The sequence below is a fragment of the Brachybacterium hainanense genome (assembly GCF_042434575.1).
GTDB classification, from domain to species: Bacteria; Actinomycetota; Actinomycetes; order Actinomycetales; family Dermabacteraceae; genus Brachybacterium; species Brachybacterium hainanense.
The window spans coordinates 1-57671 of the sequence record NZ_JBHLSV010000023.1; the positions used below are offsets into that span (position 1 = coordinate 1).

The window sequence follows — 57671 nt, forward strand, 5'->3', positions numbered from 1 at the left end:
GACCGCGACCGCGCCCACCAGCGCAGACCGCCCCAGGAACGACCGCCGCCCCACACCCGAGGACAACGACACCAACCCCGACCCCGCCTCGCAGCTCGGGCACCCGGGATCGCCCGGCGCGGTCTGAAAAACGTTCTGGTCGCCGTTCGGCATGATGGCACTCCTCCGTGCTGGGCTTCCGCAAGATGGCTGCGGCCTCCCCGACCCTGCCATACATCCGATGTCTCGAGCAATGCGCGAGCCGATGTCCTGCGCAGATCGGGACGACCGCCTCGTCGCCGCGGACGCACTCCGGAGCCGCAGAACCCAGAGGTCGGGCCTCCCCCTCGCACAGTCGCCCTGACAGCCGATATCCACTGTTTCACCGATCACACCGCATTGCAGGCGATCGTGCGCTGCGGGCGAGCAGCTCGCCATGCGAACTCGGATCACGCATCTCCGCGCTCAGCGCTCCGCAGCGGGATCCCGGAGCAGACGGTAGACGCTGACATGGGACGGGGACTCCGCCGTGAACTCCGCCCCGGCCCAGTCCGCCCAGCGGTGCTCGAGCTCGAAACCGGCCAGCTGCCCCATGAGGTCGAGCTCGGAGGGCCAGATGTAGCGGTGCGGTGTGCGTCCGATACGGGCCTCCCGACTGCCGTCGACCCGTGGATCGAAGCGGATGTGATGCGAGGTGAGCCGCTGGCTGTGGATGTCGATCGTGTCGACGAGCAGGTACCCGTCCTCGGAGGCCTCCACGGTTCCGCCGTGCCCGGGCGCCAGCGCGCGCAGCTGCGGAACCCACAGCTCGACCACGAAGCGGCCTCCCGGCGCGAGGTGCCGCGCCGCGTTGCGGAAGCACTGGACCTGCTCCTCCTGTGTGAGGAGGTTGGAGATCGTGTTGAACACGAGGTAGACGAGCGTGTGTCCGATGCCGGCGAGGGCCGTGGTCATCGATCCTTCGACGACGGGCAGCTCTTCGGGCCCGATCTTCTCGCGCAGCCGTTCGAGCATCGCGCGGGAGAGCTCGATCCCCCGGACGCCCACTCCCGCTTCATGCAGCGCGATGCCGACGCGCCCGGTGCCGATCGCGAACTCGACGGCGCTGCCGCCGTCCGCGAGACGTGCGAGGGTCCGGACGGCCGGCTCGAGGACCTCGGGCGCGAATACGCCCTGTCCCGGGGTGTCGTAGGACTGCGCCGCTTCGTGGTCCCAGAGCCTCTGCTGATCGATCATGATGCCATCGTGCCGTCCCTGCCGCGGACGGGCCACCGGTTTATCGCAGGAGCAGACCGCGTCCTCTGCGCCCGTCGGCGGGACCGGCGCCCCGCGACCGTTCCACGAGGTATCGGGCGGCGACCCGGCTCAGACGAGGGCGCTCGGCGCGAAGCAGGCGGGACGCCGACGCAGGACGGCGTGAGGCGCCGTGCGGAGCCGCGGCGAGCACAGAGGACGCCCATGCGACGGCCCCGTCGACGCCTCCTTCCTCGCCGAAGAGCGTGGAAAGCTCCGCCTCCGCGCGCTCCGCCGGAGTACTGACCGGTCCGATCATGGCCGCCCTCCCCTGTGCCCGCCTGCCCGCCGCCGGTGTGCTGCGTGAGCATGACGGTAGCAGAACGCACAGGGCCGGACACCATGATGGTGTCCGGCCCTGAGCTCATCGTGGCGGTGCGCCGACCCTTCGGGGCCGCCGCTCGCCGTCATTCAGTGGGCGTGCTCCTTGCGGGAGAACTCCATGACCCAGCCGACGACGCCGACGATCACGGGCACGAGCCCGATGTACAGGATCCACCAGCCGGCGGCGACGCCGAGGAACGCGAAGGCGCATCCCAGGGCCGTCCAGAGCGGCCACCAGCTGTACGGGGCGAAGCTGCCCTGGACGCCGGCCTGGTCGGAGACCTCGCCGTCCTCGTTGTCCTCGGGCTGGCCCGCATGCTTCTTCGCGGTGATCTGCGTGGTCAGGGCCAGCAGAGCCGCGAGCAGCGTCGCCATGATGAAGGCCGGGAAGCCGACCATCTCGATGCCGGTCGGGGACCGGAAGCCGGTGATCAGCCCGTAGGCGACGGTGACGATGAGGAAGAAGAGCGCGAGGATCCAGAACATCCGCGATGAGGTACGCATATCAGTGAGCACTCCTGTTCGCCGAGACGAGCTCGGGCTCGAGCATGTGATCCGCCGCCGCGACCTCGGGATGGTGCAGGTCGAAGGCCGGACGCTCGGACCGGATGCGGGGCAGCGAGGTGAAGTTGTGGCGCGGCGGCGGGCAGGAGGTCGCCCACTCGAGGGAGGCGCCGTAGCCCCACGGATCGTCCACGGTGATCCGCTCCGCCTTCAGGTGGCTGAGCACGATGTTCAGGATGAACGGCAGCGTCGAGGCGCCCAGGATGAAGGCACCCACCGTGGAGACCTGGTTCATCCAGTCGAACTGGTCCTCGGCGAGGTAGTTCACGTAGCGACGCGGCGCGCCCTCGACGCCCAGCCAGTGCTGGACCAGGAAGGTCATGTGGAAGCCGATCATCAGCAGCCAGAAGTGCACGACGCCGATCTTCTCGCTGAGCTTGTAGCCGAACATCTTGGGCCACCAGAAGTAGAAGCCCGCGAACATCTCGAACGCGACGGTCCCGAAGACCACGTAGTGGAAGTGCGCCACCACGAAGTAGGTGTCGGAGAGGTGGAAGTCGAGCACCGGGCTCGAGAGGATCACGCCCGTCAGACCGCCGAAGAGGAAGGTCGTCACGAAGCCGAGGGTGAAGAGCATCGGCGTCTCGAAGGTCAGCGACCCCCTCCACATCGTGCCCACCCAGTTGAAGAACTTCACGCCGGTCGGCACCGCGATGAGCATGGTCATGAAGCTGAAGAACTCGAGCATGATCGCGCCGGTCGTGTACATGTGGTGCGCCCACACGGTCACGGACAGGGCAGCGATGGAGATCGTCGCGAAGACCAGGGTCTTGTAGCCGAAGACGGGCTTGCGGGCGAACACCGGGATGATCTCGGTGGCGATGCCGAAGAACGGCAGGGCGATGACGTACACCTCGGGGTGGCCGAAGAACCAGAACAGGTGCTGCCACAGGACGGGACCGCCGTTCGCGGCGTCGAAGATGTGTGCGCCGAAGCGCCGGTCCGCGCCGAGGGCGAACAGGGCCGAGGCCAGCGGCGGGAAGGCCATCAGCACGAGCAGACCGGTCACCAGCGTGTTCCAGGTGAAGATCGGCATCCGGAACATGGTCATGCCGGGCATGCGCATGCACAGGATGGTCGTGATGAAGTTGACCGAGCCGAGGATGGTGCCGAAGCCCGACAGTCCCAGGCCGAAGACCCAGAGGTCGCCGCCGAGACCCGGAGAGAACGTCGTGTCCGACAGCGGCGCATAGGCGAACCAGCCGAAGGAGGCCGCGCCCTGCGGGGTGAGGAAGCCTGCGACCGCCATGGTCGAGCCGAACAGGGTCAGCCAGAAGGCGAACATGTTCAGCCGCGGGAACGCCATGTCGACCGCGCCGATCTGCAGCGGGACGAAGTAGTTGGCGAAGCCGTTGAACAGCGGCGTCGCGAACATGAGCAGCATGATCGTGCCGTGCATGGTGAACAGCTGGTTGTACTGGTCCTTGGAGACCACGACCTGCAGGCCGGGCTCCCACAGCTCCGCACGGATCATCAGGGCGAGCACGCCGCCGAAGCAGAAGAAGAAGAACGCCATGCCCATGTACAGCAGGCCGATCATCTTATGGTCGGTCGTGGTCAGCAGCGTGAAGAACTTCCGGCCGAGGCTCGTGCTGCGCTCGGGGGCGAACCGTCCCGCCGTACCGGCGGCGACGTCCTGCTGAGTGCTCACTTCTCTGCCCCCTGCTCTCCGGTCCGGCCGTAGTGCTCGTCATAGGACTTCTGGTGTTCCGGACGCATGTCCCAGTCCTCCTGGTTGCGGTTCAGCTCGATGCCCAGCTGGCCCTCGTAGCCCTGATCGCGGAGGTCCTGGATATGGGCGTCGTACTCCTCCTGGGAGACGACCTTGAGCACGAAGAGCATGTCCGAGTGGTACTCGCCGCACAGCTCGGCGCACTTGCCCTTGTAGGAGCCCTCCTTCGTGGGCGTCACCTGGAAGCTGTTCGAGTGCCCCGGGAACATGTCCTTCTTGTAGAGGAAGTCCGTGACCCAGAACGAGTGGACGACGTCGCGCGAGTCCAGCTGGAACTCGACGGTCTTGCCCACCGGCACGTACAGCACCGGAAGCGACTCCTCCGCGCCGGGGACGCCGGTCTCGAAGGACTGCACCCCCGCCGGCTCGTGGACGTTCTCGTCCACATAGTTGAAGTCCCAGCTCCACTGCTTCGCGACGGCGCTGATCGTCACGTCCGGATTCGGGTCGTGATGCTCGATCGCCTGCGCGTCGCGGTCGGTGAAGTAGAACAGCGTCATGATCATGACGACCGGCACGAGGGTGAAGATCATCTCGAGCGGCACGTGATAGCGCAGCTGGACCGGATAGCCGGTATCCGTCTTGCGGCGGCGGTAGGCGACCGCGCACCAGATCGTCAGCCCCCACACGATCAGACCGACGATGAGCAGCGTCACCCAGGAGCCCACCCACAGATCCTTGATGCGACCTGTCTGGTTGGTGACTTCCTGGATCGAATCGCCGGGCAAGAAGCCGCGACGCTGCTCAGCCGTGCAGCCCGTCAGGGCGAGGCCCGCTAGCGCAATACCGGTCGTCACCCGGCTGAGGCGCCGAGGACGGTGGGTGGCCTGGGGGATCACGTAGATGACCTTCCGCTCGTCGTCTCCGTCCCCCGAGAGGGCTCGCCGCCTGGGGCGGGGCGATTCCGGTGCGGGGCGGAGGTGGTACTCGAAGTCGTCGGGACGAATCCCGCCGTCGTGCTGGAGCAGGTCCGCACCGGCGCTCCGCCCGTTGGGCGCGACGCAGGAGCGGCTCCGCTTACGACACACCGTCATCATACGGTCTTCTCAGCGCCGCCACAGCACGGACCCGCCGTCCCGGACATGTCGAGGCACGGCTGTGACCTTGTCGACGTCCGCCCTGGAAGGACGAGGGACCCGCGACCGGCCGATGCCGGTCGCGGGTCCCTCGGACGGGGCCTGCGGAGCCTCAGGCGAAGGAGTCGCCGCAGGCGCAGGAGCTCTGTGCGTTGGGGTTGTCGATCGTGAACCCCTGCTTCTCGATCGTGTCGGAGAAGTCGATGACCGCGCCGATGAGATAGGGCGAGCTCATCTTGTCCACGACGACCTCGACGCCGTCGAAGTCGACGGTGGCATCGCCGTCCAGCAGGCGCTCGTCGAAGTAGAGCTGGTAGATGAGGCCCGAGCAGCCGCCCGGCTGCACAGCGATCCGCAGGCGGAGGTCGTCGCGCCCCTCCTGCTCGAGCAGAGTGGACACCTTCGACGCGGCGCCCTCGGTGAGGGTGACGCCGTGCGCCGCGGTCTGCGCGGGGTCAGCGGTGGTGGTCATGCGATCCTCCTGAGCGGGTCTGCCGGTTGTCTCCAGGGTACGCCCGGGGAGCTGGATGCGGGGAGGGACCTCGGTCCTCGCGCCCGATGCGCCCCCTCCCCGGGCCGCGTCTCACAGCTCGCCCCGCCAGAGCGCGAGCAGGATCACGCCCAGGTAGCCGAGGACGGTGCCGAGGACCGCGGCGACCGCGGCCTCGCGGTGCCCGGGTGCGCGCAGCGCCAGCACGAGCGCCCCGACGACGGCGGCCCCGACCGCGATCGCTCCCCAGCCCAGCAGGAAGTATCCGGCGAGGAAGCCGAGGATGAGCCCCAGGAAGAGCAGCGGCACCGTGAGCACGGAGACGGTCACGGCTTCCGGCTCGGGCCGCTCGTCCTGCGGGTCCGTGCCCGGCTGCGGGCTCATGCGCCGTCCGTCCCGTCCGCGCCCCGCAGCTCCCCGGCCCCGCGCAGCAGGAGCGCCTCGGCCAGGCACACATGCGCGAAGTCCCCCAGGTGCAGGGACTCGTCGACGCCGTGGGCCCGGGAATCAGGATCCTCGACCCCGGTGACCAGGACATCGGCCCGCGGGAAGACCTCCAGCAGATCGGCGATGAAGGGGATCGATCCGCCCAGGCCGGTGTCCACCGGGGGCACTCCCCAGGAGGCGGCGAAGGACGCCCGGGCGAGCCGCATCCCCGGGGTGTCCGCGGGGGCGAGGAAGGGCTTGCCCTGCTCGCCGCGGGCGATCTCGAGACGGGCTCCGCGCGGCGTGTGCGCCTCGAGGTGGGCGACGAGCGCGTCCATCGCGGCCGCCGGGTCCTGACCGGGTGCGATGCGCAGCGAGAGCTTCGCCCGGGCGGCGGGGACCAGAGTGTTGGAGGCCTGGCGGACGTCGGGGGCGTCGATCCCGATGACGGACAGCGCGGGCTTGGTCCACAGCCGCGCGGTGAGCGAGCCGGTTCCGGCGAGCTCGAGCCCGGTCGGGACCCCGGCGTCCCGGCGGAAGTCGGCCTCCGGCATGTCGACCTCGGGCGGAGGCGCCTGCACGAGACCGGGCACCGCGACCGAGCCGTCCTCGTCGTGCAGGGTCGCCACGAGCCGCCCCAGCTGGGTGAGGGCGTCCAGCACCGGCCCGCCGAACATGCCCGAGTGCACGGCGTGCTCGAGGACGCGCACGGTCACCGTCAGGTCGACCACACCGCGCAGGCTCGTGGTCAGCGCCGGTGCGCCGACGGCCCAGTTCGCGCTGTCGGCCACGACGATCAGATCCGCGGCGAGCTCCTCGCGGTGCGCCTCGATGAAGGGACGGAAGGTCGGGGAGCCGGCCTCCTCCTCCCCCTCCACGAACACGGTCACACCGACGCCGATGGTCGCGAGCTCCTCGCCGACCAGGCGCAGGGCCGCGACGTGCGCCATGACGCCGGCCTTGTCATCGGCCGCGCCGCGGCCGTAGAGGCGGCCCTCGCGCTCGGTCGGCTCGAAGGGATCGCTCGTCCAGGCGGCCGGGTCGCCGGTGGGCTGGACGTCGTGGTGGGCGTACAGGAGGACCGTGGGCATGCCCGGCGCCGCCGGGCGACGGGCGATGACCGCGGGCGCGCCGTCCTCGACGCTCGTGATGCGCACCTCGGGCAGTCCCGTCCCCTCCAGCAGCGCCGCGACGGCCTCGGCGCTGCGCCGCACCTGGGAGCGGTCGTGCCCGGGGAAGGCGATGGACGGGATGCGGACGAGGTCCGCGAGGTCCTCGAGCACAGTCGGGAGCAGGGCGTCGAGACGCTCGCGGAGGATCGAGACGTCCTGTGCGGGGACGGACGGGCAGGAAGGAGCGGAGACGCGGTCAGCAGGATCGGACATGGCACCACGCTATCCCCGTCGGCGCTCGAGAGCGGACCAGGCACGGGCGAGCGGGGCGCGAGCGGACATGGAGGGTCCCTCCCGCGGGATTGCCTAGAATGCCCTGGTGACTTCCAATCAGCCCTCGTCCCCCGATCACGCGCCCGAGCCGCGGCCCGGCACCAAGGGGCGCCCCACGCGCACCCGCCGCGAGGCCGAGGCGGCCAATCGTCGTCCCCTGGTCGTCACGGATCGCAAGGAGGCGCGCCGCCGGGACCGCGAGCGCGCCGCGGCGCAGCGGGCGAAGGCGCAGAACGCGCTCATGACCGGCGACGAGGCGAACATGCCCGCGCAGCACCGGGGCCCCGAGCGGCGGACGGTCCGGGATCTGGTCGACTCCCGCCGCAATGTCGCCGAGTACTTCTTCCCCTTCGCCCTGGTCTTCATGCTGGTCGCTCTCGTGCTGCCGCTCATCCGTCCGGCCCTGTACGGCGTGGTGAGCACCGGGATGCTGGTCGTGCTGTGGGCCGGCATCCTCGCCTGCGTGATCGACGGCTTCCTGCTCCGGCGCCATCTGCGCCGCGAGCTCACCGAGCGCTTCGACCGCGTGGGGCAGGGCCTCGTGGGCTACGGCATCATGCGCGCCCTGCAGATCCGTCGCTGGCGTCTTCCGCGGGCGCAGATCAAGCACGGGGAGCAGCCGCGCTGACCCGAGGTCGGAGGAGGACGCCGGGGCTGCGGCTCCCGTCCCCCTTCCGAGGATCTTCGAGCTCCGATGCGTGATGGGCGCTCCCCTCGGGGGGCGCCCATCACGCGTCTGTACGGGATCAGGCCTCGGCTGCGGGCTCCGCACCGCCTGCTGCGGGCTCGGGCTCCGCATCGACCCCGGCCTCCGCGCGCTGCTGCGCGGTGATGGGCGCGGGCGCCTGGGTCAGCGGGTCGTAGCCGCCCCCGGACTTCGGGAAGGCGATGACGTCGCGGATCGAGTCGGTCTTCGCCAGCAGCGAGACGACGCGATCCCAGCCGAAGGCGATGCCGCCGTGCGGCGGGGCGCCGAAGGCGAAGGCGTCCAGCAGGAAGCCGAACTTCTCCCGGGCCTGCTCCTCGTCGATCCCCATCACCGAGAACACGCGCTCCTGCACGGCCCGCTGATGGATACGGATCGAGCCGCCGCCGATCTCGTTGCCGTTGCAGACGATGTCGTACGCGTAGGCGAGCGCCGAGCCGGGATCGCTGTCGAAGGTGTCCAGGAACTCGGGCTTGGGCGAGGTGAACGCGTGGTGGACCGCGGTCCAGGCCCCGGAGCCGACGGCCACGTCGCCGGCGGCGACCGCGTCGCCGGCCGGCTCGAACATCGGCGCGTCCACGATCCAGACGAAGGCCCAGGCGTCCTCGTCGATCAGTCCCAGGCGCGCGGCGATCTCGTCGCGGGCGGCGCCCAGCAGAGCGCGGGAGGTCTTCGCCTCGCCCGCCGCGAAGAAGACGCAGTCCCCGGGCTTCGCACCGACCTTCTCCGCGAGGCCCGCCTTCTCCTGCTCGGAGATGTTCTTGGAGACCGGACCGGTGAGGCTGCCGTCCTCCTGGACCAGCACGTACGCGAGGCCGCGGGCGCCGCGCTGCTTGGCCCACTCCTGCCAGGCGTCCAGGGCGCGGCGCGGCTGGGAGGCGCCGCCCGCCATCACCACGGCTCCGACGTACGGGGCCTGGAAGACGCGGAACGGCGTGTCCGCGAAGTACTCGGTCATCTCCGTGAGCTCGAGGTCGAAGCGGAGGTCGGGCTTGTCCGAGCCGTAGCGGCGCATCGCCTCGGCATAGGTGATCCGCGGGATGGGGGTGCTGATCTCGTGGCCCGCGGTCGCCCAGACCTCGCGGACGATCTTCTCGCCGAGCGCGATCACGTCCTCCTGGTCGACGAAGGACATCTCGATGTCGAGCTGGGTGAACTCGGGCTGGCGGTCCGCCCGGAAGTCCTCGTCGCGGTAGCAGCGGGCCAGCTGGAAGTACTTCTCCATGCCGGCGACCATGAGCAGCTGCTTGAACAGCTGCGGGGACTGGGGCAGCGCGTACCAGGAGCCGGGCGCCAGGCGCGCGGGGACCAGGAAGTCGCGGGCGCCCTCGGGCGTGGAGCGGGTGAGCGTCGGGGTCTCGATCTCGACGAAGCCGTCCTCGAGCAGCGCGTCCCGCGCCGCCTTGTTGGCCAGCGAGCGCAGACGCAGGGCCTGCGCAGGTCCCTGACGACGCAGGTCGAGGTAGCGGTAGCGCAGACGGGCCTCCTCGCCGACCTCGGTGTGCGCGTCCAGCTGGAAGGGCAGCGGGGCGGAGGTGTTGAGGACCTCGACCTCGGTCGCCGTCACCTCGACGGCCCCCGTGGGCAGGGCCGGGTTCTCGTTGCCGGCGGGGCGGCGGTCCACGGAGCCGGTCACCTTGAGCACGTACTCGTTGCGCAGGTGCATGGCCTCGTCCTCGCGCACGACGATCTGGGCGACGCCGCTCGCATCGCGCAGGTCGAGGAAGGTCACGCCGCCGTGATCGCGGCGGCGGCCGATCCAGCCGGTGAGGGTGACGGTCGCTCCGATGTGCTCCTCACGGAGCTCACCGGCGGTGTGGGTGCGCAGCACAGACATGTCCTTCGTCGAGTCGGAGTGTTCCCGCCCGGGCTCGCGGAGGGCACGGGCCTGGTCAGCCTATCGCGGCGTGAGCGATCTGACCCGCCGCGGACCTGTCGGGATGAGCACCCCCCGCCTAGACTGGCAGCTGTCCCGACCTGCGCGAGTGCGGGTCCACCCCCGCAGACCGAGGACGAGATGTCTGAACATGCCCCCATGCCCGTCGAGCCCGAGATGACCGATTCGCCCCGGCCCTCGGAGAGCTCCGAGGCCCCCGCCCCCACCTTCGACGACCTGCAGCTGCCGCCGGCGCTGCGCCGGGCCGTCGCCGCGCTCGGCTTCGAGCGCCCCTCGCCGATCCAGGCGCAGGCGATCCCCTCGCTCCTGGACGGTCGTGACGTGATCGGCGTCGCGCAGACCGGGACCGGCAAGACGGCGGCCTTCGGTCTTCCCCTGCTGGCCGCGGTCGACGCCTCCGAGCGCTCCGTGCAGGCGCTCGTCCTCGCCCCCACCCGCGAGCTGGCGATGCAGGTGGCCGACGCCATCGGCTCCTTCGCCTCCGCGAGCGAGGGCCTCGAGGTCGTCCCCGTCTACGGCGGCTCCCCGTACCACCCCCAGGAGCGCGCGCTCTCGCGCGGCGCCCAGGTGGTGGTCGGAACCCCCGGCCGCGTCATGGACCACATCCGACGCGGCAGCCTGCGTCTGGACGGCATCCGCTACGCGGTGCTGGACGAGGCCGACGAGATGCTCCGCATGGGCTTCGCCGAGGACGTCGAGGAGATCCTGTCCCACTCCCCGGCGACCAAGCAGACGGCGCTGTTCTCCGCGACGATGCCCCCGGCGATCCAGAAGGTCGCGGCCGAGCACATGAACGACCCGGTCCGCGTGACCGTCGCACGGCAGTCCTCGACGGTGTCCTCGGTGACCCAGCGCTACGCGGTGGTGCCGTTCCGTCACAAGACCGGCGCGCTCGCCCGGGTCCTCGCGACCTCCGACGCGCAGGCCGCCATCGTCTTCGTCCGGACCCGATCGGCCGCGGAGGAGGTCGGCGCGGAGCTGATCTCCCGCGGGCTCGTCGCCGCCACCATCAGCGGCGACGTGCCGCAGAAGGAGCGCGAGCGGATCGTCGAGCGCCTGCGCGACGGATCCCTGCAGGTGCTCGTCGCGACCGATGTCGCCGCGCGCGGCCTCGACGTCGACCGCATCGGGCTGGTCGTGAACTTCGACGTGCCCGGCGAGCCGGAGGCCTACGTGCACCGCATCGGCCGCACGGGCCGCGCCGGCCGCAGCGGCGAGGCGCTCACCTTCGTCGCCCCGCACGAGCGGCGCAAGCTGCGCGCGATCGAGAAGACGACCCGCCAGGAGCTCGAGGAGATCCAGATCCCCTCGCCGCGGGACGTGTCCCGGCACCGTCTGCGCAAGCTGCTGGGCGAGGTCCCCGCGCGCGCCGAGGCGGGTCGCCTCGACCTGGCCCTGAGCCTCGTGGACGAGTTCCTCGAGAGCTCCGAGATGGACGCGCGCACCCTCGCCGCCGTGCTCGGCGCGATGAGCGTCGGCGACTCCGGCCCGCAGGCCGCCGAGGAGGAGGAGTTCCGCGGGGCCTCCCTGAAGGGGAGCGACCGCGACCGCGGGGATCGTCACGATCGCGGGGATCGTCGCGACCGGGGCGAGCGCCCCTCCCCCGGGCACCCGGAGAAGGGGTACACGACCTATCGCATCGGTGTGGGGCACAGCCACGGGGCGAAGCCCCCGGCGATCGTCGGCACGATCACCGGCGAGGGCGGGCTCAACGGCAAGGATGTCGGGAAGATCGACATCTTCGGCAGCTTCTCCCTCGTGCAGGTGCGGGGCTCCCTGAGCGGCGACCAGCTCGACCGCGTCGGCCGAGCGAAGATCGCGGGCCGCACGCTGCGCATCTCCGAGGACCGCGGCCCGCGGACCTCGGGGCCCCGATCGGGAGCGGGCGAGGGCCAGCGCTCGCGCTACGACGCCAAGCGCGATCGTCGTGGCGGGAAGCCGTTCCACGGCGGGCGCGACGAGGGCGCGCGCCCGTACCATCGCGGCCACCGCCACGACTGAGCGGTCCTCCGCGGCGGATGGACGGCCGCCGGAACGATGACGGACAGCGGGCCCCGCACCGGATGGTGCGGGGCCCGCTGTCCGTGCCTGGCGGCCGTGGGTGTCAGGAGTTCGCCTGCTGGGCCTGCGCCTCTGCGTAGGCCTTGCGGACCTCGTCCATGTCGAGCTTCTCGATCTGTCCCACCAGATCCTCGAGGGCGGCCTGCGGGAGCGCTCCGGCCTGCGAGAACACCGGGATGCCGTCACGGTAGGCGACCAGGGTCGGGATCGAGGTCACCTGGTAGCGCGCGGCCAGCTCCTGCTGGTCCTCGGTGTCGACCTTGGCGAAGGTGACGTCCGCGTGGTCCTCCGAGGCCTGCTCGAAGATGGGGGCGAAGCGCTGGCACGGCACGCACCAGCCGGCCCAGAAGTCGATGAGGACGACGCCGTCCTTGACGGTCTCGTCATGGTTCTCGGCGGTCAGCGTAAGGGTAGCCATGCCCGTCCCAACGTCCTCGCCCGCGGTTCCATTCCCGCCGCTCCTGCGCGTGAGACAGGTCACGCGCAGGAGGCGTCCTCACCTCGCGACAGGGGTCACCTGGGCCGTGAGGTCCTCGGGTGCGGGGGCCCACGTCGCGGGGTCGGCCTCGATCTGCTCGCCGGAGCGGAGGTCGCGGACCGCATGGTCCGCCCCCTCCTGGGCGGGGAACCAGACGAAGGGGATGCCGCGCCGATCGGCGACGCGGATCTGCTTGCCGAGCTTCGCCGCCGTGGGCGCGACCTCCGTCGGGATGCCGCGGGCCCGCAGCGCACGGGCCACCGCCTCGCTGTCCTCGCGGGTCTCCTCGGAGGAGACCGAGACGAGTACCGCGGAGGGCACGGGCCGGCTCGCGGCGGCGAGGTCGGCGCTGATGAGCCGGGACACGAGGCGGGATAGGCCGATGGACAGGCCCACCCCGGGGTAGGTGTGGCGGTTGTCGGCGGCCAGGCGATCGTAGCGCCCGCCCGAGCAGATCGAGCCCAGGGAGACGTGACCGGTCATGAAGGTCTCGAACACCGTGCCGGTGTAGTAGTCGAGGCCGCGGGCGATCGACAGGTCCGCGACGATCGCGCCGGGGACAGAGGCCTGCACGCGGGCGAGGACGGCGGTGAGCTCCGCGATCCCCTCCTCCATGAGCTCCCCGCTGCCGCCGAGCCCGCGCACGGCGTCGGCGAAGGAGCCGTCCTCGCTCGTGATCCCGGCGAAGTCCAGACATGCGTCGGCCTGGGCGGCGCTCGCCCCCGCCTCGTCCATCAGCAGCGCGTGGACAGCCTCGCGTCCGATCTTCGGCAGCTTGTCGAGCCCGCGCAGCACGGCCTCGTGGTCCTGGATCCCGACGGAGCGGAAGAAGCCCTCGGACAGCTTGCGGTTGTTGACGTGGATCGTGAAGCCCGGCAGGGGCAGCTGCGCGAGGATCTCCGCCATCACGACCGCGACCTCCGCCTCGACATGGCCGGGCAGCGAGTCCTGGCCGATGACGTCGAGATCGGCCTGGTAGAACTCGCGGAAGCGGCCGTCCTGGGGGCGCTCGCCGCGCCACACCTTCTGGATCTGGTAGCGGCGGAAGGGGAAGCTGAGATCGTTCTGGTGCTCGAGCACGTAGCGGGCCAGCGGGACCGTCAGATCGAAGTGCAGACCGAGGGTCCGGTCCAGGTCGGCGTCCTCGCCCTCCTCCGCGTGGAGGCGGCGCAGGACGTAGACCTCCTTGTCGGTCTCTCCCTTGCGCAGCAGCTGCGACATGGGCTCGACGGCGCGGGTCTCGACGCCGGCGAACCCATGCAGCTCCGCCACATGCCGGAACACGTCGATGACGTGCTGCTCGACCCGCCGCTGGGCGGGGAGCCATTCGGGGAATCCGGACAGGGCGCTGATCTTCGCCACGGGGGTGCTCCTGGGTGAGGGGGCATCGGTCTCCCCCATTATCGAGGACGCGCCGGGCCGCGGGGACCGCGCGTCCGTCCCCGGAGCGGACATGAGCCGCTCGCGGCGGGCGCTGTAGAGTTCCTCCCTGTGGCCCCTGCGCCGCATCCATGACGTCGCCCCTGCCGGGGCGACAGTGCCCCGCCCTGCAGCGGAACGACCCGAAGGAGCGCATCGTGAGCGAGTCCCAGAGCCCCGCCCCGAAGCCCACTGCCCGTCCCATGCCGCCCTCGCCGGCAGCGCTGGCCGGGCGCAAGCCCACCGCCCCGCTCGTGCCCGCGGTGGCCCCCGCGGCCGCCGAGTACGACGAGGCGCAGCTCGAGGCCGCCCGCGCTTTCGGCGAGCTGGGCGAGGACGGCACCGTCACCGTCCAGGACGGCACGCAGCGCCGCGAGATCGGCACGAGCACGGAGACCGACGCCCGGGCGGCGCTGGACCCCTTCGCACGCGCCTATGTCGACCTCACGGTCTTCCTCGACCAGGTCGAGCATGCCCTCGAGGCGCCCTCCCATACCCAGGTCGAGCTGAACCGTCTGCTGGAGAACCTGCGCAAGAACCTCAAGGAGCCGAAGGTCGTCGGCGACATCCCGGCTCTGCGCGCTCGCGCCGCGACGCTGCGCGAGAGCGCGAAGGAGAAGATCCAGGCCCTCGAGTCGGAGCGGGGCGAGGCCAGGGCGGCCGCGACCGCCGAGCGCACCGCCTTCGTCGAGGGGATCGAGGCGCTCGTGGCCACCGATCCCGCGCAGATGTCCTGGCGCAGCGCCGGCGAGACGATGCGGGGGATGGTCGGCACCTGGAAGCAGATGCAGAAGGACTCCGTCTCCCTCGAGCGCTCCGTCGAGGACGCCCTGTGGAAGCGGCTGTCGGCGGCGCGCAGCGCCTTTGACCGCAAGCGCAAGCAGTTCTTCTCCCAGCTGGACGGCCAGCATGCCGAGGCCGAGCGGGTCAAGAGCGAGCTGATCACGCGCGCCGAGGCGATGCAGGACTCGACCGACTGGGGTCCCACGGTGCGCGCCTACCGCGAGCTGATGGACGAATGGCGCGCCGCGCCGCGCGGCAATCGCAAGAAGGACGACGCGCAGTGGGCGCGCTTCAAGGCCGCCCAGGATCGGTTCTTCGAGGCCCGCAACGCCGACCTCGCCGCATCCGATGCGGAGCAGCAGGAGAACCTGAAGGCCAAGGAGGCCCTCCTCGAGGAGGCCCGCGCCATCTCCGTCACCGACGACCTCGATGCCGCCAAGGAGGCCCTGCGCTCGGTCCAGGACCGCTGGGAGGCCGCGGGAAAGGTCCCCCGCAGCGCCATGCATCGCATCGAGGACGGTCTGCGGGCGGTCGAGCGGTCCATCAAGAAGGCCGAGGAGGACGAGTGGCGCCGGACGGATCCGCGCACCAAGGCGCGCGTCGAAGGTGCGTCCTCGCAGCTCTATGCCGCGATCGCGAGCTACGAGGAGGCGCTGGAGAAGGCCCGCGCCGGCGGTGACCCGGAGAGGATCGCGGAGGCCGAGGCCGCCCTCGAGGCGCGCCGCGAATGGCTCGCGGTGATCGAGCGGTCGGCCCGCGACCTCGGCTGAGGGGCTCCGCCCCGACCCGCTCCTCCTCCCCACGGCGCCCGTCCACAATCGTGGACGGGCGCCTTGCCGTCCCCGGCGCTCTCGCCCATCCTCGGGGGATGATCCCTCCCCCGGACCGCGCTCGAGCGGTCGCTCCCGGCCCGCTGCGCGTCGTGGATCGCGAGGCCCTGCACCGGACGATCCGCTCCCCCGCGGCGCAGGCCGGAGCGCCCTGCGTCGCCTGGTCCCAGCACGCCGCGGACCTGGCCGCCGCGATGGCCCCGCAGCTCGAGGGCTGGCCCGAGACCCCGGCGACCCAGGCGCTCGTGCTGGACGGCGAGCTCCTGCCGATGCGCGCCGGACGCTATCTCCCCGCCGTCGACGCCCGCAGCTGCGTGGATCGCGCCATCGCCGTGGGCTGCGCCGTCGGTGAGCATCTGCGCAGCCACCAGGTGATCGCCGGCGCGACGGCCGCCTGGGTGCTGCTGGGCGGGAGGCCTCCGGAGGTGCTCGAGCTCATCTCCCCCTCGCATCGGACGATCATCGCCGGGGTCGAGGTGCATCAGGCGGAGATCCGTCCGGGCGACGTCGTCGTGCTCGGCGGCGCACCGATCACCGCGCCGGGACGGATCGCGACCGACCTGCTGCGCATGCACCCCGAGCACACCGCCTGCCGCATCGTCGAGGAGCTCCTGGAGACGGGGCATCTGGGGATGCAGGAGGTGGCACGGCGGCTCGACCTGCTCTTCGGGGCGCCCCATACCCGTCGGGCGCGCCGGCTGCTGAGGGAGGTGCGCGTCCCGGCCCCCTGAGCGGCGCCGCCCGGGCTCAGCCGTGCGCCGCGAGCGCCGCCTGCGAGTCGACCTGCTTCCCGTCCGCCGTGACCCGGTAGACGTCGTAGACCCCCTCGACGCGCCGGACGGTGTTGATCACCGACTGCAGGTGCGAGGGATCGGCCAGCTCGAAGGAGAAGTACGCCGTGGCGAGGCGGTCCTTGTGCGACTGGCACGAGGCGGACTGCAGGTTCACGTGCTGCTCCGCGATCGACAGGGCGAGATCGGTGAGCAGCCGCGGCCGGTCCAGCGCCTCGATCTTCACGTGCACCAGGTAGACGGCCCCGGTGCGCCCCGACCACTGCACGGGCTGGATGCGGTCGGGCTGCTGCTCCTGGAGGGTCACGACGTTCGTGCAGTCGCGGTGGTGGACGCTGATCCCCGCGCCGCGCGTGACGAAGCCGATGATCGGATCTCCCGGCACCGGAGCGCAGCACTTCGCGAGCTTGACCCAGACGTCGTTCTGGCCGTCGACGATCACGCCCTGGTCCGTGTCCGCCGTCCGCTGCTGGGCACGCCCCGGCTTCTGCAGGACGCGGGAGGGAAGCGTCACCTCGGCGGCGTCCTCCTCGGAGCCCTCGAGTCCCCCGAAGACGGCGCGCAGACGCTCGACGACGTGCTGGGCGCTCATATGCCCCTCGCCGATCGCCGTGTAGAGCCCGTCGACGTCCTTCTGGTGGAGGTCGGAGGCGACCGACTGCAGCGTGTCATGCGTGAGCAGGCGCCGCATCGGCAGATCCTGGCGGCGCAGCGCCTTGGAGAGCTCGTCCTTGCCCTTCTCGAGCGCCTCCTCGCGCCGCTCCTTCGTGAACCACTGGCGGATCTTGGTGCGCGCCCGAGGCGTCTTGACGAAGGCGAGCCAGTCGCGGCTCGGCCCCGCGTCCACGGCCTTCGAGGTGTACACCTCGACGACGTCCCCGGTGCTCAGCTGCGACTCGAGCGAGACCAGACGGCCGTTCACGCGCGCGCCCATCGTGCGATGGCCCACCTCGGTGTGCACCGAGTACGCGAAGTCCACCGGCGTCGCCCCCTGCGGGAGGGCGAGCACGTCGCCCTTGGGGGTGAAGACGTAGACCTCCTGGGAGGAGATCTCGAAGCGGAGCGAGTCCAGGAACTCCCCGGAGTCAGCCGTGTCCTTCTGCCAGTCCATCAGCTGCCGGAGCCAGGCCATCTCCTGGTTGCCGGCCCGCGCAGGCTCGACCTGGCCGGCCTTGGCCTTGTACTTCCAGTGGGCGGCGACGCCGTACTCGGCGCGGCGATGCATCTCCCGGGTGCGGATCTGCACCTCGACCGGCTTGCCGGTGGGACCGATGACCGTGGTGTGCAGCGACTGGTACAGGTTGAACTTCGGCAGGGCGATGTAGTCCTTGAACCGCCCCGGCAGCGGCGACCAGCGGGCGTGCAGGATGCCCAGCACCGCGTAGCAGTCCCGGACGGTGTCCACCAGCACGCGGATGCCGACGAGATCGTAGATGTCGGCGAAGTCGCGGCCCCGCACGATCATCTTCTGGTAGATCGAGTAGTAGTGCTTGGGGCGGCCGGTGACGTCCGCCTTGATACGCGCCTTGCGCAGATCGGTCTGGATCTGGGTGGAGACCGCGGAGAGGTACTGATCCCGGGCGGGGGCGTGATGCGCGACGAGGGAGACGATCTCCTCGTACACCTTCGGGTACAGGACCTGGAAGGAGAGGTCCTCGAGCTCCCACTTCATCGTGTTCAGGCCCAGCCTGTGCGCGAGCGGCGCATAGATCTCCAGGGTCTCCTTGGCCTTGCGCTCCGCGGAGGACGCGGCGACGTACTTCCAGGTGCGGGCGTTGTGGAGACGGTCGGCGAGCTTGATGAGCAGGACGCGTACGTCCCGGCTCATGGCCACGATCATCTTGCGGACCGTCTCCGCCTGAGCGGCCTCGCCGTAGGTGATCTTGTCGAGCTTGGTGACGCCGTCGACGAGGATGGCGATCTCCTCGCCGAAATCGCGGCGCAGGTCCTCGAGCGAGTACTCGGTGTCTTCGACCGTGTCGTGGAGGACCGCGGCGGCGATGACCTCCTTCGGCGCGCCGAGCTCGGCGAGGATGGTGGCCACCGAGACCGGATGGGTGATGTACGGATCGCCGCTCTTGCGGAGCTGTCCTCGATGCGCCTTCTCCGCGACCTGGTAGGCCCGTTCGATGAGGCTCAGGTCCTCGCGCGGGCTGACCGCGGCGATGGTCTGCAGGAGCGGCTCGAGGATCGCATCGGCCGGGGAGGTCTGCCGGGCGCCGAAGAACGGCAGCCGCGAGCGTCCGCGCCAGGGAGCGACGCCGTCGGGGGCGCTGCGCTGACGCTCGAGCTCGTCACGATCCGACATACGTCCACCTCCTGTGCAGTGGACGATATGTTACGCGTCGGATCAGGATGCGGGGGACGCCTCGTCGTCGATGGACCACAGGGCCGTCACCGGCAGGTCCCCGAGCCTCTCGCGGCCCGCCAGGCCGCTCAGCTCGATGAGGAAATGCGCTCCGAGGACGTCGGCGCCGAGCTCTCGGGCCAGGGCGACGGTCGCGGCCGCGGTGCCTCCCGTGGCGAGGAGGTCGTCGACCACGAGGGTGCGGACGCCCGGTGCGAGGGCTCCTTCGGCGATCTCGATCGTCGCGGTGCCGTACTCGAGGTCGTAGGTGCGGCTGCGCGGCGTCCCGGGAAGCTTCCCCGCCTTCCGCACGGGCACGAAGCCGACGCCCAGTTCGTAGGCGAGCGGCGCCCCGAGGACGAAGCCGCGCGCCTCGGTGCCGATGATCACCTCGACGTCCGCGGGCACCACGCTCGCCCAATGCCGGATGACGGTGCGCAGGGCGTCCGCGTCCCGCAGCAGGGGCGTGATGTCGCGGAACAGGATCCCCGGCTCGGGGAAGTCGGGGTACTCCGCGATGTGGGAGCTCATGAGGGCGTCGAGCGCCTCCGGGGCGAGGGTCTGGATGCTCATGCGCCTGCCTGGTTCCGTGCGGTGCGCCGTCGAGGGGCGCGGGAGGGGCTGTCGGGGGTGTCGTCGACGTCGCCGGGGACGTCCGCGGGGCGGCCCGCGCGATGGTCCTCCACCAGACGGTTGTGCCGGACGATCTCGCGCTCGCGGTTGCGGAGGTCGACCAGCAGGCCCGGCGCGAGGAAGATCGAGGAGTAGGTGCCGGCGAGGATCCCGACGAACAGGGCGAGCGAGATGTCCTTGAGGGTGCCGGCCCCCAGCACGAACGCACCGATCGCGAGGATCGAGCCGACCGGCAGGAGGGCGACCACGGAGGTGTTGATCGAGCGGACCAGGGTCTGGTTGGCGGCCAGCTCGACGGCCTCGGCGAAGGTCCTCTCGCGCTGGTCCAGGAGGCCTTCCGCGTTCTCGCGGACCTTGTCGAAGACGACGATCGTGTCGTACAGGGAATAGCCCAGGATCGTGAGAAAGCCGATGACGGTCGCCGGGGTGATCTCGAAGCCCACGACGCCGTACACCGCCGCGGTGAGCAGCATGTCGTGCAGCAGCGCGATCATCGCGGCGATCGAGGCGCGGAGGTTGCGGAAGTACAGCGCCATCACCGTGGCGGTGAGGGCGAGGAACACGACCACCCCGCGGAGCATCTTGACGGTCACGTCCGAGCCCCAGACGGGTCCGATGAACGAGCTCGAGACGTCCTGGGCGCTCACGCCGTAGGCGCTGGCGAGGTCGGCCGCCAGCTGCGTCGTCTGGTCGCTGCTCAGCTCGCTGGTCTGCACCCGCAGGGTGTCAGAGCCCAGCACCGTGATCTTCGGCTCGTTGTCGGGGACCACCTCGCGCACGACGTCGCGGGCGATCGCCTGGTCCGGATCCGCGACCTGGGCGATCTGGAACTCGGAGCCGCCCGTGAACTCGATGCCGAGGTTCGGCCCGCGCAGTCCGGCGATCACCCCGAGCAGGATGATCAGCGAGGCGCCGATCAGGTACCAGGTGCGCCTGCGCCGGACGATGGGCAGCGCGCGGCGGCCGTCGTGGAGGTCGTTGCCGAACTGGGCGAACACGGCGGTCATCGGTCGTCCTCCTTCGTCTGCTGCGGGGCCTCGGTCGTCGCCGCGGCGTCCATCCGCTCCCCTGCGGACCCTGCGCCGCCGGGTGAGCCCTCCGACGCACCGAGCCCCTCGCGCGCCTCCCGCGCCGCGCGCGCCTTACGGGCGGCGAGGCTCTCGCGGACGGGCTCCTCGGCCCCAGCTCCGCCGCGGCGTCCGGACCGTGCCCTGCGCTCCTCGACGCCGCGGATCCGACCGCGTCCGGCATAGGCCGGGAGGTCGCGTCCGAGGGCGGCGGGATCGAGGCCGCTCCAGGGGTGCCCCTTGCCGAAGAAGCGGGTGCGCACGAGGGACTGCAACAGCGGGTGGGTGAACAGGAACACCACCATGATGTCGAGGAGGGTGGCCAGCCCCAGGGTGAAGGCGAAGCCGCGCACGCCGCCGGTGGACAGCACGTACAGCACGACGGCCGCGATGATGTTGACGGTGTCGGAGGCGAGGATCGTCCGGCGGGCGCGGTCCCAGCCGCGGTCCACGGCGCTGACGATGCCGCGTCCGTCCCGGATCTCGTCGCGGACCCTCTCGAAGTAGACGATGAAGGAGTCCGCGGTGAAGGCGATCGACACGATCAGGCCCACGACGCCCGCGAGCGAGAGCCGGTACCCGATGTCGGGGATGTTCGAGAGCACGGTCAGCGTGCCGTAGGCCAGAGCGCCCATCACCACGAGCGAGGCCGTCGTGACGATGGCGAGCACGCGGTACTGCGCGAAGGCGTAGGCGATCACCAGCAGCAGACCGATGAGCCCGGCGATGAGTCCCTTGACGAGCTGGTCGGAGCCGAGGGTCGAGGAGATCTGCTGCTCGGAGAGCACGTCGAACTCGAGCGGGAGCGCGCCGAACTTGAGCTGGCTCGCGAGGGTGCTCGCGGTCTCCTGGTCGAACTGTCCGGTGATGGTCGCGGTGCCGTCCGGGGACGGCGCCTCGACCCGCGGGTAGGAGACGACCTGGTTGTCCAGCACGATCGCGAAGGAGTCGGTGGCCCCTTCGCCGTTGTAGAGGGCCGCGCTCATGGTCGAGAAGGCCTGGGCGTGCTCCTGATCGAAGCTCATGTTCACGGCGTAGAAGCCGTTGGGCTGTCCGGCGCCGTTGACGTCGCTGCCCACGGTCGCGGAGGCGATGGCGGAGCCCGGCACGACCTCGGGGCCGAGCAGGAACTTCGCGGTGCCGGCCTCGTCGCAGACGATCACGGGCTCGTCGGCCGGGACGTCCGCCGCGATCTCCTGCTGGGCTCGCGGATCCGTGCAGTCCGCGGCGATGAACTTCTCCTGCATCTCGGGCGTGGCCTGCTCCATGGACCAGGGAGCGGCAGAGCCGTCCGCGGAGGCCGGAGCGTTCGCGGGGTCCTGGGAGACGATCCCCTGGAAGGTCGACTGCGAGGGATCGACCTCCTCTCCCTCGGAGGTCGTCCCGCCCGCCGTCTCCTCTCCCCCGGCGTCGGAGGCGCCGCCGGCATCGGAGGCTCCGCCGCCGTCGGAGGCCGCGCTCTGCCCCTCGGGCGGGCCGGAGGCGATGACCGGGCGGAAGGACATGGCAGCGGTCTGCCGCAGAGCGTCCGAGGTCGCCTGATCCATGGTCCCGGGCACGTCCACGACGATGTTCGTGCCGCCCTGCACACCGATCTCGGTCTCGCCGACGCCCATGGCGTTGACGCGCTGGGAGATGATCTGGCGGGCCTGGTCCATCTGCTCGCCGCTGATCGCCCCGCCGTCGATCGCCGTCGCCTGGAGGATGACCTGAGTGCCTCCCTCGAGGTCGAGGGCGAGCTTCGGCGCGGGATTCCATCCCCACTTGCCCACGCCGGCGCCGATGCCTCCTGCGAGGACCAGCATGATCACGGCGAGCGCGAGCAGCGCTATTCGACGAGCGGGCATACGGGTTCGATCCTTCGGGTCACGGGCGAGGGGAAGGGCGGCGGGGCGCCGTGATCAGCGGTCGTTCGAGGGCGTGCTGTTCAGGAAGTCCCCCGAGGCGGACGGCCCGTCCTCGGGATCGTCGTCGGAGTCCTCGGGCGTCTCGTCGGTCGGCTCGACGGCCATGGCGATCGCGGCGCGGGCCCACTTCGTCTGAGCGCCGGACTCGGTCTCGAGGATCACGATCTCGTCGTCGGCCTCGACGATCAGCCCGTAGAACCCGGAGTGGGTGCGGACCTCGTCGCCGACGCCGAGGGCGGCCACGCGCTCCTGCTGCTCACGCTGCGCCTTGCGCTGCTTCTTGCTCATGAGCAGCATCGGGATCATCATCACGGCGAAGATGACCAGAAGCATGAAAATCGGGTCCACAGGTGTCCTTTCGAGGGGAGCGACGGCGGTCCTGCCGCCGCTCGGGCACGTACGCGGGCCCACTCTACCGTCGCCCGGCTGGGCGGGATCGGGACCGTGCCGCGGAATCCGCGCCCCGTCCCGTCGGCCCGAGCCCGGTCCCGGGCGGTCGCCACGGCGCCTCAGCTGGTCAGAAGCGCCCCAGCGGAGCGGTCGCCCCGCGGACGGGGTCCGGCTCCGCGAGCCCCAGATGCTCCCAGGCGAGCGAGGTCGCCATGCGCCCGCGGGGCGTGCGCGTGAGGAACCCCTCGCGCACGAGGTAGGGCTCGACCATCGTCTCCACCGTCTCGGTCTCCTCCCCCACGGAGACCGCGAGGGTCGACAGCCCCACCGGGCCTCCGCCGAAACGGGTGCACAGCGCCTGGAGCACACCCCGATCCAGCCGGTCCAGCCCGCTCTCGTCGACCTCGTAGACCTCGAGCGCGGCCCGGGCGGCGGCGAGGTCGAGCTGCCCGCTGCCGCGGACCTGCGCCCAATCGCGGACGCGGCGCAGCAGGCGGTTCGCGATGCGGGGCGTCCCGCGGGAGCGTCCGGCGATCTCCGCGGCCGCCTCGCTCGCGAGGGGGACGCCGAGACGGACCGCAGAGCGCGCGACGACCTCGTGCAGCTCGGCCGGGCGGTAGTAGTCCAGGTGGCCCACGAACCCGAAGCGGTCGCGCAGCGGTGCCGGCAGCAGCCCGGCGCGCGTGGTCGCGCCCACGGCGGTGAAGGGCGGCAGCTCGAGGGGGATGGAGGTCGCCCCCACCCCCTTGCCCACGACCACGTCGACGCGGAAGTCCTCCATCGCGATGTAGAGCATCTCCTCCGCGGGCCGGGCCAGACGATGCACCTCGTCGATGAACAGCACCTCCCCCTCCTCGAGGGAGGACAGGATGGCGGCGAGGTCCCCGGCGTGCTGGATCGCAGGGCCGGAGGTGATGCGCAGCGGGGCGTTCAGCTCTCCAGCGATGATCATGGCGAGCGTCGTCTTGCCGAGTCCGGGAGGTCCGGACAGGAGCACGTGCTCGGGGGGACGCCCGCGACCGGTGGCGGCGTCGAGGACCAGCGAGAGCTGCTCGCGCACGACCTGCTGCCCGACGAACTCGTCGAGGCGGCGAGGACGCAGGGCGGCCTCCGCGGCCCGCTCGAGCGCACCGGACTCCGCGCTCGTGACGGAGCCGCCGCCGAGGGAGGGGGCTGCGTCCTCCTCGGGGTCCGTCGCCTCCTCCGGTCCCCGCGGGTTCATCGCGTGCTCCCGAGGGCGCGCAGCGCCGTGCGCAGCAGGACGGCGGAGTCGTGCTCGCCGTCGGCGGCGGCGTCCTCGACCGCGGCGACGGCGGCCTTCTCCGCCCAGCCGAGGCCCACGAGCGCGGCGACCACATCCGCCTGCGGACCCCGCAGCGCGCCCGCCGTCGGCGTCGGTGCCTGCTCGGGGGTCTGCGCGGCGGCGCTCTGCGGGAGGGACAGCTTGTCCCTGAGCTCGAGGATCATGCGCTGCGCCCCCTTGGGTCCGATGCCGGGGGTGCGGGTGATCGCCTTCGTGTCCTCCATCGCGATCGCCCGGCGCAGGTCGTCCGGCGCCATCACGGTGAGCACCGCGAGGGCGGTGCGCGGCCCCACCCCGGAGACGGTCTGCACGACGCGGAACACGTCCGCCTCCTCGCGCTGGGGGAAGCCGAACAGGGTCAGCGAGTCCTCGCGCACGACGAGCTCGGTGTGGAGCGTCAGCTCCGCCCCGTGACGGGTCGTCGCGAGAGCCTGCGCGGTCGTGTGGACCAGGTAGCCGATGCCCTGGACCTCGAGGACGAGGGAGTCCAGGCCGATATGGCGGACCTGGCCGGTGAGAGTGGAGATCACGGCACCAGCCTAGAACATGCGTTCGATCAGAAGCGGGAGGTGGAGGATTCGCTGGCGCGTCGGGCGGCCCGCTCGGCCTCGGCCCAGCGGGCCTGCGCGCTCGTGCGCGCGCCGCCGGTGGCGTCCAGGCGCACGGGCCCGGGACCCCGCCAGATCTGGGTGAGCGCGATCGCGATCGCATCGGCGGCATCGGCAGGCTTCGGGGCCTCGGGCAGACGCAGGATCTTGACCAGCACGTTCTGGATCTGCTTCTTGTCCGCCCGGCCGCTTCCGGTGACGGCGGCCTTGACCTCGGAGGGGGTGTGCATCGCGATGCGGATCCCCCGCTGCGCGGCCAGCAGGATCGCGACCCCGGAGACCTGGGCGGTCCCCATCACGGTCGAGATGTTGTTCTGGCTGAAGACCCGCTCGATCGCGACGACGTCGGGGGCGTGCTCCTCGATCTTCGCCTCGATCCCCCGGGAGATCGCCAGGAGCCGGAGGTCGATGGTGTCCTCCGGCGAGCTGCGCACGACGCCGACGTCCACCAGGCTCGCGTCCCGGCCGCGACCGGCGTCCAGAACGCCGTAGCCGCAGCGGGTCAGGCCCGGATCGATCCCCAGGACGCGCAGGCTCATGCGAGCCTGCGCGCCGCGGGGCCGACCTGGGACCGGAGGCTCATTCGTCGTCGGCGAGCTGCGCCGCGACGTCCTCGGGGATGTCGAGGTTCGTGTAGACGTTCTGCACGTCGTCGCTGTCCTCGAGCGCGTCGATCAGGCGCAGCACCTTGTGCGCGCCGTCGAGGTCGACCTCGGTGCGGATGTTCGGCACGAACTGCGCCTCGGCGCTGTCGTAGTCGATGCCCGCCTCCTGCAGCGCCGTGCGCACGGCGACCACATCGGAGGCCTCGGAGACGATCTCGAAGGTCTCGCCCTCGTCGTTGATCTCCTCGGCCCCGGCGTCGAGGACCACCTCGAGGAGGTCGTCCTCGGTGTGCTCGCCCTTGGGCAGGGAGACGACGCCCTTGCGGGTGAACATGTAGGAGACCGAGCCGGAGTCCGCCATGTTCCCGCCGTTGCGGGAGAAGGCGAGGCGGACCTCGGAGACGGCGCGGTTCTTGTTGTCGGTCAGGCACTCCACGAGGACGGCGACCCCGCCGGGGGCGTAGCCCTCGTACATGAGGGTCGTGTAGTCGACCCCGCCGCCGTCGAGGCCGCCGCCGCGCTTGACGGCGCGGTCGATGTTGTCGTTGGGGACCGACGTCTTCTTGGCCTTCTGGATCGCGTCGAAGAGGGTCGGGTTGCCGGAGGGGTCGGCGCCGCCCGTCCGGGCCGCCACTTCGATGTTCTTGATCAGCTTGGCGAAGAGCTTGCCGCGCTTGGCATCGATGGCGGCCTTCTTGTGCTTGGTCGTCGCCCATTTGGAGTGACCCGACATGTGTCTCCTCGGAAGATCGCTGCGTCCTTCAGTGCCGGACCATTGTACGGTGCCGGAGTCCGCCGGCCCGCCTGCGCTCAGGCCGCGGCGTCCGGGAGGCGGACGACGGGCCGTGAGAGGGCGCCGATGAGGCGCCGGTCCGCGGTGATCCGCTCGAGCAGCTGCCGCTCGCGGAGGCGGGTCTTCGCCGTGGGCGCGCCGTGCAGCACGCCGTGCCGGTCCATCCCCAGCTCGACCGCGGCGAGGATCAGGTCGCGCATCGCGGTGCGGGCGACGGTCCCGTGCTGGGCGGCCCACTTCTCCGCGGCGCGGCGTCGGCGCAGCGAGATGAGCATCTCGACCTCGGAGGGGGCGAACCAGCCGGCCCGGCCGTACGCGGACAGCTGCCGGCGCAGGATCCGATGCTCGCGCAGGCGCAGCCAGACGACCATGGCGAGCAGCACCAGGAAGATCGGCACCTGGACGGTCACGTAGTACTGGAAGAAGCTGCGCATCGGCGCCTCCGGATCGACCTCGAGGAAGAAGGTCGAGCCGTTCCACAGGGCGTGCAGGCACATGCCCAGGCTGAGTCCGCCGATCCCGAGCCCGAAGTAGAGCATGAGCGAGCGCCGTTCCGCCGCGATGCCGAGGCCCAGCCCGCACAGGGCTGTGAAGCAGACGTGGGCGAAGGGCGAGAGCAGACCGCGCAGCATGAACGTCTGCCAGAAGACGGTGGACTCCCCGGCCGCCTGCGCCTCGTGGAAGGACCGGCCGAAGTAGAGGATGTTCTCGGTGAAGGCGAAACCGCCGGCGATGAGCGCCGCGTACACGAGCCCGTCGATCGGCCCGCCGATGAACCGCCTGCCCCAGCACAGCAGCGCGATCAGCCCCGCGGACTTCATGGACTCCTCGACCACCGGCGCCTGGATCACGGCGCCCAGGAACTGCGAGGTCATCTCCTGCGCGTCCTCCGGGGTGATCAGGTAGGTGAAGGCGCCGCCGATGACGAAGGTCAGCCCCACCGATCCCGCCGCCCCCCAGATGAAGGCGTAGACCAGCGTGATGCGGGGCTGCGGGGTGTACCGGTCGATCCACCAGACCGCGAGGAACACGATCGCGACGGGGACGAGGGCCGCGGTCAGGGCGACGAGGGACGTGCCGAATCCGAGGGGCCGGATGGTGAAGAAGTAGACCGCGATGAAGACGCCGATCAGCAGCAGGATCGCGAGGGACCAGACGATCCGCGGCAGCCACTTCCCGCGCTTCCCGGCGGGCCCCTCCGCCCCGGCGCCGAGGCGCGCGGGGCCCCGCGGATCCGGGCGGGGCACGTCGTACTCGTACCTCCCGAAGGTGCTGGTCGCCATGGGTTCCTCCGCGGTTCTCGGCCGAAGCGGCCCGGTCATGGTAGCAACGGGCCGATCAGCGGGCGGCGGGCCACGCCTCGGCGAGAGCGCGGCGCGTGTCGGCCAGCAGGATCGGCAGCGCCTTCGTGCGGCCGATGATCGGCAGGAAGTTGGCATCCCCCTGCCAGCGGGGCACGACGTGCTGATGCAGATGCGCGGCGATCCCCGCCCCGGCGACCTCGCCCTGGTTCATCCCCAGGTTGAATCCGGCCGGGGCGGAGACCTCCCGCACCACCTGCATGGCGGTGCGGGTCAGCTCCGCGACCTCGAGCAGCTCCTGCTCGGTGAGGTCCGTGTAGTCGGCGACGTGCCGATGGGGGCACACCAGCAGGTGCCCGGTGTTGTACGGGAAGAGGTTGAGCAGCACGTACGCGCTCTCTCCGCGGTGCACGATGAGCGCGTCCTCATCACCCCTCGAGGGGGCGACGCAGAACGGGCACTGGGCGGCGTCATCGGGATCGTTCGGCTTCGCCTCGCCGGAGATGTACGCCATCCGGTGCGGGGTCCAGAGCCGCTCGTACCCGTCGTCGACCCCGGCGAAGGAGCGCGGGTCCTCGAGGGGGATCGCGTCATCCGCCGGCGCCGGCTCCGCGGCTCCCGCGGCGGCGCTCACACCTGGGCCTTGTCCCGGATCGCGGCGACGATCCGCTCCACGGCCTCGTCCACGGGGATGCCGTTGTCCTGGCTGCCGTCGCGCAGCCGGAAGGACACGGCGCCCTTCTCCTGGTCCTCGCCGCCGGCGATGAGCAGATAGGGGACCTTCTCCTTGGTGTGGGTGCGGATCTTCTTCTGCATCCGGTCGTCGGAGGAGTCGACCTCGACGCGCACGCCGCGGGCACGGAGCTTCGCGGCGACCTCCTCGAGGTAGGGCACGTATTCCGCGGCCACCGGGATCCCCACGACCTGGACGGGGGCGAGCCACACGGGGAAGGCGCCGGCATAGTGCTCGAGCAGCACGCCGAAGAAGCGCTCGATCGAGCCGAACAGGGCGCGGTGGATCATCACCGGGCGCTGGCGGGAGCCGTCGGGGGCGGTGTACTCGAGCTCGAAGAGCTCCGGCTCGAAGAAGTCGAGTTGGATGGTCGACAGCTGCCAGGTCCGGCCGATCGCGTCCTTCGCCTGCACCGAGATCTTCGGGCCGTAGAAGGCCGCGCCGCCCGGATCGGGCACGAGATCCAGGCCCGAGGCGGTGGCGACCTCCTCGAGGGTGCGGGTCGCCTCCTCCCAGGTCGCGTCGTCGCCCACGGACTTCTCGGGGTCGCGGGTGGACAGCTCGAGGTAGAAGTCGTCGAGCCCGTAGTCGCGCAGCAGGTCCAGCACGAAGGTGAGCAGGCTCGCCAGCTCCTCCTTCATCTGCTCGCGGGTGGTGTAGATGTGGGCGTCGTCCTGGGTGAAGCCACGGGCACGGGTCAGGCCGTGCACCACCCCGGACTTCTCGTAGCGGTAGACGCTGCCGAACTCGAACAGGCGCAGCGGCAGGTCGCGGTACGAGCGCCCGCGGGAGCGGTAGACGAGGTTGTGCATCGGGCAGTTCATGGGCTTGAGGTAGTAGTCCTGGCCCTGCTTGGTGACATTGCCGTCCGCATCCACCTCCTCGTCCATGTGCATGGGCGGGTACATGCCGTCCGCGTACCACTCGAGGTGCTTCGAGGTCTCGAAGAGGTTCTTCTTGGTGATGTGCGGGGTGGTGACGAAGGAGTAGCCGGACTCGACGTGGCGGCGGCGCGAGTAGTCCTCCATCTCCATCCGGATCATGGCGCCCTTGGGGTGGAACACGGGCAGGCCCGAGCCGATCTCGTCCGGGAAGGAGAACAGGTCCAGCTCCGCGCCGAGACGGCGATGGTCACGGCGCTCGGCCTCCGCCAGGCGCGCCTGATGGGCTCGCAGGTCCTCCTTGGTGGCCCAGGCGGTGCCGTAGATGCGCTGCAGCATCGGGTTCTTCTCGCTGCCGCGCCAGTAGGCCGCGGCGCTGCGGGTGAGGGCGAAGCCGTTGCCGATCAGCCGGGTCGAGGGCAGGTGCGGGCCGCGGCAGAGGTCGGTCCACACGACCTCTCCCCCGCGACGCACGTTGTCGTACATCGACAGGCCGCCCGCGCCGACCTCGACGCTCGCGCCCTCGCCGGCCTCGGCGGCCGTCGACTTGAGACCGATGAGCTCGAGCTTGTAGGGCTCGCCGGCCTCCTCCTCACGAGCGGCGTCGTCGCTGATCTCGCGCCGCACGAAGGCCTGGCCCTCCTTGACGATGCGCCCCATCCGCTTCTCGATCTCCTGGAGGTCCTCCGGGGTGAAGGGGGTCTGGACGTCGAAGTCGTAGTAGAAGCCGTCGGTGATGGGCGGGCCGATGCCGAGCTTCGCCTCGGGGTTGATCGCCTGCACCGCCTGCGCGAGGACGTGAGCGGTCGAATGGCGCAGGATCGAGAGCCCGTCCGGGCTGGTGATCTCGACGCCCTCGACGTCCCAGCCCTGCTCGAGCACCGTGCTGAGGTCCTTCAGCTCCCCGTCCACGCGCAGGGCGACGATCTCCTTGCGCCCTTCGAAGATCGTGGTGCCGGTGGTGCCCTCCTCGATCTGCTGCGGACGGGAATCGAGGGTGATGGCGATCTGGGCCACGAGATGTCTCCTAGGTATCGGGGCGAGCCGGCCGACGATGCCGGCTCCGCGGACAATCCTAGCGAGGGTCCAGAGCCCCGTCGTCCGGGCCTACGCACTGCTCCACGCAGCCCCGACGCACGGCCCCCATCCGATCCGCCGCGAGAGTGCAGGCGCATGAGACGTGGAGACGCGGCCGAGCGAGACCGAGCCCCCACTGGTCAACGCCATGAGCATCCCGTGACCGGCCTCGCTCTTCCTCGGGGAATTGCACCCTCGCGAGAACAACCACCTGTCGGCTCCGCCTCGGGAGCGGTGTGCCGAACCGCTCACGCCGCACATGTCGGTCCGCTCTGGCTGCCTCGGCACATGGTCGCGTTCCCCGTCCCGTCCGATTCGCCCCGCGATGCCTGGGGCGTCGATCTCACCGTGCCGCCGAACGCCGTCCCGGCAGGCCGCTGGGAGGACCTCCCGCCAGCTCGCCGACTCACCCTGGTCCGATATCTCGCCGTTGCTCCCGAGCGCCGTCTGGAGCTGCGGCAGTCTTCATTCCCGTGTGCCGGAATGCCGCGGGGCAGGAGTCGGGGCGCGGCGCTCGGTTCCGACGGGCTTTGGCATCTGATCGCTGTCGACGATGCGAGCCCGACGCGCGACGTCCCCTGCTGCGGAGACGGCATCCTCTCGCAGCCTGACGGTCTTGAGCTCACCTGCGCATCGACGGGCGCAGTAGCCCGCTGCGAGCAACCGCAGTGCGGGGACGTCCATCTGGACCCGTCGCGCGCGGGCGGGCTGTGCTGCCCATGGACCGTCCCCCGTTCCCTGCGGTGCGGTGGGGCCGAGCGTTGGCCTCGTGCCGACCTCCGCAGCTCCTCACGTCTGCGGGGGATCGCATTCCGTCTCCTCGCACGGTTCGGGCACACATGCCAGGCCTGCCGCCTCAGCGACGCCCATGTGGTCGACCACGATCACGTGTCCGGCCTCGTGCGGGGGCTCATATGCGGCGACTGCAACCTGCGCATCGAAACCTGCCTCCACCTGGACGGCTGCGGGTTCTCGTCCTCCCTGAACGCACCACCGGCGCTCCCCTTGCGACTGCTCTGCTCGCGGTCACCGACATCGGCAGAACGCCAGCGTCTGCTTGCCACGGCCCTGCTCCTGCAGCAGGATCCTGAGTTGGCGCGCTGCACGGAATCGCTGTCCGACGACGCACCTCTGTTCCAGGACTCCGGATCACGACGACGGATACGCCTGACCTCGCGCGCGGGCACGAATGCCAGTTCCGAGGCCCGAAGTCAGCCCTTATGGGAGGCACCTCACGCGACAAGGGGATTGACGTGACCGGCACCTCCGGTGCAGGAGCCGATCTGGGAGGGCGTCGCGAACTGCGCTAGGGTGCGAGGGCTTGACATCCCGAACCCAAGGAAGGAGACCGCCCACGGGTGCGCAGATGACAGACGCTGGAGCGCCGGGGCGGCGACATCCCCATGAGTCAGAATTCGCAGACCACTCGTGAGCTGCTCGACGATCTGAAGAGCGCCATGCCCCGCCGGCGCAAGAAGAAGGCGGAGAACGGGACGGACTGGGTCGTCTTCGGCAGCGCCGGAGCGCTCGCCCTGGGCTTCATCCTGTGGGGGGTCATCTCCTCCAGCTCGCTCGGCCGGGTGGCGGAGAGCGCCCTCGGAGCCGTGATGACGAACTTCAGCTGGGTCTTCGTGATCGCGGCGACGGTCTTCACCCTCTTCGTCCTGGTCGTAGCGTTCAGCCGGTTCGGTCGGATCCCGCTCGGCCGGGACGGGGAGCAGCCCCAGTTCCGGACCGCCTCCTGGATCTCGATGATGTTCGCGACCGGGATGGGCATCGGCCTCATCTTCAACGGCGTCGCCGAGCCTCTCTACTTCTACATGTCGCCCCCGCCCGGGACCGTCGAGGGCTCCACCCCGGAGGCGCTCACGACCGCCATGGGCACGGCGCTGTTCCACTGGACGCTCTACCCGTGGGCCATGTACGCGATCGTGGGCCTGGGCATGGCCTACGGGACGTTCCGTCTGGGACGCTCGCAGCTGTTCTCGAACATGTTCGCCTCGATCTTCGGCGAGAAGGTCTCCCGCAGCGCCGGCGGCCGCGTCATCAACATCCTCGCGATCCTGGCGACCCTGTTCGGCTCCGCCTGCTCGCTGGGGCTCGGAGCCCTGCAGATCGGCGGCGGGCTCCGCTCGAGCGGCATCATCTCGGGCTCGGGATCCGCTGTGCTGATCCTCATCATCGCGGTGCTGACCGCCGCCTTCGTCGCCTCTGCCGTCTCCGGCATCGAGCGGGGCATCCAGTGGCTCTCGAACATCAACATGGTGCTCGCCGTGATCCTCGCGATCATCATGTTCATCGGCGGACCGACGCTGTTCATCCTCAACGTCATCCCGAACGCGGTGGGCGGCTTCGTCGCGGATCTGCCGCAGATGGCCTCCCGCACCTCGGTCTCGGGCGATGAGTCGCTCGCCGAGTGGATGAGCACGTACACCGTCTTCTACTGGGCGTGGTGGGTCTCCTGGTCGCCCTTCGTGGGCCTGTTCATCGGCCGCATCTCGCGCGGCCGCACGATCCGCCAGTTCGTCGTCGGCGTGCTCCTGGTCCCCTCGGTCATCTCGCTGCTGTGGTTCTCGATCTTCGGCGGCGGCGCGATCGGTCTTCAGGAGCGGGCCGAGAAGGCGCAGGACCAGGGCGCGATGCTCGCCCGTCTCGTGGACGGCGTCCCCGACATCAACAGCGACCTGATTCTGTTCCAGACCCTCGAGAAGCTGCCCGTCGGCCCGGTCATCGCCGTGATCCTCATGATCGTCACGGTCATCCTGGTCGCGATCTTCTTCGTCACCGGCGCGGACTCCGCCTCGATCGTGATGGGCGGCCTGTCCGAGCACGGCGCCGAGGACCCCTCCAAGCGCTCCGTCATCTTCTGGGGCGTGGCGACCGGCGCGGTCGCCGCGATCATGCTGGTGGCCGGCGGCGACGACCCGAAGTCGGCGCTCAACGGGCTGCAGAACATCACGATCGTCTCCTCGGTGCCGTTCGTCCTGGTCATGCTGCTGCTGTGCGTGGCCCTGTGGAAGGACCTCTCCCGCGACCCGCTGATGATCCGCAACCGGCTGGCGCGCCATGTGCTCGAGGATTCCGTGGACTCGGCGATCGAGCGGCACGACGGCGAGCCCTTCGAGCTGCGCACCGTCGAGGCGGTGATCGAGGTCGCGCCCGCGGACGCCAGCCGCCATGAGTCGGCCCCCATCGCCGATCTCGCGGCGGAGGGCGCTGCGCCCGATGCGCCGCAGGACGCCGACGGGGAGGGCCGAGGCTCGCAGATCTGATCCTCCCGCATCCGCAGGAGCCCCGGACCGGCATGCGGTCCGGGGCTCCTGCGCGTGGAGATCCGACGGCACCGCCCCGCCCCGCGGCCCCTCCTCAGGGACGCGGTGCGGTCCTCGGCAGCCGCAGGGTGAGCGTGGACCCCTCGCCGAGCCAGGACTCCAGGGAGACGCTCCCGCCGTGCCGCTCCACGATCGCACGGACCAGCGGAAGCCCCAGCCCGGAGCCCTCGATGCCGCGGGCGGCGCTGCCCCGGCCCAGCTCCTCCCACACCAGTGGGAGCTCGTCAGGGGCGATGCCCTGTCCGGTGTCGGCGATCTCGAGGATCACCTGGGCTTCCTCCTCCCGACCGCGGACCTCGACGGCGTCCCCGGGGCGCGAGTACTTCACCGCGTTGGACAGAGCGTTGACGAGCACCAGGAACAACAGGTCCTCGTCGCCGGGGATGCGTGGCAGCGGCCTCGGCGCCCGGGGCAGGGCGAGGGATATGCGTCGCTCGGACGCTCCGGGCATCTCCTGGATCGCGGCGGCGGCCTCCTCGGCGAGGGCGCTCGGGTCGACCTCCGCCAGCTCCAGCACGGTGTGCTCGACCTCGCCGATCTTGCGCAGGTCCCCCAGCAGGCTCACCAGGCGCCGGGACTGCGCATCGATGCTCGCACGCTGGCGGTCGGAGGGCTCATCGGCCAGCGCGGCGCGGATCCCCTGCAGGGGATTCTTCAGCTCGTGGTCCAGCCGCGAGAGCAGGCGCCGTCGGGGCTCGCCGTGCTCGCGCAGGTGCTCGCGGTGCTCGTCCTCCGCCCGCCGCCGCGCGGCCCGCCAGCCCAGCACCCCCGGGATGGCCAGCAGCGCGAGCGCCGCGCCGGCGCCGAGCGGGATCCAGGCGAGATCGGTGATGAGGTAGACGGCTCCTCCCCCGCCGCTGGCCCACCAGGCCAGGCTGACCGCGCCCCCGAGCAGCAGCGGCGCCGCGACCAGCAGCCCCGGGAGCGCACGGGGCCGATGGCGGCTCATGCGCGCTCCACCGGGTGCACGAAGCGGTAGCCCGCTCCGGGCACGGTCTCCAGGTACGTCGGCGCGGCCGCATCGTCCCCGAGCACCCGACGGATCTCCGCGATGCGATGGTCCACCGCGCGAGTGGTGACGATCGCGTCGAAGCCCCAGACCGTCTGCAGCAGGCGCTCGCGCGGGAAGAGCTCGTCGGGATGGGCCATGAGGAACTCCAGCAGCGCGAAGGCCCGCGGGGTCAGCTGCGCCTCGGTGCCCGCCAGGAAGACGCGGCGTGCCGGGCGGTCGATGCGCAGGGCTCCTGCCCGCAGCGCACCGGCCGCGCTCAGCGGAGCGGTCCCGCGGGCGGTGCGGCGCAGCACCGCCCGGATCCGCGCGAGCAGCTCATGGGGGTCGAAGGGCTTGTTGAGGTAGTCATCGGCCCCCTCGTCCAGGGCTGCCGCCCGCTCGAAGCTCTCCCCCACCTGGGTCAGCAGGATGACGGGCAGCCAGTCATGGTCCGCGCGGATCCTCCGCAGCGCCTCCCGCCCGTCCAGCACGGGCATCATGACGTCGAGGATCACCAGGTCGGGGAGGGACCGCTCGATGCTCCGCAGCCCCTCCGCGCCGTCGGATGCGACGTCGATGCGCAGGCCGCTGCGCTCGAGAACCGGCGGCAGGTGCTCGCGGATCGTCGCGTCGTCGTCCACCAGCAGGACCCGGGGCCGCTCCGGGCTCGGCGGAGCCGTCTGGGGCCTCATCCGTCGTAGCGGATCTCGACGCGGCGGTTCTGGGCTCGGCCCGCGGGGTCGTCCTGGCCATCGACCTCCTCATCGGCGACGGGTCGGGTGTCGCCGTAGCCGGTCACGGTCAGCCGGAGGTCCGGGCGGGCGGCGGCGATGGCATCGGCCACGGCCTGGGCGCGCTCCTCGGAGAGGACCTGGTTGCCGCGCGCGTAGGGGATGGAGTCGGTGTGGCCGTCCACGGCGACCTCGGCGCCCCGCGGGATCTCGGCCACGAGCTCGCCGATCCTCGCCGAGGCGGGGGCGTCGAGCTCCGCGGAGCCGACGTCGAACAGGATGTCGGAGGAGAGCGCGATCTCGGTGCGGGAGTCCTCGGTGGTGACCGTCTCGAGCGGGGTGATGCTCGGATCCAGCGCGGTGATGCTCGGATCCAGCGGGATCACGTCGTCGTCCGCGAGGGCGGCGCCTGCCGGCACCACGAGGAGGGCGAGGCCGAGGGCGGCGTATGCGGTGACGCGCCTCATGAGATCGGCACCCCGCTCGCCAGAGGCGCACCGTCCACGAGCAGGACGTCCATCGTGGTGACGTCCTCCGGCGGTGCCGCGAAGGAGGCATAGGCGTAGAGCGTCTGGCCGGGACGGAACTTCGCACCCTGGTAGTCGGTCTGCGCCTCACCGCCTCCGAGCACCTCGTGCTTGTTCAGGTTCACGGTGTCGATCGCGTACGGATGCCACCCTTGAGCGCCCAGGTAGTCATAGATCCATTCCTCCGTGTCGGACGTCTCGCTGTGCACGGTGAAGGAGTAGGTGGCCACCAGGGTCTTGCCCTCGCGCCGCAGTCCGTGCAGGGAGACGGTCATCGTCGCCGCCGGGTCCCCCTCGACGACCGCGGGGACCTCGGCGCTGGCGACGGGCTCGCCCACCGCGGTGAGGTCGACGCCCGTACCAGCGGCGTCCTCGTCGACGACCGCGTCCTCGGACGGAGCGTCGGCACCGCCGTCGGAGGCGCTGGAGGGCGCGGAGGTTCCGGTGGGGCTCTTCCCGTCGGGGCCGATGTCCCCGGTGCCGACCTGGCAGCCGGTCAGCGACAGCGCGCCCACGAGGAGGGCGCCGGCCATGAGATGTCGTGCCCGGAGGCGAGCTGGGTCGATGGCGGTCATGGCGGTCTCCTCGATCTGTGTCCCGCGGCGGCGCCGCGTCCTGACCTCGACGCTAGCCGTGCCCCGTCGCACGGCTGTCGCGCCCGCGTCTCAGGGTGACCATACTGCGTCGCCATCTCGCGACAGGGGAGCTCGGCACGCAGGTCCGGAGCGTCCGGGATCCGACGGACAGCTCGGAGGCCGCTCCGATGCCAGGCGGCGGCGATCCGCACGCGGTCGCGGAGGCCGACGATCCGGCGATGGGGCTCGAGCACGGGCGGCGCGGCACCGACATGCTCGGCCTCCGGAGGAGATCAGCGCTCCCGCAGCGCCGGTGAGGTCTCCCGCCGTGCCGGCATCGAGGTCGAGCCGGTCCTGGGCGACGGGCCCGGCGATGACGTGGATGACGCCGAGCGCGGTGACGATGCCGAAGCCGGCCAGCAGGAAGGGCCAGCCCCGTGGACCCCGGGGCGCTCGCTCCGGGGCCGCCGCACGAGGATGATGCACGATGCGGGGCGCAGTCGGGAGACCACGAGGGCGAGCCCGACGGCACGCGTGAGCGGGACGACGACGTTCGACAGCGCGCCGGAGACGCTGAGCGGATCACGCCGCCCCCATCCCTCCAGCAGGACGCACATGCGCTCGAACAGCCGTCGGCAGCGCGGGCCGCGCGGAACGCACGCGGTGCCGGAGCATCGCGACGTCGCGGCTCCGCGCAGGGGTCGGCACGGCGACCTCTCCGGAAGCACGAGAACCCCCGGCATTGCCGGGGGTTCTCGGGGAGTGGGCGATACTGGGATCGAACCAGTGACCTCTTCCGTGTCAGGGAAGCGCGCTACCGCTGCGCCAATCGCCCGTGCGCATCCTGAGGATGCCCCTCGCGGATCCGGAGATCCCCGAGGACGGGAGCGGACGACGGGACTCGAACCCGCGACCCTCACCTTGGCAAGGTGATGCTCTACCAACTGAGCCACGTCCGCATTGCAGGATCCAGAGGATACCTGCCGTGGGCGATACTGGGATCGAACCAGTGACCTCTTCCGTGTGAAGGAAGCGCGCTACCACTACGCCAATCGCCCGAGGCTTCGAGCTCAGCTCTCCGCGCCGGTGCCGCCGTGCTGGCGACTCGGATTACTTTACACGAGGTCCCGGGCAGATTCGAACCGACGAGCTGTGGGGTGGGCCACCCGTGGCGGAGGTCGGCGATCCGCGGTCGATGCGCTAGAACGCACCCCGCACACCCGCGGGCCGCGCCCCGCAACCCCGATCCGAATCCGGTTCTCGAGCAGGGAGCGAGGGCCCGCAGCCGGACCGGGCAGCCCCGGCAGTGACCTGCCGCACGGGACGGTGTCGCCGGTTTGCGGTGAGGGCGCTCCCCGCGTAATGTCTTCCCTTGTCAGCGAGCAGGTGGCTGATACGCGGACGTGGCTCAGTTGGTAGAGCATCACCTTGCCAAGGTGAGGGTCGCGGGTTCGAGTCCCGTCGTCCGCTCCAGCGAACGGCGCCCCCGGAAGCCCGGGAGCGCCGTTTCGTCTGATGCTGCCGTGCTCGTCATGGCTGCAGGACCCCTGGTGGGTTGGCCGAGAGGCGAGGCAACGGCCTGCAAAGCCGTGTACACGGGTTCGAATCCCGTACCCACCTCCATCCCGTCCCCACGGGCGATTGGCGCAGCGGTAGCGCGCTTCCCTGACACGGAAGAGGTCACTGGTTCGATCCCAGTATCGCCCACGAGCGGAGCCCCGGACCATGGTCCGGGGCTCTTCGCGTCCGCGGCCCGTCGTCCAGCACACGGGCCCGGGCGCTCACGAGGCCGAGGCGGATGCCGATGATGCGGTCTCGGGGCAGGACGATCCGGGCGGCGCCGCCCGCGCCGACGGCCGCCGGGCGGCGCGAATGCGAGCTGCGACGCCCTGGGCCCGGGTCGAGGCGGCTCCATGCGCGTGCCGGAGCACCATGCCGCTACCCTGTGCCCATGCAGATCTGGCCGGGACACCCGTATCCGCTCGGTGCCACGTACACGGGCAGCGGGACGAACTTCGCTCTGTTCTCCGAAGTCGCCGAGCGCGTCGAGCTGTGCCTCCTCGAGGAGGACGGCAGCGAGCGCCGCGTCGAGGTGACGGAGGTGGACGCCCACGTGTGGCACGTGCACCTGCCCGCGATCCAGCCGGGGCAGCGCTACGGCTACCGCGTCCACGGCCCGTATGACCCGGCCGCGGGCCACCGCTGCGATCCCAGCAAGCTCCTCCTGGACCCGTACGCGAAAGCGATCGCCGGCATGGCCTCGAACCATGCCTCCCTCTACTCCTACGAGTTCGGGGACCAGACGGCCCGGAACACCGAGGACTCAGCCGCGCACACCATGCACTCCGTGGTCGTGTCCCCCTACTTCGACTGGGGCAACGACCACCCGCCGGCGCATCCGTACCACGACACGGTCATCTACGAGGCGCACGTCAAGGGCCTGACGAAGCTGCACCCCGGGATCGACGAGTCGATCCGCGGCACCTACGTGGCGATGGGCCAGCCGGAGATCATCAACCATCTCACCTCCCTCGGCGTGACCGCGATCGAGCTGATGCCGGTGCACCAGTTCGTCCAGGACGGGCATCTGGTCGAGCGAGGGCTGCGCAACTACTGGGGCTACAACACGATCGGCTTCTTCGCGCCGCACAACGAGTACGCCTACGGCGGCGACACCGGCGCCCAGGTCCTCGAGTTCAAGCAGATGGTCAAGAACCTCCACGCGGCCGGCATCGAGGTGATCCTCGACGTGGTCTACAACCACACGGCCGAGGGCAACCACATGGGCCCCACCCTGTCCTTCCGCGGCATCGACAACGCCGCCTACTACCGCCTCGTCGAGGACGACAAGGCCCACTACTACGACACCACCGGGACCGGGAACTCGCTGCTGATGCGCACTCCCCATGTGCTGCAGCTGATCATGGACTCCCTGCGCTACTGGGTGACCGAGATGCACGTGGACGGGTTCCGCTTCGACCTCGCCTCGACGCTCGCACGCGAGCTCCACGAGGTGGACCGGCTCTCCGCCTTCTTCGACATCATCCAGCAGGATCCGATCATCTCCCAGGTCAAGCTGATCGCCGAGCCCTGGGACCTCGGCGAGGGCGGCTACCAGGTGGGCGGCTTCCCGCCCCTGTGGTCGGAGTGGAACGGCCGCTATCGCGACACCGTCCGCGATGCCGGGCGCTCCGAGCCCGGGGTCCTCGGCGACTTCTCCTCGCGTCTGGCCGGGTCCTCGGACCTCTACCAGCACACGGGCCGGACCCCGATCGCCTCGATCAACTTCGTCACCGCTCACGACGGCTTCACCCTGCGCGACCTCGTGTCCTACAACGAGCGGCACAACGAGGCCAACGGGGAGGGCGGGAAGGACGGCGAGAGCCACAACCGCTCCTGGAACTCGGGGGCGGAGGGGCCCACCGACGATCCGGAGATCCAGGAGCTGCGCCTGCGCCGCGCGAAGAACTTCATGGCCACGCTGCTGCTGAGCCAGGGCGTGCCGATGATCCTGCACGGCGACGAGATGGGGCGCACCCAGCAGGGGAACAACAACACCTACTGCCAGGACAACGAGCTGTCCTGGGTGCACTGGGACCTGGACGCCGACCAGCGGGAGATGCTCGCCTTCACCCGCTCGGCGATCAAGCTCCGCCGCGCGCACCCCGTCGTCCGGCGCCGTCGCTTCCTCGGAGCGCGTCCCGACCCCGCGTCGGGCCTGGCCGATGTGGTGTGGCTCGGCACCGACGGCGCCGTGATGACCGACCAGGAGTGGTCGGACCCGCTGAACAAGTGTCTGACGGTCTTCCTCAACGGCTCGGCGATCCCCGAGCCGGATGAGCGCGGAGCCCGCATCGAGGACGACTCCGCTCTGCTGGTGTTCAACTTCGCCGGGAACGAGGTCGACTTCACCCTGCCCGATGCGAGCTACGGGAGCTCCTGGACCGTCATCTCCGGCACCGCTCGGGAGCTCGACATCGGCGAGGTGCTCGCCCCGGGGCAGGTCATCACCCGGCCCGCCTCCTCCGTGCTGCTGCTGGGGCGTCGCCCCGAGGACCTGCCGGAACCGGGCACCGCGGAGGAGCCCGCCCCCGCATCGGCATCGGTCCGCGCCCCGACGCGGGTCACCGGTCTGCTGGGCGCCTCCGATCCGCTCTCGCCGGAGCCCTCCCCCGGTCAGGTCGCGCCGACCGCCGCTCCCGTCCCCTCCGAGTGCTACTCCGCCGACGAGGACGACGAGCTCGAGGAATCCGCTCCCACGGCGGATGCACCGTCCCTCGTCCGGGAGACCGATGCCTGAGCCCGCCGAGCGCCCCGCCCACCGGATCGTCCCCTCGAGCACGTACCGGCTGCAGCTGCACGCGGGCTTCACGGCCGACGACGCCGCCCGCCTGGTCCCCTACCTGGCCGACCTCGGGGTCGGGCACGTCTTCGCCTCCCCCGTCCTGCAGGCGGCGCCCGGATCCCGGCACGGGTACGACGTGGTCGACCACGGGCGCATCAGCGCGGAGATCGGCGGGCCCGGCGCGCTCGCGCGGCTCTCCGCCGCCGTGCACGCGCACGGAATGGGCCTGATCGTCGATGTGGTCCCCAACCACATGGCGATCCCCACCCCGATCTGGCACAACCTCGCTCTGTGGGACGTGCTCGAGCACGGCCCGGCCTCGCCCCACGCCCGCTGGTTCGACCTGGACGCGAGCGCGACCGGCGGGATCCTCGTCCCCGTCCTCGGCCGCCCCATCGGACAGGTCCTCGCCGACGGCGAGATCACCACCGGTCTCGCCGACATCCCGCAGGCCGACGGGACCCTGCGGACCCAGGAGGTGGTCCGCTACTACGATCACGTCCTGCCCATCGCCCGCGGCACGGAGTCCCTCGGGATCGCCGATCTGCTCGAGCATCAGTGGTACCGCCTGGCCCACTGGAAGGTCGCCGACGACGAGCTGAACTATCGGCGCTTCTTCGACGTGGACACCCTCGCCGCGGTCCGCGTGGAGGACCCCGTCGTCTTCGAGGCGACCCACGCCGTGCTCCTGCGCCTGCGCGAGGAGGGGGTGATCGACGGCTTCCGCATCGACCACCCGGACGGGCTCGCAGATCCGCGCCGCTACCTGCGAGATCTCGAGGCGGCCTCCGGCGGGGCGTGGACCGTGATCGAGAAGATCCTCGAGGGCGAGGAGCGTCTGCCCGGCGACATGCCGTGCGCGGGCACGACGGGCTACGACGCCCTCTGGCGGGTGGGCGGCCTGTTCCACGACCCGCATGGTGCGCAGGGGCTGACCCGCGCCTGGCAGCAGACCACCGGGGATCTGCGTCCCTTCCGCCGGATCGCGCAGGAGGCGACCGAGCTCATCATCTCCACCAGCCTGTGGGCGGAGGTCGAGCGGCTCACCGCCCTCGTGCATCGCATCTGCCAGGAGGACATCCGTCTGCGGGACACGACCCGCCGGGTGATCCAACGGGTGCTGGTCGCGCTGCTGGGCGCGATGGACCGCTACCGCGCGTACATCGTCCCCGGCGAGCCCGCGCCCCGAGCCCAGCGGGAGGCGATCCTCGAGTCCGCCGCTCGGGCCCGCCGGGAGCTCGGCGAGGACGAGGACGTGCTCGCCGCCCTCGACATCGTCGTCGCTCTCGTGTGCGGCGATGAGGTCGGCAGCGCGGGCAGGACGGCGAGCGCGGACCGCGCCGAGCTCATCGTCCGCTTCGCGCAGACCTGCGGGCCCGTGCACGCCAAGGCGCTCGAGGACACCGCCTTCTACCGATATCCGCGCTTCCTCCCCGTGACGGAGGTGGGCGCGGATCCCGAGCGGATCGGCGTGGAGGTCGAAGAGCTCCACGAGCACTGCGTGACGATGGTGCGGACCTTCCCGGACTCGATGACCACGCTGTCCACCCACGACACCAAGCGCAGCGAGGACGTGCGGGCCCGCCTCGCGCCGCTGACCGAGCTGCCGGAGGAGTGGGAGACCCTGCTGGAGCGGCTGCGGGAGGCGACCGCGGCGGACCGCGGGGAGCGGGTCGATCCGGCGGTCGAGGTGCTGCTGTGGCAGACCCTCGTCGCGACCTGCCCGCTGCCGGGCGCGAGCGAGGAGGCCCTCTCTCCCGAGCGCCTGGAGACCTACCTGACCAAGGCGATGCGGGAGGCGAAGGTCCGCACGACCTGGACCGACCCGGATGCGGAGTACGAGGCGGAGGTCCACGCCCTGGGGCGCGCCGCCCTCGCCTCCGCGGAGGTCGCGGAGCTGCTCGCCGACTGGACCCGGCGCACGGCCCCTGCCCAGCGGGCCGCGATCCTGGGCCAGAAGCTCGTGCAGCTGACGATGCCAGGGGTGCCTGACGTGTACCAGGGGGCCGAGGTCGTGAGCCTCACCCTGGTCGACCCGGACAACCGCCGGGAGGTCGACCATGCCGCGCACGCACGCGCTCTCGCCCGGCTGCGGGGCGGAGCGCATCCGGAGGGCGTCGCGGAGGAGAAGCTCTGGCTGACCCACCGTGCCCTCCGGCTGCGCCGCGCCCGTCCCGAGCTGTTCCAGGGCCGCACCGCCTCCTACCGTCCGGTCCCGACCACGACGGGGCACGTGATCGCCTTCGGGCGGGCGTTCGGGGACGCGGAGCCCGAGGTGATCACGCTCGCCCAGCGTCTCCCCCTCGGTCTCGCTCGGCGCGGCGGCTGGGGAGAGGCGCAGGTCGTCCTCCCGCCGGGCCGATGGCGCGACCTGCTGCACGGGCGCGGCGTCGAGGGCGGCGCTGTGCGTCTCGCCGATCTGCTCGAGCACTCCCCCGTCGCGCTGCTGGTGCGCGAGGACGATGCGGCCCCGGGCTGGTCCCTCGAGGACGGAGTGCAGCGATGAGCACCGCCCCGGCGGCCCGCGACTACGGCCGATACGAGGTCTGGGCTCCTCGCGCCCGGGCCGTGGACGTGCGCGTGGACGGGACCGTGCACGCGATGACGTCCCGCCACGACGGCTGGTGGGAGCTCGCCTCCCTGAGCGCTGTGCCCGGAGCGCGCTATGCCTTCCGCGTGCAGGACGGCGGCGTGCAGGGCGGCTCCGCGGCGACGGAGGAGCTGCCCTGGCTCCCGGATCCGCGGGGTCTGCTGCTGGACGGCGGTGTGGACGGCGAGTCCGTGGTCGTGGATCCCGCCCGGCTCGAGCACGATCCGACGTGGGGTGGGATCGACCTGCGCGGGACGGTCCTGTACGAGCTGCATGCCGGGACCTTCGCGCCGCCCCCGGACGGCGGGCCGGGCACCCTCGACACGGCGATCGACCGGCTCGACGAGCTCGTGGAGCTCGGCATCGAGGCGGTCGAGCTCATGCCTCTCGCCCCGTTCCCGGGCGACCGCGGCTGGGGCTACGACGGGGTCGGGGTCTACGGCGTGCACGCCGCGTACGGTGGCCCTGCCGCGCTCGCCCGCTTCGTCGCCGCGGCGCACCGCCGCGGCCTGGGCGTCGTGCTCGACGTGGTCCACAACCATCTGGGGCCCGCCGGGAACCACCTCTCCCGCTTCGGCCCGTACTTCACCGACGCCCACCACACCCCGTGGGGGCAGGCCGTGAACCTGGACGGGCCCGGCAGCGAGGAGGTACGTGCCTTCCTGCTGGGCTCGATGCGGCAGTGGTGCGCGGACTTCGGGATCGACGGGCTGCGGCTGGACGCCGTCCACGAGCTGCACGACACCTCGGACCGGCACCTGCTCGCCGAGATGGCCGATGCCCGCGATGCGCTCGGCGCCGAGCTCGGCCGGCCCCTCGCGCTGATCGCCGAATCGGACCGGAACGATCCGGGGACGGTCACCCCGGTCGCCGCGGGCGGGCTCGGCATGGACATGCAGTGGGCCGACGACGTCCATCACGGCGTGCACGCCTGGATCACCGGCGAGCGACAGGGCTACTACGCGGACTTCGGCTCCGCCCCGGTGCTCGCCCGTGTGCTGACACGGGTGTTCGAGCATGCGGGGACCTTCTCGTCCTTCCGCGGCGCCGTGTGGGGCTCCCCGGTCGACCCTGCCTGCCCGCACTACGACGGGCGCTCCTTCGTCGTGTTCCTCCAGAACCACGATCAGGTCGGCAACCGCGCCGCGGGCGATCGGATCCATGCACATCTGAGCCCCGGGGAGCACGCTGCCGCGATCGCACCGATCCTGCTGGGCCCCTTCACCCCGATGCTGTTCCAGGGCGAGGAGTTCGCCGCGAGCGCGCCGTTCGCCTATTTCACCGATCACGAGGCGGAGCTGGGCGCGGCCGTGACCCGCGGCCGCACCGCCGAGTTCTCGCGGATGGGCTGGGGCGACGCCGTCCCCGATCCGCAGGCGGAGAGCACCGCGCGCGCCTCCCGGCTGGACTGGGCCGAGGCTCGCCGCGGCGCGCACGCGCGGATGCGGGAGTGGTACCGGACCCTGCTGCGGCTGCGGCGCGCGGAACCCGCGCTGCACGGCGCGGAGCTGCGGGATACCCGCTGCGAGGTCCTCGCCGAGGAGACGATCCTCCTGCGCCGCCGAGCACCTGCCGCAGGCGAGGTGCTGGTGCTGATCCATCGGGGCGCCTCGCGGGCCGAGCTCCCCGCCTCCGACGCCGAGGGCGCGGTTCTCCTCGCCTCCTCGCAGGCCGTCCTCGACGGCGCCCCGGAGAGCTCCGGGGCGCTGCACCTGGACGGACCCGGGGTCCTCGTCCTGCGCCGCGGCTGACGTGCCCCCTCTCTTCCCCCCGCAGAGCATCCCCCCCGCCCACCCCACGCTCAGCGGGAGCTCCGCACGATGCGGAAGCGCAGCGGGAGAGCCCGTCGCAGGGCCTCGATCCGCGGGTCCGACACCGGTGCTCCGTCGACGGCGGGCAGCGCGGGGTATCCCCGACGGATCTCGTGGACGAGCGGAGGTCCCTCGCCGCGCGACGGATCGTCCCCTGCGCCGAGCAGCCGCCATGCCCCGGGATCTCGACGGGGCTGCTGGGCCTGCTCGCGGGTGGAGGGGCGCCGAGGCAGAGCGGACCAGAGCTCGCCGTCGGACAGGTCCGCGGGCCCGGCGGCAGTCGTGCGCATGGCTCCCTCTGGGATGATCCCCCGCACCGTCGCAGCCGGGATCGCTCTAGACTCGGGTCGCCGCTCCGCCCGGGACGGCCAGGACGGAGGAGACCCGCATGAAGGCGCTGTACATCCACGGACCGGAGGACCTGCGCGAGCAGGAGGTGCCGCTCCCGGAGCCGGCGGCGGGCCAGGTCCGGGTGCGCCTGGCCTACGCGGGGATCTGCGGCAGCGACCTGCACTACTTCTTCCACGGCCGCAACGGGGTCTACGAGATCCGGGAACCGATGATCCCCGGGCACGAGGTCTCGGGCGTGGTGGACCTCGACCCCGCGGGCCGGCTCGCCCCGGGGACCCCGGTCACCATCCATCCCGCGACCTGGGGCCGCGCGGAGGCCGGTCTCGAGGACGTGGGCCGTCACCTGCTGCCCGGCGGCTCCTACCTGGGCTCGGCCTCGACCAGCCCGCACACCCACGGCGGCATGGTCGAGCAGATCCTGGTGCGCGCGGACCAGATCCGGGAGCTGCCCGCAGGGCTGAGCCTCGAGACGGCCGCGCTCGCGGAGCCGCTCGGGGTGGCGATGCACGCGGTCGCGATCGCCGGGGACCTGGAGGGCCGGTCGGTGCTGGTCTCCGGGGCCGGGCCGATCGGGCTGCTGACCCTCGCGGCTGCCCGCGCCGCCGGCGCCGCGCGCATCGTGGTGAGCGATCTGCTGCCCGGGCCGCTCGAGCGGGCGCGGGCCCTCGGCGCCGACGAGACCGTGCAGATCGACCTCGCGCCCGTGACGGCGGACAGCGTCGACGTCGCCTTCGAGTGCGCGGCCGTCGCCCCGTCCGTGAGCACCTGCATCGCCGCAGTGCGGCGCGCGGGGATCGTCGTGCAGGTCGGGATCCTGCCCGATGAGCCGATCCCCGTGAACCTGGGACCGCTCGTGAACAAGGAGGCGCAGTACCGCGGGACCTTCCGCTTCGACGAGGAGATCACCGACGCGGTCGCGCTGCTGGCCCGTCACCCCGAGCTCGCGCAGGTCATCACCCATGTCGTGGACGCCTCCGAGGCGCGGCGGGCCTTCGACGTGGCCCGCGACAGCGCGATCAGCGGGAAGGTCCTGGTGTCGCTGTGGAGGGAGCAGCTGTAGGCGCCGGAGCGCGCGAGACCCTCTCCTCGCCGCCGGCCGTCTCGAGCAGGGAGGCGCCGTCCCGGGCGAGCGAGCCGATCCGCGACAGGGAGCGGAAGTACTTCTTGCGGTAGCCGCTCGCGAGCAGCTCCGGCGTGTACAGCCGGGCGAGGTCCTCCCCGGAGGCGAGGACGGGCACCTCCCGATCGTAGAGCCGGTCGATCAGCACGACCAGGCGCAGCGCGTCGTGGTGGTGCCCGACGGTCCGCACCCCGGTCAGGTGCACGCTGTCGATCCCGTCGATCATCGCGCCGTAGCGGGAGGGGTGGACGCGGGTGAGGTGCGCGAGCAGCTCCTCGAAATCGTCGAGGGTCGCGCCCGGATCGGCCTGGGCGTGGGCGCGGACGGTCTGCTCGTCCAGCTCCGGCACCTCGATGCTCGCGCCGCGGCGCCGGTAGTCCTCGCCGTCGATGCGGAGCACCTCGAAGCGCTCGGACATCGACTGGATCTCCCGCAGGAAGTCCTGGGCGGCGAAGCGTCCCTCCCCCAGGGCCTCCGGCAGCGTGTTGGAGGTCGCGACGATCGCGACGCCGCGGTCGGACAGCTCCCGGATCAGCCGCGTCATCAGCAGCGTGTCCCCGGGATCGTCGAGCTCGAACTCGTCGATCGCCAGCAGGCTCGAGGAGGCGAGCACATCGACGGCGCGCGCGAAGCCGAGGGCGCCCACGAGGTTCGTGTACTCGACGAAGGTGCCGTAGACGCGGTGCCCGGGAGCCACATGGAACAGCGAGGTGAGCAGATGCGTCTTGCCGACGCCGAAGCCTCCGTCGAGATAGAGACCCCGGGCGGCGGCCGGCCGGCTGCGCCGCAGACGCGAGAACAGGCCCCCGCCGCCGCTGCGGCCGAGCCCCGCCGCGAACGCGCCGATCCGCTGCTTGGCCTCCTCCTGGGAGGGGAACCGGGGATCGGGCACATAGTTCTCCAGCCGCGCCTGCGCGAAGCGGGGCGGGGGGACCAGATCGCTCAGCAGGCGCTCGAGGCTCGGGGCAGGACTGCGGGTGCACAGCGCATCTCTCACGCGGCTCAGTCTAGGGCTCGACCCGGCCGCGCCGATGCGCCGGCCTCGATGGGGGATGATCGGGTGACCGGCGCCGCATCCACGGCGTCCCGCCCCCGGACCCGTCCGTGCGGGCGCTCCCCCGCCAGACCGAGGAGGCACGCGCATGCATCTGCTGTGGAAGGACGGGGCGCCGCTGCCCGCACCGGTCGTGATCGGGCCCGGCGCCGACGGCGCCCGGCAGCTCGCCGAGCTCTACGCCCCGCCGCCGGACCGGATCCATGTGCGCGCCATGATGAACACGACCGTCGACGGGGCGATCGCCGGGGCCGACGGGATCAGCGGCTCGCTGCGCAACCCCACCGACTCCTTCCTCTTCTCCGTGCTGCGGGCGCTGTGCGACGTGATCCTCGTCGGCGCCCGCACGGTCCGGGAGGAGGACTACCGTCGCCCCCAGGGGAGGGAGGACCTGCTGCTCCCGTCCCGCCGGCCGGGCGGCGCGAGCCGGCCGGCCCTCGCGATCCTCACCCGCAGCGGAGACCTGCCGGCGACGGTCGAGGCCGACTGGCCCACCTACCTGCTCGTGCCCGCGCAGCATCGGGAGACGATCGCGGCACGCGGCATCGTGCCGCCCGCGCAGGTGCTCGTGGCCGAGGACGCTCCCGAGGCGGTCGCGGCGCTCGCCGGCCTCGGGATGCGGGCGATCCAGGCGGAGGGCGGGCCCAGCGTGCTGGGCCAGCTCGCCGCGAGAGGCATCCTGGACGAGCTCTGCTTCTCGGTCACCCACCGCACCGTCGGCGGTCCGTCCCCGCGCGTGCTCGACGGCATCGGCCACGCGCAGCGGTGGGAGCTCTCGTCGCTGCTGGTCGGCGAGGAGGCGACCCTGACCCGCTACCGGCGGGCCTGAGCCGCGCTCCTCACAGGCGCAGGCCGATGGATCCCTCCTGTGCCGGTGCCCCCGGAGCGCGCACCGGCAGCGGGAGCGTGTCGACGTCCACTCCCAGCTCGAGCACCTCCGCCAGATGCGCGGCCACGGTGCGCTCCCACCGCTGCGGGTCCCGGTTCCATTCCCGCGTATGGGACGCGCCAGGGAAGGGCACGAAGTCGACCAGGTCGGGGCGCAGATCGGCGAGGCGGCGCGAGGGGCCGGGCGGGACGGTCGTGTCGTCCATCGCATGCAGCAGCAGCGTCCGGTGCGCGAGCGTGCGCGCGTAGAACTCCGGCCGCATCTCGTCCAGCGCGATCGGCTCGTGCAGGCGGACCAGACGGGCACCGGCAGGAGAGCTCATCATCCACAGCGCCAGCTTCTTCATGGGCGCCGGGGCCTTCAGCGCGGTCGCGTGATAGATCAGGATGTCCCGCCAGTCCACGGCCGGGGAGTCCAGCACCAGGGCGGCGATCTGCTCCCGGTGCGCGGAGAGCACCGAGGTGCGCAGCACGATCCCGCCGCCCATCGACCAGCCCATCAGGACCAGTCGCTGAGCGCCCGCCGCGAGCGCGTGCTCGATCGCGGCCTCCGCGTCCTCCCACTCCGCGACGCCCAGGTGGTGCATGCGATCCGCGGAGTCGGAGGCGCCGGTGTCGTTGCGGTAGGTGATCGTCAGCGTCGTGATCCCCAGGGCATGCAGCAGCGGGATCGCTCGCAGCGCCTCCCCGCGGGTCGCTCCATGCCCGTGCACGAGGATCGCCCACGTCCGCGACGTCTCCCCCGCCGTTCCCGCGGGATCCGGAGACCGCACCAGCCAGGCCGGCATCGGCCCGACGGGCGAGGCGACCTCGACCTCCTCCAGGGGAAGGCCATGGGCGGTGCGTGGGCTCCCCGCCCAGAAGAACCCGTTCGAGGAGGCGCGCCCCACCTCGAGATCGAGGTCGGTGTCCCGGCCGATCACGGGCCGGGAGACGGTGGTCGGGGTGGGCCGTCCGCTGACCGGCCCGAGCCGCCAGTGCACCGCGCCTCCCTGCTGGCGCAGCGACAGATAGCCTCCGCGCGCGGTCTCCGGGGTCTCGTCGAGGTGGACCCGGTCGGCATGGACCGCCCGCACCGGGATGTCGGGCCGCTGCCGGATCGACTGGCTGGGCACGAGCGGCAGTCGCGCCATGACCCGGGCGCCGAGCGCGAGCGCCCCCGCGCTCGCGAGGAACGCTCCGCCCGCGCAGATCGCCCCGACCGCACCGGCCCGAGCCCATCCGCTCCGCGGATTCCTCGAGGTGACCATGCGGTTCGTGGACGTGGCTCGCATCATGCCCCGGAGTCTATCGATCGGCGTAGGATCACCTCCATGCACAGCTCGTTCATCGTCCTGGCCGGTGCACCGCTCAGCGCGGCGGACGCCATGGGGGCCCTGGAGTACCTGGGGCTCGCGCCGGACATGGACCCCGATGCGGACCCGGCCCCGCCGGTGGTCCGGATCGTCGTCCCCACCGACCCTGCCCGCGACCTCGCCGGCACCTGCCGCGCAGGCCATGAGGGGAGCGGCATCCTCGACGCCGCCCGGCGCGCCTTCACCTCCGTCGGCTGCCTGGTCGACGTCGCCGAATGCACCCAGTCCCCGCTCGATGCCGTCCGGCGTCACCTCGCCGACGGCTGCCGCAGCCAGGCCGTGGTCCTGTTCAGCGACGGCGCGGGCGGCGCGCAGGCCGCCGATGAATGGGCCCATGAGCTCGAGGACGATCTGGACGCCGCCGTGCTGCATCTGCAGCCGCGCCCGGTCCCGGCAGGAGGACGACGATGAGCAGCATGAGGATCGGCGAGGGCGACTACCCCGTGGCCCTGTCCGCGCAGGAATGGCGCGAGCGGCTGAGCCCGGCGGAGTACCACGTGCTCCGCGAAGGAGGGACCGAGCGCGCCTTCACCGGCGAGTACGAGGAGGTCCGCCCCGCGGGGACCTACGAGTGCCGGGCATGCGGAGCGGCCCTGTTCACCGCCGCCGAGCAGTTCGACGCGCACTGCGGCTGGCCCGCCTTCTGGGCGCCCCAGGATTCCGACGCGGTGGAGCTGCTGGAGGACACGTCCCTGGGCATGCGCCGCGTCGAGGTCCGCTGTGCCCGCTGCGGCTCGCATCTGGGCCACGTCTTCGAGGGCGAGGGTTTCGCCACGCCGACCGACGAGCGGTTCTGCATCAACTCGATCGCGCTGCGGCACACCGCCTGATCGGGCGCGCCGGGCGCGGCGAGTCCTGGGCCACAGGTCCGCCTCCGGCGCGCCTGCCGGGGCGCGCAGCCGGGCGGCGATAGCCTCGCCGCGTGTCCGTGCATCGATTCCGCGCCGGCGACGAGTCCTTCCGGGCCTCGATCGCCGCCATGCAGGGTGCCAGGCTCCGCCCGGAGCTGCACTGGGAGGAGATCCCTGCCCCCTCGCGCATGGCCCCCCACGCCTGGGCGGCGACCGGGGAGGTCGTCCTGCACGGCGAGGAGCTGGCTGCGGGCCGCATCGTCGTCCTCCACGACCCGGCCGGACAGGATGCCTGGAAGGGCACCTACCGCATGGTCGTGCTCGTGCAGGCGCAGCTCGAACCCGAGTTCGCGATCGAGTCGATGCTCGGGGACGTCGCCTGGAGCTGGGTGACCGAGTCCCTCGAGCTGCATGACGCGGGAGCGCTCGAGCTGGGCTGCACCGCCACCCGGGTGGTCTCCCAGTCCTACGGGGCGCTCGCCGAGCGTCCCTCGACCGTCGATGTCGAGATGCGCGTGTCCTGGACCCCCGCCGGGGAGGATCTGGGGCCGCACCTCGCCGCCTGGGCCGCGATGCTGGCCGCGGCCGGAGGTCTCCCTCCGGCGCCGCCGGAGGTCGCCGCCCTGCGCACCACGCACCGCGCGAGCGCACCGCGCCAGGATGGAGCAGACCCCCTGTGACCGCAGCAGAAGCCCCCGAGCGCGGGCACCGCCGGCTGAGCGAGCCCCGGGACGGGCTCACCCCGGTGATCGACCGCATCCAGCCCCTGCTGAGCTGGTGCGAGGCGGCCGCGGCCGCCTCCGAGGAGCCGGTCGCCGTCGATGTGGAGCGTGCCTCGAGCTACCGCTACAGCGCCCGGGCCTACCTGATCCAGCTGCGCACCGCGAGCGCGGGCACGGCGCTGATCGATCCGGTCGCCTTCACGATCCCCGAGACGCTGCGGCGCACCCTGCAGGGCCGTGAATGGATCCTGCACGCCGCGACGCAGGACCTGCCGAGCCTCGCGGAGCTGGATCTGCGCCCGGATGTCCTGTTCGACACCGAGCTCGCCGCCCGCCTGCTGGGGATGGAGCGGGTGAGCCTCGGCGCGGTCGTCGAGGACACGCAGGGCCTCGTGCTCGCCAAGGAGCATTCGGCCGCGGACTGGTCGCGCAGGCCGCTGCCTGCGAGCTGGCTGACCTACGCCGCCCTCGATGTCGAGGTCCTCGTCGAGGTCCGCGATGTGCTCGCGAGGCGGCTGGCCGCGGAGGGCAAGACCCGCTGGGCGCGCGAGGAGTTCGAGCACCTGCGCACCCGAACGCTCCCCGCTCGTCCGGCGGAGCCGTGGCGTGCGATGCGAGGCGTCGGGGTGCTGCGCAGTACCCGGCAGATGGCCGCGGCCCGGGCCATGTGGGAGCGCCGCGACCAGATCGCGCGGCACGAGGACCTCTCGCCGCACCTCGTGATCAAGGACCGCGCGATCGTGGCGGCGGCGAAGGCGGCTCCCCAGGGCAAGGCGGCCTTCGACGCGGCGCTGCCCGCGCAGCTGCGCAAGAAGGACATCTGGTGGAAGGCGGCCCGCTCCGGCGTGGAGCTGCCGGCCAGCCATCTCCCGGCGCGGGCGGAACCCTCGGACCCCCCGGCGCACAAGCTGTGGGCCAAGAAGTTCCCGGAGGTGTGGGAGCGATATCTGCCGCTGCGCGAGATCGTCGGCGAGCAGGCCGAGGAGCTGCATCTGCCCACGGAGAACCTGCTGACCCCGGGAGTGCTGCGCACCTGGGTGTGGCAGCATCCCGAGTCGGCGGATCCCGCGCGCCTCGCCGCGGAGGGGCCCGAGCGCATCGCCGAGCAGCTGCGGGACCTGGGAGCCCGTCCGTGGCAGGCGGAGATCGTCGGAGAGGTCCTCGCCCGCCGGGCCTGAGTCTGCGGACCGGGATCGGCCGCGGGCTCAGCCGCGGCGGGCGCGGGCTGCGAGGATCGCCGCGACGGCGGTGGCGTTGGTGATCTCTCCCGCCAGAGCGGCCGCGGCCGCCTCATCCAGCGGCACCCAGCGGGTGAGGATCTCGGCCTCCTCGTCCGTGCGGACGTAGGCGTCGTCCTCGAGCACGGCGAGCTGCATGGCCAGGAACACGTGGATGACCTCGTCGGACCCGCCGGGGCTGGGCCGCAGGGTCAGCAGCGGGGTCAGCGATCCCGCGGTGCGTCCGGTCTCCTCCGCGAGCTCACGGGCGGCCGCGAGGGACGGCTCCTCCCCCGCGACGTCGAGCAGCCCCGCCGGGATCTCCCACAGCTGTGCCCCGGCCGGATGCCGGTACTGGCGGATCAGGAGCACGTGGTCGATCCCCTCGCGCTCCTCGAGGGCCAGGACCGCGACCGCGCCGCAGTGACGCATGTACTCGCGCACGAAGCGGACCTCGGGCGTGAAGTCGACGCTCTCGCGCACCACGTCGAAGATGGCACCGTCGAACACGGTCGAGGACGCGGCGACGGGCCGCCGCCCCGGCTCGTCCCGCAGCACCTGCGCGTCCCGGGCCATCGGCTCAGGCCTCCGGGTCCGCCGGCGGGACCTCCGCGCCGGCGACCTCGAGCAGCCGCGTCGCCTTCTGCGCCTCGAGCGCCGCCCCGATGAGCCCCGCGAACAGCGGATGCGAACGGGTGGGGCGGGACTTGAGCTCGGGATGGGCCTGGGTGCCGATGTAGTACGGGTGCACCTCGGTGGGCAGCTCGACGAACTCGACGAGGCTGCGGTCCGCCGACACGCCGGAGATGACCAGTCCGGCCTCCTCGAGCTGCGTCCGGTAGGCGTTGTTGACCTCGTAGCGGTGCCGGTGACGCTCCGCGACGAGGGTTCCGCCGTAGATCTCCGCGGCGAGGCTGCCGGCCTCGAGCTGGTGGTCGTAGGAGCCCAGGCGCATGGTGCCGCCCATGTCGCCGGAGCCGGCGACGATGCTCTCCTGCTCCGCCATGGTCGCGATCACCGGATGCGCGGTCCCGGGCTCGAACTCGGTGGAGCTCGCATCGGCCAGGCCCAGCACGTCCCGGGCGTACTCGATGACCATCGACTGCATGCCCAGGCAGATGCCGAGGGTCGGGATGCCCTTCTCGCGGGTGTACCGCAGGGCGCCGATCTTCCCGTCCAGACCCCGGATCCCGAAGCCGCCGGGGACGACGATCGCGTCGACGTCGCGCAGCGCCGCATGGGCTCCCTCCGGAGTCGCGCAGTCGTCCGCGGGGATCCAGCGGATGTTCACGCGCGTGGCGTGGTGGAAGCCGCCGGCGCGCAGCGCCTCCGTGACGGAGAGGTACGCGTCGGGCAGGTCGATGTACTTGCCCACGAGGCCCACGGTGACCTCGTACTCGGGATGGTGCACCCGCTGGAGCAGGGAGTCCCACAGGGTCCAGTCGACATCGTGGCTCAGCAGGTCCAGGCGACGGATCGCATAGGCGTCCAGGCCCTCGGCGTGCAGGACGTGCGGGATGTCGTAGATCGAGGGCGCATCGGGGCAGACGACGACGGCGTCGAGGTCGACGTCGCACATCGAGGAGATCTTCTGCTTCGTCGAGGCCGGCAGCTCGCGATCGGCGCGCAGCACGATCGCGTCGGGCTGGATGCCGATGCTGCGCAGCGCCGCCACCGAGTGCTGGGTCGGCTTGGTCTTGAGCTCCTGCGAGGGGCCGATGAACGGGACCAGCGACACGTGGATGAAGAACACGTTGTCGCGCCCCACATCCTGCCGGACCTGGCGCGCCGCCTCGAGGAAGGGCTGGGACTCGATGTCGCCGACGGTCCCGCCGATCTCCGTGATGATCACGTCCACGCCCTCACCGGCCTGAGAGCGCATCCGCTCCTTGATCTCCCCGGTGATGTGCGGGATGACCTGGACGGTGTCGCCGAGGTACTCGCCGCGGCGCTCCTTCGCGATCACGTGGGAGTAGACCTGGCCGGTGGTCACGTTCGCGTGCGCGGAGAGGTTCTCGTCCAGGAAGCGCTCGTAGTGGCCGATGTCGAGGTCGGTCTCCGCGCCGTCCTCGGTCACGAAGACCTCGCCGTGCTGGAAGGGGTTCATCGTGCCGGGGTCCACGTTGAGGTACGGGTCCAGCTTCTGCATCGTGACGGAGAGGCCGCGGCTGCGCAGGAGCATGCCGAGCGAGGACGCGGTCAGCCCCTTGCCCAGGCTCGAGACCACTCCGCCGGTGACGAAGATGTGCTTGGTGGTGCCGGGGTTGCGGAACGGCTTGGTTCCGGGGCCTTGTGCCGCCGCGAGAGGCTGCGGGGCGCGGGCGGGACGGGGGGACTTCGCGTTGCTGTCTGCCACGGATTCTCAACCTACCATCGCGTCGGGGGCCGCGAACAGGACACGCCGCCGCGGACGGGACGCGTCACGGTGCATCATCTCTCATGCCTCGCCGCTCGCCGGGTCCGGGTCGCCGCATCGGCGCGGGTCCAGGACGTCCAGGAGCTGGGCGGTCATCTCCGCGGAGCCCGGCAGCGCGGCGGCGCGGCGCAGGGAGCGCCCTGCCGCCTCCGCGCGGACGGCCGGATCGCACATGCCGGCGATCGCAGCGGCCAGGGCCTCCGGATCCGAGGGCGGCACGAGCACGGCGGCGTCGCCGGTGACGAGCGCGGTGCCGCCCGCGTCGGTGGCCACGAGGGGGCGCCCTGCGCGCAGCGCCTCCTGGAGGAACACGGGCTGGCCCTCCCAGCGGGCGGCGGAGACCACGAGGTCCGCGCCGGCCAGCAGCCCGGGGACGTCCTGGCGGCGGCCCAGGAGCGTCACCGGCAGCCCGTCCTCGCGGATCCGGGTTCGCAGCGCCGCCTCCTCGGGCCCGTCGCCGGCGATCCGGACGTCGAGCGGGACGCCGTCCTCCCGGAGCCGTGCGACCGCGTCGAGGAGCACGTCGAGCCCCTTCTGCGGGGCCAGTCGGGCGACGACGAGCACGGACAGCGGGGCTCCGGGCTCCCCGGCAGGAGCAGGGCCGCTCGCGGGCACGAGCGCCCCCGGGCGGGGGGCGGGGACCACGGCACGGAGGATCCGGGGAACCCCGGCCAGGCGCGTGCCCAGGTCCGGGGAGACGAGCAGCACGGCATCGGCGCGCGCCCGGATGATCCGCTCCAGGATCCTGCCGATCCGCTGCACCGCCCTTCCGCCCGCGATCCGGTTGTGGAGGGTGACGACCAGACGCGGAGCACGTCCGCGCGGGCCCCGGGCGAGGCCCGCGAGGGCGGCGGCGCGCAGGCCGTGGGCATGCACCGCATCGATCGGCGCCGACGGGTCCCGCAGCAGGCGGCGCAGCGCGCACAGGGTGCGGAGGTCCCGGGGGCCGGGGCGCGAGGGGATCGCGACATCGGCCCGGCGCACCTCCGCTCCCGCCGCGCGGAGCAGCTCCTCCTCCATGCGCACATGCGCGGCGAGGCCCCCGGTCGCGGTCGGCTCGACCAGCAGAATCCGCAGCGCCGACGCGCCCTTCCCTGCCGCGCTGCCCGTCACGCCCGCGCTCCCGGCAGCAGGGCGGCGAGACGGCGTCGCGCCCCGCGCAGGGCGCTGCGCGCCTGGGAGGGCGAGCTCGCGGCGAGGACTCCGCCGGACAGGATCGCGGCGACCGATCCCGAGAGGACGCCGATCAGCACGATGAGCGGCAGGCCCAGCCCGGCCTGCAGCAGCAGGATGCTCACGAGGTATCCCGGGACCGCGCCGCCGAGGAGGGCGAGCGGCGCCACCAGGACGATCCGGCGCAGCGCCTTCTGCTGGCCGCTGGCCTCGATGAGCTCGCCGATCCGGGAGATCCCGATGATGCCCGCGCAGAGCATGCCGATCGCGATCGAGAAGCCGAATCCGGTCGAGGCCTCCGCCGCACGTCGGGTGGGCGAGGACAGGGCGAGCAGGAGGACGAGCACCGCGGCGATCACCCATCCGATCGATCCGACCAGCAGGGCGTCGCGCGCCCGGACGGCCGCGGACAGGATACGGGTGCACTGCATGGTCACCGCGTAGCCGACCAGGCCCAGGCCGAGGGCCGCGACCGTCGCCCCGACGCCGGCCGCTCCCGCCCGGTCGAGCTGCTGGAAGAAGACCTCGATCGCGGGGGCCGCGGCGATCAGCACCGCGGCGCCGACGATCGCGACCCCGGCGACGATCCTCACCGCGGAGGTCGCGCTGCGGGCGAACCCCCAGGTGTCCCCGGTCAGACGCTGCTCGGACAGATGCGGGAAGCTCGCAGTCATGAGCGGCACGACGAGCACCGCGAAGGGGAGCATGAACACGGCGTAGCCGTACTGGAACACGACGAGGGTCCCGGTGCCTCCCGCGCGCATCGACAGCAGCAGGATCAGCGCGAGGGCGAGCTGCTGGGCCCCGACCGCACCGAGGCCGGAGACGGCGAGCGCGAGGGCGGTGCGGGCGGTGCCGGTCGGCATGCGGAGCGTGGGCCGCAGTCGCAGCCCGGCCCGGTGGGCGACGATCACGACCGGCAGCGCCATGGCGAGCACCCCGGCGGTCGTGCCCCACCCCAGCAGCTGCGTGCCGACCGGGCCGACGGTCGCGGCGGACACGACGCCGGGGACGACGAGCGCGTAGACCCGGTACGCCGCCATGACCACGACCGAGGACAGCAGGGGCAGCAGGGCGGGCCAGAAGAAGCGACGGCGCGCCTGCAGGTACGCGCCGAGGATCACCGCGATCCCGTACAGGGGCAGCTGGACGGCGAAGATCCGCAGCAGCTGCCCGCCGAGCACGATCATCGGCTCGCTGCCCTCGCCGCCGGCGAGCAGGATCCGGGCGATCGGCTCGGCGAAGCGCACCAGGACGAGGGTCAGCGGCAGCATGAGCAGCAGGGTCCAGCACAGCAGCGCGGAGATGATCTGATCGGCGGTGCGCTCGCCCTCGGCGCGGTCCCCGCCGCGGGTGCGCTCGCCCTGCTCCGGGACGAGGCCTGCCACGAGAGGCACGACCACGGCGGCGAGCGCCCCTCCGGCGACCACCTCGAACAGCACGTTCGGGAGCTGGTTGGCGCTCGCGTAGGCGGTGCCGACCTCGCCGGCCCCGACGCTCGCGCCGAAGACGAGGCTGCGCACGAAGCCGGCGATGCGCGCGAGGACGGTGACCACGAGGACCACACCGGCGCCGCGCAGCAGGGTCCCGCCGACGGTGCCTCCCGGAGCGCTCACGGGGCGCTCACGTCCGCCGGCGGGAGCGGGCGCCGCCCGAGCCCGTCGAGGCGCCGCAGCAGGGGCT

The 57671-nt window shown here is 71.8% G+C and carries 49 protein-coding genes and 6 tRNA genes (1 of these 55 running past the window's edge); 18 read left to right on the forward strand and 37 right to left on the reverse strand.

The features are described 5' to 3' along the window. Positions 1–444 precede the first annotated feature (444 nt). The 7 genes from ACFFF6_RS15520 to ACFFF6_RS15550 form a co-directional block, all read right to left on the reverse strand. A complete protein-coding gene (locus ACFFF6_RS15520; protein WP_376982360.1) occupies positions 445–1215 on the reverse strand; it encodes a methyltransferase domain-containing protein in 771 nt (256 codons plus the stop codon). 468 nt (positions 1216–1683) lie between these two features. Next, positions 1684–2100, reverse strand: a complete 417-nt coding sequence (locus ACFFF6_RS15525) for a cytochrome c oxidase subunit 4 (RefSeq protein ID WP_376982362.1) — start codon at positions 2098–2100, stop codon at positions 1684–1686. 1 nt (position 2101) lies between these two features. Further along, positions 2102–3811: an aa3-type cytochrome oxidase subunit I gene (gene ctaD, locus ACFFF6_RS15530; RefSeq protein ID WP_446680633.1), complete on the reverse strand. Its 1710-nt coding sequence runs from the start codon at positions 3809–3811 to the stop codon at positions 2102–2104. After that, positions 3808–4731 carry an aa3-type cytochrome oxidase subunit II gene (gene ctaC, locus ACFFF6_RS15535; RefSeq protein WP_376982457.1) on the reverse strand — a complete coding sequence of 308 codons (924 nt, stop codon included), beginning with the start codon at positions 4729–4731 and terminating at the stop codon, positions 3808–3810. Before ctaC ends, ctaD begins: the two co-directional genes overlap by 4 nt. Positions 4732–5080: 349 nt before the next feature. Then, positions 5081–5440 (reverse strand): iron-sulfur cluster insertion protein ErpA, encoded by a 360-nt coding sequence (gene erpA / locus ACFFF6_RS15540; RefSeq protein ID WP_376982364.1) that lies wholly within the window; start codon positions 5438–5440, stop codon positions 5081–5083. A gap of 111 nt (positions 5441–5551) precedes the next feature. Then, the gene (locus ACFFF6_RS15545; protein ID WP_376982366.1) at positions 5552–5842 is read right to left on the reverse strand and encodes a hypothetical protein; all 291 of its coding nucleotides are present in this window, start codon (positions 5840–5842) and stop codon (positions 5552–5554) included. Further along, a complete protein-coding gene (locus ACFFF6_RS15550; protein WP_376982368.1) occupies positions 5839–7269 on the reverse strand; it encodes a dipeptidase in 1431 nt (476 codons plus the stop codon). The genes ACFFF6_RS15545 and ACFFF6_RS15550 overlap by 4 nt, the downstream gene beginning before the upstream one ends. 106 nt (positions 7270–7375) lie before the next feature. Here ACFFF6_RS15550 and ACFFF6_RS15555 point away from each other — a divergent pair, with 106 nt between their 5' ends. Then, the gene (locus tag ACFFF6_RS15555; protein WP_376982370.1) at positions 7376–7957 is read left to right on the forward strand and encodes a DUF3043 domain-containing protein; all 582 of its coding nucleotides are present in this window, start codon (positions 7376–7378) and stop codon (positions 7955–7957) included. Between the two features lie 118 nt (positions 7958–8075). On the opposite strand, the gene aspS is transcribed toward ACFFF6_RS15555, so the two are convergent. Next, positions 8076–9866, reverse strand: a complete 1791-nt coding sequence (gene aspS / locus ACFFF6_RS15560; RefSeq protein ID WP_376982372.1) for an aspartate--tRNA ligase — start codon at positions 9864–9866, stop codon at positions 8076–8078. Positions 9867–10070: 204 nt separating this feature from the next. Between aspS and ACFFF6_RS15565 the strand changes: the two genes are divergently transcribed. Next, positions 10071–11933, forward strand: a complete 1863-nt coding sequence (locus ACFFF6_RS15565) for a DEAD/DEAH box helicase (RefSeq protein ID WP_376982374.1) — start codon at positions 10071–10073, stop codon at positions 11931–11933. A 103-nt stretch (positions 11934–12036) separates the two neighbouring features. Here ACFFF6_RS15565 and trxA read toward each other — a convergent pair whose 3' ends face one another. Beyond that, positions 12037–12411, reverse strand: a complete 375-nt coding sequence (gene trxA, locus ACFFF6_RS15570; RefSeq protein ID WP_376982376.1) for a thioredoxin — start codon at positions 12409–12411, stop codon at positions 12037–12039. Between the two features lie 78 nt (positions 12412–12489). After that, complete coding sequence (gene hisS / locus ACFFF6_RS15575; protein WP_376982378.1) at positions 12490–13833, reverse strand: histidine--tRNA ligase; 1344 nt, start codon at positions 13831–13833, stop codon at positions 12490–12492. Positions 13834–14048: 215 nt separating this feature from the next. On the opposite strand from hisS, the gene ACFFF6_RS15580 reads away from it, so the two are divergent. Further along, positions 14049–15443, forward strand: coding sequence for a DUF349 domain-containing protein (locus tag ACFFF6_RS15580; protein ID WP_376982380.1), 1395 nt, complete (start codon positions 14049–14051; stop codon positions 15441–15443). Between the two features lie 98 nt (positions 15444–15541). Then, complete coding sequence (locus tag ACFFF6_RS15585; protein WP_376982382.1) at positions 15542–16234, forward strand: hypothetical protein; 693 nt, start codon at positions 15542–15544, stop codon at positions 16232–16234. Positions 16235–16250: 16 nt separating this feature from the next. Here the strand turns inward: ACFFF6_RS15585 and ACFFF6_RS15590 are convergent, their stop codons facing one another. From ACFFF6_RS15590 to thrS, 12 genes are all read right to left on the reverse strand, one after another. Further along, entirely contained in the window at positions 16251–18602 is a 2352-nt protein-coding gene (locus tag ACFFF6_RS15590) for a RelA/SpoT family protein (protein WP_376982384.1), read from the reverse strand. A 42-nt stretch (positions 18603–18644) separates the two neighbouring features. Next, positions 18645–19214, reverse strand: a complete 570-nt coding sequence (locus ACFFF6_RS15595; protein ID WP_376982386.1) for an adenine phosphoribosyltransferase — start codon at positions 19212–19214, stop codon at positions 18645–18647. After that, the gene (gene secF / locus ACFFF6_RS15600) at positions 19211–20281 is read right to left on the reverse strand and encodes a protein translocase subunit SecF (RefSeq protein ID WP_376982388.1); all 1071 of its coding nucleotides are present in this window, start codon (positions 20279–20281) and stop codon (positions 19211–19213) included. The genes ACFFF6_RS15595 and secF overlap by 4 nt, the downstream gene beginning before the upstream one ends. After that, entirely contained in the window at positions 20278–22188 is a 1911-nt protein-coding gene (secD, locus tag ACFFF6_RS15605; protein WP_376982390.1) for a protein translocase subunit SecD, read from the reverse strand. Before secD ends, secF begins: the two co-directional genes overlap by 4 nt. Positions 22189–22242: 54 nt before the next feature. Then, positions 22243–22596 carry a preprotein translocase subunit YajC gene (gene yajC, locus ACFFF6_RS15610; protein ID WP_376982392.1) on the reverse strand — a complete coding sequence of 118 codons (354 nt, stop codon included), beginning with the start codon at positions 22594–22596 and terminating at the stop codon, positions 22243–22245. Between the two features lie 169 nt (positions 22597–22765). After that, entirely contained in the window at positions 22766–23860 is a 1095-nt protein-coding gene (ruvB, locus tag ACFFF6_RS15615) for a Holliday junction branch migration DNA helicase RuvB (protein ID WP_376982394.1), read from the reverse strand. After that, positions 23857–24471, reverse strand: a complete 615-nt coding sequence (gene ruvA, locus ACFFF6_RS15620) for a Holliday junction branch migration protein RuvA (protein ID WP_376982396.1) — start codon at positions 24469–24471, stop codon at positions 23857–23859. The genes ruvB and ruvA overlap by 4 nt, the downstream gene beginning before the upstream one ends. Positions 24472–24497: 26 nt before the next feature. After that, positions 24498–25088, reverse strand: a complete 591-nt coding sequence (gene ruvC, locus ACFFF6_RS15625; RefSeq protein ID WP_376982399.1) for a crossover junction endodeoxyribonuclease RuvC — start codon at positions 25086–25088, stop codon at positions 24498–24500. A gap of 40 nt (positions 25089–25128) precedes the next feature. Continuing rightward, a complete protein-coding gene (locus ACFFF6_RS15630; protein WP_376982401.1) occupies positions 25129–25887 on the reverse strand; it encodes a YebC/PmpR family DNA-binding transcriptional regulator in 759 nt (252 codons plus the stop codon). 77 nt (positions 25888–25964) lie between these two features. After that, entirely contained in the window at positions 25965–27230 is a 1266-nt protein-coding gene (locus tag ACFFF6_RS15635) for a PrsW family intramembrane metalloprotease (RefSeq protein ID WP_376982403.1), read from the reverse strand. Between the two features lie 55 nt (positions 27231–27285). Then, positions 27286–27882 (reverse strand): HIT family protein, encoded by a 597-nt coding sequence (locus ACFFF6_RS15640; protein WP_376982405.1) that lies wholly within the window; start codon positions 27880–27882, stop codon positions 27286–27288. After that, positions 27879–29879: a threonine--tRNA ligase gene (gene thrS, locus ACFFF6_RS15645; RefSeq protein ID WP_376982407.1), complete on the reverse strand. Its 2001-nt coding sequence runs from the start codon at positions 29877–29879 to the stop codon at positions 27879–27881. Before thrS ends, ACFFF6_RS15640 begins: the two co-directional genes overlap by 4 nt. Positions 29880–30422: 543 nt before the next feature. Between thrS and ACFFF6_RS15650 the strand changes: the two genes are divergently transcribed. Together ACFFF6_RS15650 and ACFFF6_RS15655 are read left to right on the forward strand one after the other, a co-directional pair. Further along, on the forward strand, positions 30423–31196 hold the full coding sequence (locus ACFFF6_RS15650; RefSeq protein ID WP_376982458.1) for an endonuclease domain-containing protein: 774 nt from the start codon (positions 30423–30425) through the stop codon (positions 31194–31196). Positions 31197–31342: 146 nt separating this feature from the next. Further along, positions 31343–33211, forward strand: a complete 1869-nt coding sequence (locus ACFFF6_RS15655) for a BCCT family transporter (protein ID WP_376982409.1) — start codon at positions 31343–31345, stop codon at positions 33209–33211. 94 nt (positions 33212–33305) lie between these two features. Here ACFFF6_RS15655 and ACFFF6_RS15660 read toward each other — a convergent pair whose 3' ends face one another. The 7 genes from ACFFF6_RS15660 to ACFFF6_RS15690 form a co-directional block, all read right to left on the reverse strand. Next, complete coding sequence (locus tag ACFFF6_RS15660; RefSeq protein ID WP_376982411.1) at positions 33306–34220, reverse strand: sensor histidine kinase; 915 nt, start codon at positions 34218–34220, stop codon at positions 33306–33308. Further along, the gene (locus ACFFF6_RS15665; RefSeq protein ID WP_376982414.1) at positions 34217–34954 is read right to left on the reverse strand and encodes a response regulator transcription factor; all 738 of its coding nucleotides are present in this window, start codon (positions 34952–34954) and stop codon (positions 34217–34219) included. Before ACFFF6_RS15665 ends, ACFFF6_RS15660 begins: the two co-directional genes overlap by 4 nt. Continuing rightward, positions 34951–35460: an OmpA/MotB family protein gene (locus tag ACFFF6_RS15670; RefSeq protein ID WP_376982416.1), complete on the reverse strand. Its 510-nt coding sequence runs from the start codon at positions 35458–35460 to the stop codon at positions 34951–34953. Before ACFFF6_RS15670 ends, ACFFF6_RS15665 begins: the two co-directional genes overlap by 4 nt. Next, entirely contained in the window at positions 35457–36095 is a 639-nt protein-coding gene (locus ACFFF6_RS15675; RefSeq protein ID WP_376982418.1) for a hypothetical protein, read from the reverse strand. Before ACFFF6_RS15675 ends, ACFFF6_RS15670 begins: the two co-directional genes overlap by 4 nt. Positions 36096–36858: 763 nt before the next feature. Next, a tRNA-Val gene (locus ACFFF6_RS15680) sits at positions 36859–36930 on the reverse strand. 51 nt (positions 36931–36981) lie between these two features. Beyond that, positions 36982–37054 (reverse strand) — tRNA-Gly (locus ACFFF6_RS15685). 27 nt (positions 37055–37081) lie between these two features. Next, positions 37082–37153, reverse strand: a tRNA-Val gene (locus tag ACFFF6_RS15690). A gap of 339 nt (positions 37154–37492) precedes the next feature. Here ACFFF6_RS15690 and ACFFF6_RS15695 point away from each other — a divergent pair. The 6 genes from ACFFF6_RS15695 (at position 37493) to treZ (ending at position 44781) form a co-directional block, all read left to right on the forward strand. After that, positions 37493–37568, forward strand: a tRNA-Gly gene (locus ACFFF6_RS15695). 76 nt (positions 37569–37644) lie between these two features. Continuing rightward, a tRNA-Cys gene (locus ACFFF6_RS15700) sits at positions 37645–37718 on the forward strand. A gap of 12 nt (positions 37719–37730) precedes the next feature. Beyond that, a tRNA-Val gene (locus ACFFF6_RS15705) sits at positions 37731–37802 on the forward strand. 244 nt (positions 37803–38046) lie between these two features. Then, positions 38047–40395 carry a glycogen debranching protein GlgX gene (gene glgX / locus ACFFF6_RS15710; protein WP_376982420.1) on the forward strand — a complete coding sequence of 783 codons (2349 nt, stop codon included), beginning with the start codon at positions 38047–38049 and terminating at the stop codon, positions 40393–40395. Then, positions 40388–42946, forward strand: coding sequence for a malto-oligosyltrehalose synthase (gene treY / locus ACFFF6_RS15715; RefSeq protein WP_376982422.1), 2559 nt, complete (start codon positions 40388–40390; stop codon positions 42944–42946). The genes glgX and treY overlap by 8 nt, the downstream gene beginning before the upstream one ends. Beyond that, a complete protein-coding gene (gene treZ, locus ACFFF6_RS15720; RefSeq protein WP_376982425.1) occupies positions 42943–44781 on the forward strand; it encodes a malto-oligosyltrehalose trehalohydrolase in 1839 nt (612 codons plus the stop codon). The genes treY and treZ overlap by 4 nt, the downstream gene beginning before the upstream one ends. A 50-nt stretch (positions 44782–44831) precedes the next feature. Here treZ and ACFFF6_RS15725 read toward each other — a convergent pair whose 3' ends face one another. Beyond that, complete coding sequence (locus ACFFF6_RS15725; RefSeq protein WP_376982427.1) at positions 44832–45131, reverse strand: hypothetical protein; 300 nt, start codon at positions 45129–45131, stop codon at positions 44832–44834. Between the two features lie 98 nt (positions 45132–45229). On the opposite strand from ACFFF6_RS15725, the gene ACFFF6_RS15730 reads away from it, so the two are divergent. Next, positions 45230–46252: an L-idonate 5-dehydrogenase gene (locus ACFFF6_RS15730; protein ID WP_376982429.1), complete on the forward strand. Its 1023-nt coding sequence runs from the start codon at positions 45230–45232 to the stop codon at positions 46250–46252. On the opposite strand, the gene zapE is transcribed toward ACFFF6_RS15730, so the two are convergent. Then, positions 46209–47309 (reverse strand): cell division protein ZapE, encoded by a 1101-nt coding sequence (gene zapE, locus ACFFF6_RS15735; protein WP_376982431.1) that lies wholly within the window; start codon positions 47307–47309, stop codon positions 46209–46211. The two genes, ACFFF6_RS15730 and zapE, sit on opposite strands and share 44 nt — an antisense overlap. Before the next feature lie 145 nt (positions 47310–47454). On the opposite strand from zapE, the gene ACFFF6_RS15740 reads away from it, so the two are divergent. Further along, the gene (locus ACFFF6_RS15740) at positions 47455–48195 is read left to right on the forward strand and encodes a dihydrofolate reductase family protein (RefSeq protein ID WP_376982433.1); all 741 of its coding nucleotides are present in this window, start codon (positions 47455–47457) and stop codon (positions 48193–48195) included. A gap of 10 nt (positions 48196–48205) precedes the next feature. On the opposite strand, the gene ACFFF6_RS15745 is transcribed toward ACFFF6_RS15740, so the two are convergent. Further along, entirely contained in the window at positions 48206–49531 is a 1326-nt protein-coding gene (locus ACFFF6_RS15745; RefSeq protein WP_376982435.1) for an alpha/beta hydrolase family protein, read from the reverse strand. Between the two features lie 36 nt (positions 49532–49567). Here ACFFF6_RS15745 and ACFFF6_RS15750 point away from each other — a divergent pair, with 36 nt between their 5' ends. The 4 genes from ACFFF6_RS15750 (at position 49568) to ACFFF6_RS15765 (ending at position 52360) form a co-directional block, all read left to right on the forward strand. Beyond that, positions 49568–50020, forward strand: a complete 453-nt coding sequence (locus ACFFF6_RS15750) for a hypothetical protein (protein ID WP_376982437.1) — start codon at positions 49568–49570, stop codon at positions 50018–50020. Continuing rightward, entirely contained in the window at positions 50017–50439 is a 423-nt protein-coding gene (gene msrB / locus ACFFF6_RS15755; RefSeq protein WP_376982439.1) for a peptide-methionine (R)-S-oxide reductase MsrB, read from the forward strand. Before ACFFF6_RS15750 ends, msrB begins: the two co-directional genes overlap by 4 nt. A gap of 92 nt (positions 50440–50531) precedes the next feature. After that, positions 50532–51140, forward strand: coding sequence for a DUF3000 domain-containing protein (locus ACFFF6_RS15760; protein WP_376982441.1), 609 nt, complete (start codon positions 50532–50534; stop codon positions 51138–51140). Continuing rightward, positions 51137–52360, forward strand: a complete 1224-nt coding sequence (locus ACFFF6_RS15765) for an HRDC domain-containing protein (protein ID WP_376982443.1) — start codon at positions 51137–51139, stop codon at positions 52358–52360. The genes ACFFF6_RS15760 and ACFFF6_RS15765 overlap by 4 nt, the downstream gene beginning before the upstream one ends. A gap of 27 nt (positions 52361–52387) precedes the next feature. On the opposite strand, the gene ACFFF6_RS15770 is transcribed toward ACFFF6_RS15765, so the two are convergent. The 5 genes from ACFFF6_RS15770 to ACFFF6_RS15790 form a co-directional block, all read right to left on the reverse strand. Beyond that, the gene (locus ACFFF6_RS15770) at positions 52388–52975 is read right to left on the reverse strand and encodes an NUDIX domain-containing protein (RefSeq protein ID WP_376982444.1); all 588 of its coding nucleotides are present in this window, start codon (positions 52973–52975) and stop codon (positions 52388–52390) included. 4 nt (positions 52976–52979) lie between these two features. Beyond that, positions 52980–54644: a CTP synthase gene (gene pyrG, locus ACFFF6_RS15775; RefSeq protein ID WP_376982459.1), complete on the reverse strand. Its 1665-nt coding sequence runs from the start codon at positions 54642–54644 to the stop codon at positions 52980–52982. Between the two features lie 192 nt (positions 54645–54836). Continuing rightward, positions 54837–55928, reverse strand: a complete 1092-nt coding sequence (locus ACFFF6_RS15780) for a glycosyltransferase family 4 protein (RefSeq protein WP_376982445.1) — start codon at positions 55926–55928, stop codon at positions 54837–54839. After that, entirely contained in the window at positions 55925–57604 is a 1680-nt protein-coding gene (murJ, locus tag ACFFF6_RS15785) for a murein biosynthesis integral membrane protein MurJ (RefSeq protein ID WP_376982446.1), read from the reverse strand. Before murJ ends, ACFFF6_RS15780 begins: the two co-directional genes overlap by 4 nt. Then, positions 57601–57671: the end of a hypothetical protein gene (locus ACFFF6_RS15790; protein WP_376982447.1), read on the reverse strand. 724 nt of this gene lie beyond the right edge of the window; 71 of the gene's 795 nt are visible here — the last part of the coding sequence; its start codon lies off the right edge, out of view; it ends in the stop codon at positions 57601–57603. The genes murJ and ACFFF6_RS15790 overlap by 4 nt, the downstream gene beginning before the upstream one ends.

Coding starts and splice junctions, on each gene's coding strand:
- ACFFF6_RS15520 (WP_376982360.1), bottom strand. CDS start 1,215: ATGATCGATCAGCAGAGGCTCTGGGACCACGAAGCGGCGCAGTCCTAC.
- ACFFF6_RS15525 (WP_376982362.1), bottom strand. CDS start 2,100: ATGCGTACCTCATCGCGGATGTTCTGGATCCTCGCGCTCTTCTTCCTC.
- erpA (WP_376982364.1), bottom strand. CDS start 5,440: ATGACCACCACCGCTGACCCCGCGCAGACCGCGGCGCACGGCGTCACC.
- ACFFF6_RS15545 (WP_376982366.1), bottom strand. CDS start 5,842: ATGAGCCCGCAGCCGGGCACGGACCCGCAGGACGAGCGGCCCGAGCCG.
- ACFFF6_RS15550 (WP_376982368.1), bottom strand. CDS start 7,269: ATGTCCGATCCTGCTGACCGCGTCTCCGCTCCTTCCTGCCCGTCCGTC.
- ACFFF6_RS15565 (WP_376982374.1), top strand. CDS start 10,071: ATGCCCGTCGAGCCCGAGATGACCGATTCGCCCCGGCCCTCGGAGAGC.
- trxA (WP_376982376.1), bottom strand. CDS start 12,411: ATGGCTACCCTTACGCTGACCGCCGAGAACCATGACGAGACCGTCAAG.
- ACFFF6_RS15585 (WP_376982382.1), top strand. CDS start 15,542: ATGATCCCTCCCCCGGACCGCGCTCGAGCGGTCGCTCCCGGCCCGCTG.
- ACFFF6_RS15590 (WP_376982384.1), bottom strand. CDS start 18,602: ATGTCGGATCGTGACGAGCTCGAGCGTCAGCGCAGCGCCCCCGACGGC.
- ACFFF6_RS15595 (WP_376982386.1), bottom strand. CDS start 19,214: ATGAGCATCCAGACCCTCGCCCCGGAGGCGCTCGACGCCCTCATGAGC.
- secF (WP_376982388.1), bottom strand. CDS start 20,281: ATGACCGCCGTGTTCGCCCAGTTCGGCAACGACCTCCACGACGGCCGC.
- secD (WP_376982390.1), bottom strand. CDS start 22,188: ATGCCCGCTCGTCGAATAGCGCTGCTCGCGCTCGCCGTGATCATGCTG.
- ruvB (WP_376982394.1), bottom strand. CDS start 23,860: ATGAACCCGCGGGGACCGGAGGAGGCGACGGACCCCGAGGAGGACGCA.
- ruvC (WP_376982399.1), bottom strand. CDS start 25,088: ATGAGCCTGCGCGTCCTGGGGATCGATCCGGGCCTGACCCGCTGCGGC.
- ACFFF6_RS15630 (WP_376982401.1), bottom strand. CDS start 25,887: ATGTCGGGTCACTCCAAATGGGCGACGACCAAGCACAAGAAGGCCGCC.
- ACFFF6_RS15635 (WP_376982403.1), bottom strand. CDS start 27,230: ATGGCGACCAGCACCTTCGGGAGGTACGAGTACGACGTGCCCCGCCCG.
- ACFFF6_RS15650 (WP_376982458.1), top strand. CDS start 30,423: ATGCCGCGGGGCAGGAGTCGGGGCGCGGCGCTCGGTTCCGACGGGCTT.
- ACFFF6_RS15655 (WP_376982409.1), top strand. CDS start 31,343: ATGAGTCAGAATTCGCAGACCACTCGTGAGCTGCTCGACGATCTGAAG.
- ACFFF6_RS15660 (WP_376982411.1), bottom strand. CDS start 34,220: ATGAGCCGCCATCGGCCCCGTGCGCTCCCGGGGCTGCTGGTCGCGGCG.
- ACFFF6_RS15665 (WP_376982414.1), bottom strand. CDS start 34,954: ATGAGGCCCCAGACGGCTCCGCCGAGCCCGGAGCGGCCCCGGGTCCTG.
- ACFFF6_RS15670 (WP_376982416.1), bottom strand. CDS start 35,460: ATGAGGCGCGTCACCGCATACGCCGCCCTCGGCCTCGCCCTCCTCGTG.
- ACFFF6_RS15675 (WP_376982418.1), bottom strand. CDS start 36,095: ATGACCGCCATCGACCCAGCTCGCCTCCGGGCACGACATCTCATGGCC.
- glgX (WP_376982420.1), top strand. CDS start 38,047: ATGCAGATCTGGCCGGGACACCCGTATCCGCTCGGTGCCACGTACACG.
- treY (WP_376982422.1), top strand. CDS start 40,388: ATGCCTGAGCCCGCCGAGCGCCCCGCCCACCGGATCGTCCCCTCGAGC.
- treZ (WP_376982425.1), top strand. CDS start 42,943: ATGAGCACCGCCCCGGCGGCCCGCGACTACGGCCGATACGAGGTCTGG.
- ACFFF6_RS15725 (WP_376982427.1), bottom strand. CDS start 45,131: ATGCGCACGACTGCCGCCGGGCCCGCGGACCTGTCCGACGGCGAGCTC.
- ACFFF6_RS15730 (WP_376982429.1), top strand. CDS start 45,230: ATGAAGGCGCTGTACATCCACGGACCGGAGGACCTGCGCGAGCAGGAG.
- ACFFF6_RS15740 (WP_376982433.1), top strand. CDS start 47,455: ATGCATCTGCTGTGGAAGGACGGGGCGCCGCTGCCCGCACCGGTCGTG.
- ACFFF6_RS15745 (WP_376982435.1), bottom strand. CDS start 49,531: ATGATGCGAGCCACGTCCACGAACCGCATGGTCACCTCGAGGAATCCG.
- ACFFF6_RS15750 (WP_376982437.1), top strand. CDS start 49,568: ATGCACAGCTCGTTCATCGTCCTGGCCGGTGCACCGCTCAGCGCGGCG.
- msrB (WP_376982439.1), top strand. CDS start 50,017: ATGAGCAGCATGAGGATCGGCGAGGGCGACTACCCCGTGGCCCTGTCC.
- ACFFF6_RS15770 (WP_376982444.1), bottom strand. CDS start 52,975: ATGGCCCGGGACGCGCAGGTGCTGCGGGACGAGCCGGGGCGGCGGCCC.